Source organism: Paraburkholderia ultramafica, assembly GCF_902859915.1.
In the GTDB taxonomy this organism is placed as follows: Bacteria; Pseudomonadota; Gammaproteobacteria; order Burkholderiales; family Burkholderiaceae; genus Paraburkholderia; species Paraburkholderia ultramafica.
The window spans coordinates 56,112-113,782 of sequence record NZ_CADIKK010000021.1 but is presented as its reverse complement, the minus strand read 5'-3'; the positions used below and the strand labels follow the sequence as shown (position 1 = coordinate 113,782).

At 64.4% G+C, this 57,671-nt stretch carries 48 protein-coding genes and 1 pseudogene (1 of these 49 only partly in view); 17 read left to right on the top strand and 32 right to left on the bottom strand.

The annotated features are described in order from the left end of the window. Nucleotides 1–89: 89 nt before the first annotated feature. Nucleotides 90–1,853 (bottom strand): methyl-accepting chemotaxis protein, encoded by a 1,764-nt coding sequence (locus HV744_RS22335; RefSeq protein ID WP_175151578.1) that lies wholly within the window; start codon nt 1,851–1,853, stop codon nt 90–92. 469 nt (nt 1,854–2,322) lie between these two features. Between HV744_RS22335 and HV744_RS37505 the strand changes: the two genes are divergently transcribed. The 6 genes from HV744_RS37505 (at nt 2,323) to HV744_RS22310 (ending at nt 7,937) form a co-directional block, all read left to right on the top strand. Beyond that, nucleotides 2,323–2,493: a hypothetical protein gene (locus HV744_RS37505; RefSeq protein ID WP_246279147.1), complete on the top strand. Its 171-nt coding sequence runs from the start codon at nt 2,323–2,325 to the stop codon at nt 2,491–2,493. Then, nucleotides 2,468–2,719 carry a hypothetical protein gene (locus HV744_RS37500; RefSeq protein ID WP_246279144.1) on the top strand — a complete coding sequence of 84 codons (252 nt, stop codon included), beginning with the start codon at nt 2,468–2,470 and terminating at the stop codon, nt 2,717–2,719. Before HV744_RS37505 ends, HV744_RS37500 begins: the two co-directional genes overlap by 26 nt. Nucleotides 2,720–2,779: 60 nt before the next feature. Beyond that, nucleotides 2,780–3,730, top strand: coding sequence for an SDR family oxidoreductase (locus tag HV744_RS22325; protein ID WP_175151577.1), 951 nt, complete (start codon nt 2,780–2,782; stop codon nt 3,728–3,730). Then, nucleotides 3,727–4,428: an NAD(P)H-binding protein gene (locus tag HV744_RS22320; protein ID WP_175151576.1), complete on the top strand. Its 702-nt coding sequence runs from the start codon at nt 3,727–3,729 to the stop codon at nt 4,426–4,428. The genes HV744_RS22325 and HV744_RS22320 overlap by 4 nt, the downstream gene beginning before the upstream one ends. 169 nt (nt 4,429–4,597) lie before the next feature. Next, nucleotides 4,598–6,127 carry a sensor domain-containing diguanylate cyclase gene (locus HV744_RS22315; protein WP_175151575.1) on the top strand — a complete coding sequence of 510 codons (1,530 nt, stop codon included), beginning with the start codon at nt 4,598–4,600 and terminating at the stop codon, nt 6,125–6,127. A 502-nt stretch (nt 6,128–6,629) separates the two neighbouring features. Beyond that, on the top strand, nt 6,630–7,937 hold the full coding sequence (locus HV744_RS22310) for a solute carrier family 23 protein (protein ID WP_175151574.1): 1,308 nt from the start codon (nt 6,630–6,632) through the stop codon (nt 7,935–7,937). A 155-nt stretch (nt 7,938–8,092) separates the two neighbouring features. On the opposite strand, the gene HV744_RS22305 is transcribed toward HV744_RS22310, so the two are convergent. Further along, nucleotides 8,093–9,748 (bottom strand): Na+/H+ antiporter, encoded by a 1,656-nt coding sequence (locus tag HV744_RS22305; protein ID WP_175151573.1) that lies wholly within the window; start codon nt 9,746–9,748, stop codon nt 8,093–8,095. A gap of 455 nt (nt 9,749–10,203) precedes the next feature. On the opposite strand from HV744_RS22305, the gene HV744_RS22300 reads away from it, so the two are divergent. Further along, nucleotides 10,204–11,481 (top strand): EAL domain-containing protein, encoded by a 1,278-nt coding sequence (locus HV744_RS22300; RefSeq protein ID WP_175151572.1) that lies wholly within the window; start codon nt 10,204–10,206, stop codon nt 11,479–11,481. Between the two features lie 35 nt (nt 11,482–11,516). Then, entirely contained in the window at nt 11,517–12,248 is a 732-nt protein-coding gene (locus HV744_RS22295) for a copper homeostasis protein CutC (RefSeq protein ID WP_175151571.1), read from the top strand. A gap of 118 nt (nt 12,249–12,366) precedes the next feature. Here HV744_RS22295 and HV744_RS22290 read toward each other — a convergent pair whose 3' ends face one another. The 9 genes from HV744_RS22290 to HV744_RS22250 all read right to left on the bottom strand — a co-directional run bounded on the left by HV744_RS22290 (nt 12,367) and on the right by HV744_RS22250 (nt 24,619). After that, nucleotides 12,367–15,954 carry an indolepyruvate ferredoxin oxidoreductase family protein gene (locus HV744_RS22290; RefSeq protein ID WP_175151570.1) on the bottom strand — a complete coding sequence of 1,196 codons (3,588 nt, stop codon included), beginning with the start codon at nt 15,952–15,954 and terminating at the stop codon, nt 12,367–12,369. Nucleotides 15,955–16,201: 247 nt separating this feature from the next. Beyond that, complete coding sequence (locus tag HV744_RS22285) at nt 16,202–17,176, bottom strand: ion channel (RefSeq protein WP_175151569.1); 975 nt, start codon at nt 17,174–17,176, stop codon at nt 16,202–16,204. Nucleotides 17,177–17,420: 244 nt separating this feature from the next. Then, complete coding sequence (locus HV744_RS22280; protein ID WP_175151568.1) at nt 17,421–17,666, bottom strand: hypothetical protein; 246 nt, start codon at nt 17,664–17,666, stop codon at nt 17,421–17,423. A 60-nt stretch (nt 17,667–17,726) separates the two neighbouring features. Beyond that, complete coding sequence (locus tag HV744_RS22275) at nt 17,727–17,957, bottom strand: hypothetical protein (protein WP_175151567.1); 231 nt, start codon at nt 17,955–17,957, stop codon at nt 17,727–17,729. Between the two features lie 121 nt (nt 17,958–18,078). Beyond that, nucleotides 18,079–18,996: a carbohydrate kinase family protein gene (locus HV744_RS22270; RefSeq protein ID WP_175151566.1), complete on the bottom strand. Its 918-nt coding sequence runs from the start codon at nt 18,994–18,996 to the stop codon at nt 18,079–18,081. Beyond that, nucleotides 18,993–20,276 (bottom strand): AGE family epimerase/isomerase, encoded by a 1,284-nt coding sequence (locus tag HV744_RS22265; RefSeq protein WP_175151565.1) that lies wholly within the window; start codon nt 20,274–20,276, stop codon nt 18,993–18,995. The genes HV744_RS22270 and HV744_RS22265 overlap by 4 nt, the downstream gene beginning before the upstream one ends. Next, nucleotides 20,273–21,259 carry a LacI family DNA-binding transcriptional regulator gene (locus HV744_RS22260; RefSeq protein WP_175151564.1) on the bottom strand — a complete coding sequence of 329 codons (987 nt, stop codon included), beginning with the start codon at nt 21,257–21,259 and terminating at the stop codon, nt 20,273–20,275. The genes HV744_RS22265 and HV744_RS22260 overlap by 4 nt, the downstream gene beginning before the upstream one ends. Before the next feature lie 197 nt (nt 21,260–21,456). Then, complete coding sequence (locus tag HV744_RS22255; protein WP_175151563.1) at nt 21,457–23,307, bottom strand: EAL domain-containing protein; 1,851 nt, start codon at nt 23,305–23,307, stop codon at nt 21,457–21,459. A 283-nt stretch (nt 23,308–23,590) separates the two neighbouring features. After that, a complete protein-coding gene (locus HV744_RS22250) occupies nt 23,591–24,619 on the bottom strand; it encodes a bile acid:sodium symporter family protein (RefSeq protein WP_175151562.1) in 1,029 nt (342 codons plus the stop codon). Nucleotides 24,620–25,182: 563 nt separating this feature from the next. On the opposite strand from HV744_RS22250, the gene HV744_RS22245 reads away from it, so the two are divergent. The 4 genes from HV744_RS22245 to icmF all read left to right on the top strand — a co-directional run bounded on the left by HV744_RS22245 (nt 25,183) and on the right by icmF (nt 32,015). Then, nucleotides 25,183–25,725, top strand: coding sequence for a hypothetical protein (locus tag HV744_RS22245; protein WP_246279146.1), 543 nt, complete (start codon nt 25,183–25,185; stop codon nt 25,723–25,725). A gap of 579 nt (nt 25,726–26,304) precedes the next feature. Continuing rightward, the gene (locus tag HV744_RS22240) at nt 26,305–27,390 is read left to right on the top strand and encodes a porin (protein WP_175151561.1); all 1,086 of its coding nucleotides are present in this window, start codon (nt 26,305–26,307) and stop codon (nt 27,388–27,390) included. A gap of 212 nt (nt 27,391–27,602) precedes the next feature. Continuing rightward, complete coding sequence (locus HV744_RS22235) at nt 27,603–28,535, top strand: LysR family transcriptional regulator (protein WP_175151560.1); 933 nt, start codon at nt 27,603–27,605, stop codon at nt 28,533–28,535. Nucleotides 28,536–28,628: 93 nt separating this feature from the next. After that, complete coding sequence (icmF, locus tag HV744_RS22230) at nt 28,629–32,015, top strand: fused isobutyryl-CoA mutase/GTPase IcmF (protein WP_175151559.1); 3,387 nt, start codon at nt 28,629–28,631, stop codon at nt 32,013–32,015. Between the two features lie 284 nt (nt 32,016–32,299). Here the strand turns inward: icmF and HV744_RS22225 are convergent, their stop codons facing one another. Further along, nucleotides 32,300–33,259, bottom strand: a complete 960-nt coding sequence (locus HV744_RS22225; protein WP_175151558.1) for an NAD(P)H-dependent flavin oxidoreductase — start codon at nt 33,257–33,259, stop codon at nt 32,300–32,302. 331 nt (nt 33,260–33,590) lie between these two features. On the opposite strand from HV744_RS22225, the gene HV744_RS22220 reads away from it, so the two are divergent. Continuing rightward, nucleotides 33,591–34,481 (top strand): alpha/beta fold hydrolase, encoded by an 891-nt coding sequence (locus HV744_RS22220; RefSeq protein WP_175151557.1) that lies wholly within the window; start codon nt 33,591–33,593, stop codon nt 34,479–34,481. Between the two features lie 41 nt (nt 34,482–34,522). Here HV744_RS22220 and HV744_RS22215 read toward each other — a convergent pair whose 3' ends face one another. Further along, nucleotides 34,523–34,993, bottom strand: a complete 471-nt coding sequence (locus tag HV744_RS22215; RefSeq protein ID WP_175151556.1) for an Lrp/AsnC family transcriptional regulator — start codon at nt 34,991–34,993, stop codon at nt 34,523–34,525. 114 nt (nt 34,994–35,107) lie between these two features. On the opposite strand from HV744_RS22215, the gene HV744_RS22210 reads away from it, so the two are divergent. Beyond that, nucleotides 35,108–36,007, top strand: coding sequence for a DMT family transporter (locus HV744_RS22210; RefSeq protein ID WP_175151555.1), 900 nt, complete (start codon nt 35,108–35,110; stop codon nt 36,005–36,007). A 367-nt stretch (nt 36,008–36,374) separates the two neighbouring features. Here HV744_RS22210 and HV744_RS22205 read toward each other — a convergent pair whose 3' ends face one another. The 6 genes from HV744_RS22205 to HV744_RS22180 form a co-directional block, all read right to left on the bottom strand. Then, nucleotides 36,375–37,295, bottom strand: coding sequence for an MBL fold metallo-hydrolase (locus HV744_RS22205; RefSeq protein WP_175151554.1), 921 nt, complete (start codon nt 37,293–37,295; stop codon nt 36,375–36,377). Beyond that, nucleotides 37,292–37,759 (bottom strand): MaoC family dehydratase, encoded by a 468-nt coding sequence (locus HV744_RS22200; protein ID WP_175151553.1) that lies wholly within the window; start codon nt 37,757–37,759, stop codon nt 37,292–37,294. Before HV744_RS22200 ends, HV744_RS22205 begins: the two co-directional genes overlap by 4 nt. After that, nucleotides 37,756–37,983, bottom strand: coding sequence for a DUF1289 domain-containing protein (locus tag HV744_RS22195; RefSeq protein ID WP_175151552.1), 228 nt, complete (start codon nt 37,981–37,983; stop codon nt 37,756–37,758). Before HV744_RS22195 ends, HV744_RS22200 begins: the two co-directional genes overlap by 4 nt. Before the next feature lie 4 nt (nt 37,984–37,987). Next, nucleotides 37,988–38,509, bottom strand: coding sequence for a YbaK/EbsC family protein (locus HV744_RS22190; protein WP_175151551.1), 522 nt, complete (start codon nt 38,507–38,509; stop codon nt 37,988–37,990). Between the two features lie 74 nt (nt 38,510–38,583). Next, complete coding sequence (locus tag HV744_RS22185; RefSeq protein WP_175151550.1) at nt 38,584–39,510, bottom strand: hydroxymethylglutaryl-CoA lyase; 927 nt, start codon at nt 39,508–39,510, stop codon at nt 38,584–38,586. A 52-nt stretch (nt 39,511–39,562) separates the two neighbouring features. After that, the gene (locus HV744_RS22180; RefSeq protein ID WP_175151549.1) at nt 39,563–40,504 is read right to left on the bottom strand and encodes a 2-hydroxyacid dehydrogenase; all 942 of its coding nucleotides are present in this window, start codon (nt 40,502–40,504) and stop codon (nt 39,563–39,565) included. 143 nt (nt 40,505–40,647) lie between these two features. Here HV744_RS22180 and HV744_RS22175 point away from each other — a divergent pair. Together HV744_RS22175 and HV744_RS22170 are read left to right on the top strand one after the other, a co-directional pair. Continuing rightward, nucleotides 40,648–40,917, top strand: a pseudogene (locus HV744_RS22175) (alpha/beta hydrolase); the annotation flags it as partial. Between the two features lie 184 nt (nt 40,918–41,101). Further along, nucleotides 41,102–42,127 (top strand): sulfate ABC transporter substrate-binding protein, encoded by a 1,026-nt coding sequence (locus HV744_RS22170; protein WP_175151548.1) that lies wholly within the window; start codon nt 41,102–41,104, stop codon nt 42,125–42,127. Nucleotides 42,128–42,214: 87 nt separating this feature from the next. Here the strand turns inward: HV744_RS22170 and bioB are convergent, their stop codons facing one another. The 12 genes from bioB to HV744_RS22110 form a co-directional block, all read right to left on the bottom strand. Next, the gene (bioB, locus tag HV744_RS22165) at nt 42,215–43,300 is read right to left on the bottom strand and encodes a biotin synthase BioB (protein ID WP_175151547.1); all 1,086 of its coding nucleotides are present in this window, start codon (nt 43,298–43,300) and stop codon (nt 42,215–42,217) included. 34 nt (nt 43,301–43,334) lie between these two features. Further along, complete coding sequence (gene bioD, locus HV744_RS22160) at nt 43,335–44,066, bottom strand: dethiobiotin synthase (protein WP_175151546.1); 732 nt, start codon at nt 44,064–44,066, stop codon at nt 43,335–43,337. Beyond that, complete coding sequence (gene bioF / locus HV744_RS22155) at nt 44,063–45,247, bottom strand: 8-amino-7-oxononanoate synthase (RefSeq protein WP_175151545.1); 1,185 nt, start codon at nt 45,245–45,247, stop codon at nt 44,063–44,065. Before bioF ends, bioD begins: the two co-directional genes overlap by 4 nt. Next, nucleotides 45,247–46,614: an adenosylmethionine--8-amino-7-oxononanoate transaminase gene (gene bioA, locus HV744_RS22150; protein WP_175151544.1), complete on the bottom strand. Its 1,368-nt coding sequence runs from the start codon at nt 46,612–46,614 to the stop codon at nt 45,247–45,249. The genes bioF and bioA overlap by 1 nt, the downstream gene beginning before the upstream one ends. 987 nt (nt 46,615–47,601) lie before the next feature. Then, nucleotides 47,602–48,885: a dienelactone hydrolase family protein gene (locus tag HV744_RS22145; RefSeq protein ID WP_175151543.1), complete on the bottom strand. Its 1,284-nt coding sequence runs from the start codon at nt 48,883–48,885 to the stop codon at nt 47,602–47,604. A 598-nt stretch (nt 48,886–49,483) separates the two neighbouring features. Continuing rightward, a complete protein-coding gene (locus HV744_RS22140) occupies nt 49,484–49,933 on the bottom strand; it encodes a YchJ family protein (RefSeq protein ID WP_175151542.1) in 450 nt (149 codons plus the stop codon). After that, complete coding sequence (locus HV744_RS22135) at nt 49,926–51,071, bottom strand: acyl-CoA dehydrogenase family protein (protein ID WP_175151541.1); 1,146 nt, start codon at nt 51,069–51,071, stop codon at nt 49,926–49,928. Before HV744_RS22135 ends, HV744_RS22140 begins: the two co-directional genes overlap by 8 nt. 12 nt (nt 51,072–51,083) lie before the next feature. Then, entirely contained in the window at nt 51,084–51,761 is a 678-nt protein-coding gene (locus tag HV744_RS22130; RefSeq protein WP_175151540.1) for an SDR family oxidoreductase, read from the bottom strand. Between the two features lie 37 nt (nt 51,762–51,798). After that, nucleotides 51,799–52,992 carry an acetyl-CoA C-acetyltransferase gene (locus HV744_RS22125; RefSeq protein WP_425497807.1) on the bottom strand — a complete coding sequence of 398 codons (1,194 nt, stop codon included), beginning with the start codon at nt 52,990–52,992 and terminating at the stop codon, nt 51,799–51,801. Nucleotides 52,993–52,999: 7 nt separating this feature from the next. Next, nucleotides 53,000–53,785 carry a carbonate dehydratase gene (gene can / locus HV744_RS22120; RefSeq protein WP_175151538.1) on the bottom strand — a complete coding sequence of 262 codons (786 nt, stop codon included), beginning with the start codon at nt 53,783–53,785 and terminating at the stop codon, nt 53,000–53,002. An 86-nt stretch (nt 53,786–53,871) separates the two neighbouring features. Continuing rightward, nucleotides 53,872–55,710, bottom strand: a complete 1,839-nt coding sequence (gene aceK / locus HV744_RS22115) for a bifunctional isocitrate dehydrogenase kinase/phosphatase (protein ID WP_175151537.1) — start codon at nt 55,708–55,710, stop codon at nt 53,872–53,874. A 98-nt stretch (nt 55,711–55,808) separates the two neighbouring features. Beyond that, entirely contained in the window at nt 55,809–56,213 is a 405-nt protein-coding gene (locus HV744_RS22110) for a MerR family transcriptional regulator (RefSeq protein WP_175151536.1), read from the bottom strand. A gap of 198 nt (nt 56,214–56,411) precedes the next feature. On the opposite strand from HV744_RS22110, the gene HV744_RS22105 reads away from it, so the two are divergent. After that, nucleotides 56,412–57,485, top strand: a complete 1,074-nt coding sequence (locus HV744_RS22105) for an MBL fold metallo-hydrolase (protein WP_175151535.1) — start codon at nt 56,412–56,414, stop codon at nt 57,483–57,485. Nucleotides 57,486–57,573: 88 nt separating this feature from the next. Here the strand turns inward: HV744_RS22105 and HV744_RS22100 are convergent, their stop codons facing one another. After that, nucleotides 57,574–57,671, bottom strand: partial view of an ABC transporter substrate-binding protein gene (locus HV744_RS22100; protein WP_175151534.1) — the end only. It continues 1,489 nt past the right edge of the window; 98 of the gene's 1,587 nt are visible here — the last part of the coding sequence; its start codon lies off the right edge, out of view; the stop codon is at nt 57,574–57,576.

The following is a 57,671-nucleotide window of genomic DNA, read 5'->3' as shown; positions in this document are numbered from 1 at the left end:
AAGTCGGCAGCACCCGCAACCATTCCGCCACAGCCCCTCCGCCCGCGCCGTCCCACCAAGCACAGCGCCTCAGCAGAGCAAGCCTTCACTCAAAACCTATCCCACCCATCTTCCGCGCCTGCACCTGCAGCCGCCGCAACATCCGCCAGCGTAGCCACCGGCAGAACCGTCGCACGCGCCACCCGCCTGACCGGCGCAACCGCCAGTTCACGCCGCGGCATCTCCTTGCGTGGAGCAGGAACAGCAGCCGGCCCACCCGAACCACCCGAACCACCCGCCACTACCCCACCCCCACTCAAAACCTGAAAAAACGCCACAGCTTCACTCAACTGCTGCCCCTGATCCTCCATCGACCGCGACGCAGCCGCCGCCTCTTCCACCAACGCCGCGTTCTGCTGCGTGACATTGTCCATCTGCGTAATCGCCAGATTCACCTGTTCGATACCCCGACTTTGTTCAGTCGACGCCGCCGCGATCTCCGACATGATGTCCGTCACCCGCGCAACGGCCTGTGTGACTTCGCTCATCGTCTTGCCTGCTTCACTGGCCAGCGCCGAGCCGTCGCGGATCTTGTCCACGGAGTTGGCGATCAGATCCTTGATCTCCTTCGCCGCACTCGACGAGCGCTGAGCCAGGCTTCTGACTTCGCTCGCGACCACCGCGAAACCGCGTCCCTGCTCACCGGCGCGCGCCGCTTCGACGGCCGCGTTCAACGCCAAAATGTTCGTCTGGAACGCAATACCTTCGATGATCCCCGTGATGTCCGCGATCTTGGTCGAGCTATCGCTGATGTCCTGCATGGTGTTGACCACCTGGCCGACCACCGTGCTGCCCTTCTGCGCCACCGACGAAGCATTCGCGGCAAGCATGCTGCCTTGTTGCGCGTTGTCGGCGTTCTGCTTCACCGTGGACGTCAACTGCTCCATGCTGGACGCCGTTTCCTGCAACGAGGCGGCCTGCTGCTCGGTCCGCTGGCTCAGGTCCATGTTGCCCGCGGCGATCTGGCGGGCCGCGCCGGCAATGCTGGTGCTGCTGTCGCGCACGCGTCCCACGATCGCCGTCAATCGTTCGTTCATCTCACGCAACGCGCTCAGCAGTTTGCTGGTTTCATCGCTGCCGTCGACGGTGATGCGCGTGCGCAGATCGCCTTGCGCCACGGTGCGCGCGACGCCGATCGCAAGGCGCAGCGGCTCGGTCACCGCGCGAGTGATCAGCACGCACGCGCCGATCGCGAGTGCGACCGCAATCACGCTGATTGCAATCAGCAGATTGCGCTGGTTCTGGTATTGCGCTGCGTAGTCGTTGATCATCTGTTCCTGTCGGCTATGCGTGTAGCCGGCATACGCGTCGGTCGCGCGGATCAGCGCGGCGAGCAGTGGCCGGCACTGGTCGTCCATCTTCACGATTGCGTCGTCGCGCTTGTTGGTCAGCGCGAGATTGACGATGTCGGTGGCGACCGGGCCGTACAAAGTCTCCACGCGATTGATCTCGGCGACGAGACTGCGCGCTTGTTCCGACGTGTCGGTCGCGGTCGCAATCATTTCGTTGAGTTTCTTCAGATTGGCTTGCACGTCTTCGTGCGCGCGCATCACGTCGGTTTTCTCTATTTCGAAGTCCTGAGGTTTGGTCACGAGCACCAGATTGCGCGCGGCGATCGCGCGGCGGTCGACGGCGGTTCGTACCTGCGCCGCCATCTCCGCGCGCGCGTTGATGCCATGCACGAAGCTGGAAAAACCATCGGTCGAATCGCTCAGCGCTTTCAGGGAGAGACCAGATACTGCAACGACGATGAGCGCCAGTATGCCGAAGCCGGCAATGAGCTTGTTTTTGATTGTGAGGTGTTTGAGTGTCACGATTTTATTGTCTCCAATAACGAAACGTGAAAGCGTTCGCATGGACTCTCAGGTCCGGGCATGGGACTGTCTATGTGACCGCCGAACATCAAGGCGGCCCCGCGCGGCCTATCCGCTCATGGCTGATTTCGAACGCCGTGAATCGCGGCACGTCGACGTCAGCCAAATGGGTATCCCATTTGCTGGATATCGGAATTAAGACACCGGGACTTAAGATAAATCGGCTATTTCTGTATAAGCTTGCACGCGATGACCGACGAAAATAGCATTTTCGAGAATTTTGCTGTATTTAGGCGTGTGATGAAATCATCGCCTTTTGATTGCATTTCATTCGCGGCGTGAGCGGGGCGCTCCGTGCAGTCCGCTGCCGATCCTTTCGGCCGGCTCGACATGGTGGTCAACAACGCGGGCCTCGGCCACCTCGCGCGCGTATCAGGCCGCGAAGTGGGCGGTCGGCGGCTTCACTGAGGTGATCAGCCAGGCGCTTGCGCCGTTCGGCGTCGATGTCAGCGCGCTGGAGCCGGGCGGCATGAAAACGGTGGGGCACCGAGCCGGCCGGCGCGACGCCGGAATTGCGGCCGGATTATCTGCCGTCGGTCGGCGCGGTAAAGGATATGCTGAAGCAGTACGTCGGCCATGAGGCCGGCGATCCAGCGAAGCTCGCGCAACTCGTGCAACTCGTGCTGAAGCTCGCGTATCACAATGCTTTGCCGGCGCATCTCTTGCTGGGCAGTGACGCACTGCACGACTGCGGCGAAGGTGACAAGGCGCGCGCCGACGCGTTGCGCGCAGCCAGCGCGGCGACGGATTTCTGCGCGCCGGCGCCGCTGCCGGCCTTTCCCCCAGCGTCGGGGACGCAAGTCTGAACGTGTCTGCGGCAACCGGGGCAGCAAGTACCCACCCAACGCAACCAGAGGACGAACGAGATGGCGAATTGGACCACTGCGGACATTCCGCGACAGACTGGCCGGCTCGCAGTGATCACCGGCGCGACCGGCGGCTTGGGCCTGGAGACGGCGCTCGCGCTGGCCGGCGCCGGTGCGGACGTCGTGCTGACCGGGCGCAACGCGCAAAAAGGGCAGGCCGCGCTCGATGCGATCCGCGCGCGGCATCCGGCCGCGTCGCTTCACTACACGCATCTGGATCTGGCAAGTCTCGCCTCCGTGCGTCAATTCGCCGAGCAATTCGCGGCGGAGCATGCTGCGCTCGATCTGCTGATCAACAACGCCGGTGTGATGACGCCGCCCAAACGGCAGACCACATCGGATGGTTTCGAACTGCAATTCGGCACCAACTACCTCGGCCACTTCGCGTTGACCGGTCACTTGCTGCCGCTACTGCGCGCGGGACGCCAGCCGCGTGTGGTCAACCTGAGCAGCCTCGCGCACAAAGGCGGCGCGTCGATTCATTTCGACGACCTGCAATGGCAGCGCAGCTACAAGCCGTGGCCCGCGTACGCGCAGTCGAAGCTGGCGATGCTGATGTTCGCGCTGGAACTGCAACGCCGCAGCGACGCGAACGGCTGGGGACTCCTGAGCAACGCGGCGCACCCCGGCTATGCCCGCACCGATCTGATCGCCAACGGTCCGGGCGCCGACAATCTGCTGCAAACGCTCAACCGCCTGACGTTCGAACCGCTGGCGAGCCAGTCGGCCGCCGCCGGCGCGTTGCCGACGCTGTTCGCCGCCACCGCGCCGAACGCAAAACCCGCCGGCTATTACGGACCGAACGGCTTCTTCGAACTGAAAGGGTCGCCCGGCGAAGCACAGATCGCCCGGCCTGCGCTTGACAAGGCAGTCGCCGCCCGGCTGTGGGAAGTCTCGGAAACATTGATCAACGCGCGCTGGCCAGGCGCGCCCCTGGAGCACACATCATGAAGGTTCTTATTTTTGGCGCAACCGGCATGGTCGGGCAGGGCGTGTTGCGCGAATGTCTGCGCGCGCCGGATGTCGACGTCGTGCAGACCGTGGGCCGCACTCGCAGCGCTCAGCTCGATCCGCGCGTCGTCGAAGTGATTCAGCCGGACCTGATGGACTATCGCGCGGTGGAAGCGTCGCTCAAAGGGGTCGACGCGTGCTTCTTCTGTCTCGGGGTTTCGTCGGCGGGGATAAGGGAGGCGGAGTATGCGCGTCTCACCTACGACCTCACGATGGCGGCCGCGCAGACGCTCGCCCGGCTCAATCCGCAGATGACCTTCGTCTACGTGTCCGGCGCGGGCACCGACAGCACCGAGCGCGGCCGCAGCATGTGGGCGCGCGTCAAGGGCCGCACGGAGAACGCGCTGCAACGGCTGCCGTTCAAGGCCGTCTATCTGTTCCGTCCCGGCGTGATCCAGCCGCTCAACGGCGCTCGCTCGAAGACCCGTTCGTACCGGCTGTTCTATACGCTGGCCAAGCCCTTCCTGTCGACGCTGCGCGCATTGTTGCCCAACCAGATTCTGAGCACCGAAGACATGGGGCTCGCAATGCTGGCGGTCGCACGCCATGGTGCCGCCAAAGCGGTGCTCGAAACCGCCGACATCCGCGCGCTCAGCCGAGCGGCATCCGCACCCGTGCTCGATCTGCACGCCGGTTGAGCATCACGTCGACGGAGCATCATCACTTCGCTGAAGCCGTTAAAAACCCGTCTGTTCGAGCAATTGACGCGCTGTACCTCTGATACGCTACCGGTTCACTCGCCGCGTCTTCCGTCGGCGGTCCACTTCTTCACGCGCGTCATTCAGCGCATGCTCGAACCAACAGTCAATGGTGACGCGCCGACCGAACCTCATGATTGCGATCAGTATCGTGCTGGCCAGCGCGATTCTGGCGATCGCCGTGTGGGTGCTGGCGCAGATGCGCGACGACGCGTTGCGGCGCGCCCAGGACTCCGTGTTCAACGTATCGCTGCTGGTCGAGCGCGACGTGTCGCGCAATCTGGAGATCTACGATCTGTCGCTGCGCGCGGTGATCGACGGACTGAAGCAGCCTGGCGTGCTGGACCTGAAGCCGGCCATCCGCCAGATGGTGCTGTTCGACGGCTCGGTGAGCGCGAAAGACATGGGTTCGGTGTTCGTCGTCGACGAGGCCGGCAACGTCAAGTTCGATTCGCGAGCCTCGCCGCCGCGTCACATCAATCTCGCCGACTGCGATTACTTCACGGTGCACCGCGACTCACCCGACGTCGGCCTGTACATTAGCCATCCGTTTGTCCCGAAGATGCAAGACAGGGACGTCAGCATCGCGCTGAGCCGGCGTATTTCCCGGCCGGACGGCAGCTTCGGCGGCGTGGTGGTCGGCACGATGCATGTCGCTTACTTCCGCAAGCTGTTCGACGGGATGAACCTCGGCCCTGGCGGATCGATGGCATTGATGCTGAGCGACGGCACGATGCTGATGCGGCGTCCTTACGATCCGAAAGTCGTCGGTATCAATCTGACCGGCACGGCCAACTATTCACGCTTCGCGCAGCAGCCGAGCGGCGACTTCTTCGGCACGGCGGCGATCGACGGGGTCGAGCGCTGGTACGCATTCCGTCATATCGACATGTATCCGCTGATCCTCGATGTCGCGCTCTCGACGCGCGACATGTACGTGCAATGGCGGCATCGCGCGTGGATCATCGGCGCGCTGATTGCCGCGCTCAACGTGACGATCATCGCGCTTGCGATCCTGTTCTCGCAGCAACTGCGCCATCGCCGCGCGGCGGAAGACGAGTTGCGTGAGCTGGCGCGCACCGACGGGCTGACCGGCGTGAACAATCGGCGCACCTTCGAGGAGAACGTGGACGACGAGTGGCATCGCGCGCAGCGCAACGCGTGGCCGCTGTCGATGCTGCTGATCGACGTCGACAGTTTCAAGGGTTTCAACGATCTGTACGGTCATTCGGCGGGCGACGACGCGCTGATCGATGTGGCGCGCTGCATTGCGCAGAACGTGCGGCGCCCGGGCGACACGGCGGCGCGCTACGGCGGCGAAGAGTTCGCCGTGCTGCTGCCGAATACGGATGAAGCGGGGGCGATGCGTATCGCCGAGCAGATTCGCGCGGCGGTTCAGGCGCTGCAGCATCGCCATGTGGCGAGTTCGCATCATGTGCTGACGGTGAGTATTGGCATTGCCACCGCACACGGTGAGGCGATGGCGACGAGCCGCGCGCTGGTCAACGCTGCCGACGAAGCGCTTTACGACGCGAAAGACGCGGGCCGCAACCGCGTGCTGTGTTATCGCTCGGTGGGACAGGGGGCGGCTGGTGACCGGGTCGTGCCGCCGGACGCTAAGGCGCGAAACGTGACCTGAGGTGCAACGTGTGTAGCGGCTAGTGCCCACCTAACGGACCAGCAAACACACAGATAAAAAAAAGCTCACGCCGGGGGGCGTGAGCGAAAGTCGGATAGTTAAAACAACATCGCATGCGCTTATGGGGCGGCGCAGCGAAACCAGTTTAAGCGCTGGCCACAAGCAAAAGTATCGGATGATTCTGAAACGCTGCGCCCGCATCCGACCCGCATCCGACCCGCACCCGACCCGCACCCGACCCGCATCCGACCCGCATGAGCGTCGCCCCCGCACGCTCAACGCGTTGCCTGCATCATCCACCGCATGCGCATCCTTTCGAGCGCAGGATGGGCGACACCCTCGGGCGACACCCTCCAACCCCGCCATCCCCCGCTTCCAGCCACGTTTTTCGCCATGCTTGCCAGGCCCAATGGCACTCCGTACACTCGCGCGTAATTCCCGGGCCGCGCCGTTCCACGCGCCGTCCGGCACACATCACGCCGAACAGAGGAGAACCCCCGCAATGGCCGCTACCTATTTCCCCCGCTGGCGCCGCCAGCCGGTTACCGCCGAGGGCAGCGTCGTCGGCACCGACGAGCGGCTCGCCTGGCCGCAGATGTTCGCGATGGGCATCCAGCACGTCGTCGCGATGTTCGGTGCGACCGTGCTCGCGCCGTTGCTGATGGGCTTCGACCCGAACCTCTGCATCTTCATGTCGGGGATCGGCACGCTGTTGTTCTTCGTGCTGGTGGGCGGCCGCGTGCCGAGCTATCTGGGTTCGAGCTTCGCGTTCATCGGTCTGGTGATCGCGGTGACGGGGTACGGCGGCCACGGTCCGAATCTGAACATTCCGGTGGCGTTGGGCGGGATCATCGCGTGCGGCGTGCTGTACGCGATCATCGGCCTGATCGTGTCGGCGGTCGGCACCCGCTGGATCGAAACGCTGATGCCGCCGGTGGTGACGGGCGCGATCGTCTGCGTGATCGGTCTGAACCTCGCGCCGATCGCGGTGCGCGGCGTGAGCGGCAGCAACTTCGATTCGTGGATGGCGCTGGTGACGGTGCTGTGCGTCGGCGCGGTCGCGGTGTTCGCGCGCGGCATGCTGCAGCGTCTGCTGATTCTGATCGGCTTGCTGATAGCGTATGTGATTTACGCGATCGTCACGAACGGCCTCGGCATGGCTAAGCCGATCGACTTCTCGATCGTCGCGAATGCCGCGTGGTTCGGCATGCCGAGCTTCACGGCGCCGGTCTTCGACCTGCACGCGATGACCCTGCTCGCGCCGATCGCGGTCATTCTGGTCGCGGAAAACCTCGGTCACATCAAGGCGGTCAGCGCGATGACCGGTCAGAATCTCGACCGCTATATCGGCCGCGCATTTCTCGGCGACGGCCTCGCGACCATCGTCTCCGGCTTTGCCGGCGGCACCGGCGTGACGACTTACGCGGAGAACATCGGCGTGATGGCCGTGACCAAGATCTACTCGACGCTGGTGTTCGTGATCGCCGCGCTGATCGCGCTGGTGCTGGGTTTTTCGCCGAAGTTCGGCGCGGTGATCCAGACCATTCCGGGGCCGGTGCTGGGTGGCGTGTCGATTGTCGTGTTCGGGCTGATCGCCGTGACCGGCGCGCGCATCTGGGTCGTCAACAAGGTGGACTTTTCCGACAACCGGAACCTGATCGTCGCCGCGGTGACGCTCGTGCTCGGCGCGGGGGACTTCTCGTTGAAGCTCGGCGGCTTTGGGCTCGGCGGGATCGGCACCGCTACGTTCGGCGCGATCATTCTGTACGCGTTGCTGCGAAGGAAGCCGTCGCAAGGGCCGGTGGCCTGATTCTGTTGCATGAGCGGCGATGACCGGCCGTGACCGGACGGTGGCTGACGGTGACCGACGGCGAGCGGCAGCAAAGCCGGTATGCTGCCGGCGTCGGCTTTTTGCCCAGTGCCCGGGAAAAGCCACCGCCGCCGGTACTGCCAAAACCAACCGCGCTATTTTCTCCGCGCAGTCAGCGCCGTCTCCGACAAATCCACCTCGCGCATCAGCTTGTTCAAGGTCTCGTCGTTGATCTCCTGACTGCTGCGCAGCGCGAGCAGCGTCTTGCGCTCGGCACGCATCGCCGCCAGCTTCATCCTGAACTCCAGCGCATCGGCACGGCGCGCGAGCTCGCGCGGCTCCTGCTCTTCATCGAGCGTGGCGAGGCGGCGCCGATACAGGCCCATCACCCGCGCGGTGACGTCCGCCGCATACGCCGACGCCGATTCGTCCAGATCCGCGCACTCGGTATCGTGTATCTCGTCGACTTCACGAATCGCGGCTTGCGCGGCCATCGTGCGCGCGTGCGCTTCTTCCGCCGCATGCGGGTCCTTGCCCCGCCGCCAGCCGCGCAACAACAGCGGCAACGCACCCACCGCCACCAGCAGCGACAGCAGGATCACGCCCGAAGCGATGAAAATCGCCAGATCGCGGCCCGGCAGCGGTGCGCCATCCGGCAGCATCACCGGCAGCGACAACACGCCCGCCAGCGTCACCGCTCCGCGCACGCCGGCCACCGTCGTCACCGAGACCATGCGCAAGCCCGGCACCGCGTTCGCCACGCCGTGCTTCGCCGCGCCGCGGCTCGCGAACCAGCGCAGCAGCCACACCCACACGAAGCGCATCGCGTACAGCGCGGCCGCCACCGCGGCGATGTAGCCGATCAGCAGTCCGACCCGGGCGTCGCTGGTTTCGTGCGCGTCGAGCAGCGCCTGGCCGAGAATGTGCGGAAACTGCAGTCCCAACAGAATGAACACCATGCCGTTGAAGACGAATTCGATCATCGTCCATGTGCTGTTGGCGCGCACTCGCGACGCCACCGATCCCGCGTTCGCGACGCTCGCGTAGTTCATCATCATGCCGGCCGAGACCGCGGCCAGAATGCCCGACAACTCGAAGTGCTCGGCGCTCAGATAAGCGGCGAACGGAATCAGCAGCGTCATCACGACGCCGGGCGCGGGATCGCCATCTTCGGTGAGACTCAGAAAGCGCACCGACACGAAGCTGAACAGCGCGCTCACCGCTGCGCCCACCGCGAGACCGCCCACGGCGATGACCACGAAACTGATCGACGCGTCGCGCAGCGAAAACACGCCGGTCAACGCCGCGGCGATCGCGAACTTCAGCGCGACCAGACCCGACGCGTCGTTCATCAACGCCTCGCCTTCGAGAATGTGCATCAGCCGGCCAGGAATCTTGTCCTTGCCGACGATGCCGGAGAGCGCCACCGCATCGGTCGGCGACAGCACCGCGGCTAGCGCAAACGCGACCGGCAGCGAGATCGATGGCACCAGCGCATGCACGAAGTAGCCGACCACCAGCACCGTCATGAACACGAGGCCGAGCGCGAGCATCAGGATGGCGCGGCGCGCCATGAAGAACTCGCGCTTGGGAATGCGCCAGCCGTCCGCGAACAGCAGCGGCGGGATGAACAGCACCATGAAAATCTCCGGATTGAAGGTGACGTGCAATCCGAGTCTCGGCCACGCGAGCAGCGCGCCGATTGCGATCTGCACCAGCGGCAGCGGCAGCTTGACCGGCAGAGCACGGATCAGGACGCCGGAAGCCGCGACGGCGAGCAGAAGAATCAATACGGTAAAGACAATTTCCATCGGTCTGTTTGCGGGGATATAACGGGGGCTTCCTCGGAGATTTTCGACGATGCCGTCGCGCAGCGTTCACGACGCGCAAGGCCAAAGTGTAGCCCGACCCTGGCGTTGCGCTATCGCGAGGCTTGCACGACGGCGGCGGGGCGGGGATGAACGCGGCGACTAGTGCGGCGGCGAGTGCGGTGATGAACGCGGCGATGAACGCGGCGGCTAATGCGGCGGCGAGCGCCACAAGCGAGCACCTGAATCGATCACGCACCTCAACGGTGCGTGCTACGCCCACGTGCGGCGCATTGACCCTTGCGCCGGTGCAATCTTTCGAACAAGTTTCAAGCGAATGTGTGGCAGCGTGCGCACGGAGCTTGCTTAAGCAGTAGCGATGACGCACATTTGAGAAACGGCGCCGAAGTGTTCGCTTCCGCGTTCGGACCGGGCCGGCTCTTGCGTGAGAGGATTGCATGACGATTGCGCAACAGGATAGGACGGCCAGCGCGCCGCATGGTTTCGACGTCGAGGTGACGTCGGGCCTTCAACGTTATTCGGTGCAGCATGGCGAGCTGACGCTGACCAGCGTGTTCCAGCCGATTTTCAGCCTGTCGCATATGCGGGCGGTCGGCTACGAGGGGCTGCTGCGTGCACACGACGCGCTCGATCGCGCCGTGTCGCCGCTCGACGTATTCGGCGAGGCCGCACGGCTGGGCGACGTGTTGCAATTGGACCGGCTCGCGCAGACGCTGCATCTGGAAAACTTCAAGGTGCTCGGTGCCGAGCGCGAGTGGCTGTTCCTGAACGTGCATCCCGGCGCGCTCACCGATCCGTATCATGGCGCGGCCTTGCTGGCCAATCTGCAGCGGCTCGACCTGCCGCCGCGGCGCATCGTGCTCGAATTGCTCGAACAGCGCGCTGAAGACCTCGAACGTCTCGCCGATGCGGTGCGTCAGTTCCGCGAGCGCGGCTTCCTGATCGCACTCGACGATTTCGGCGCGGGGCACTCGAACGTCGAACGGATCTGGCAGTTGAATCCCGATATCGTGAAGCTCGACCGCATCATGCTGTCGCACGCCGCGCATCGCGCCGATATGGCGACGATCCTGCCGGGACTGGTCGCGTTGCTGCACGAGGCGGGCAAGCTGGTGCTGATCGAAGGCGTGGAGACGGAGCATGAAGCGCAGATGGCGCTCGCCTGCAATGCCGACTTCGTGCAGGGCTTTTTCTTTGGCCGGCCGAACCCCGGCGCGGTCGACGCGGCGCACGCGGTGGCCTGCATCGACGAACTCACCGAGCGTTATCGCAATCAGGCCGAAGCACGCGAGCGCCGCAACGCGAGCCGTCTCGCGCCGTACCTGCGGGCCTTCGAGCGCACCGCGGAGCGGCTGGCCGCCGGCGAACCGCTCGAGGAAGTGTGCTGGAATTTTCTTGCGCTCGACCACGCCGCGCGCTGTTTCCTGCTCGACGCCAAGGGCAAGCAGGCGGGCCGCAACGTCGTGCTGCGCGCCGATCGCGCGGCGCATGAAACGCGCTTTCTGCCGCTCGCCGACGCGCAAGGGGCGAACTGGCTGCGTCGCCCGTATTTCCGCGACGCGATCAATGCGCCGGAGCGCGTGCATGTGACGCGTCCGTATCTGTCGATCAACGAAGCGCTGCCGTGCGTGACGCTGTCGGTGGCGACGCACGTCGGCGAGCAGACCTGCGTGCTGTGCGGCGACATCGATTGGGTGGACGAAGAGCGGTTCTGAGATGATGTCGTTTTTAACGACACCTGGCTGCGCTCATGTCCGTCCTGCTCGAAGTCATTGCCACGACCGTTGCCGATGCGCGCCTCGCGCGCCAGGCGGGTGCCGACCGTATCGAACTCGTCACCGCGATGGGCGAGGGTGGCCTCACGCCGAGCGTCGGACTGATCGAAGCGGTGGTGGCGGCTGTTGAGATCCCGGCGGCCGGCGTACCAGTGAACGTGATCGTGCGGCCGCATAGCCGCTCGTTCGTGTACGACGCCGACGACTACGCGGTGATGCTGCGCGACGTGCGCGCGGTCAAAGCCGCGGGTGCGAATGGAATCGTGATCGGCATGCTGAACCGCGAGGGCGAGATCGACCGCGAAGGCTTGGCGCGTGTGGCCGATGCGGCCGATGGTCTGGCTATCACCTTCCACCGTGCGTTCGACGAAACCCGCGATCTGCGCCAAGCGCTCGACGTGCTGCTCGGATTCGACGCGGTGACGAACGTGTTGACGTCGGGCGGAAAACCGTCGGTGCTGCACGCGGAAGCGACTCTACGAGAGCTGGTAAAACAAGCGTCCGGGTCGCATTGCACGGTGCTGGCCGGCGCGGGTTTGACGGTCGATGCGATTGCCGGCTTCGTGAGCAGAACGCAAGTCGAAGCGGTGCATTTCGGTTCGGGCGTGCGCGTGGGCGGCAACGGTCTCGCACCGGTCGATATGGAAAAGGTCGCGCAAGTCAGGGCATTGCTGAACGCGAATCCGGGCACCACGTCACGCGGCTGACGCCACATACCTGAATCAGCCGGCAAAGAAAAAGCCGCTTCGAGATCACCCCCGAAGCGGCATTTTTCATTCACGCTGCGCGCGGCGCGTGTCACCGGCAAACGCTAACCGGCCAACACTACTTCCCCACCACCACCGGAATGCCGCGCAACTGTCCCGCGCCCTTCATCTCTTCCAGCGACTTCTTCACCGCTTCCCCCGTCGCCGCGTCGATCTGCAAGCGTGCCGCCAGATCACGTTCGCCGCGCTTCACCCCCGCCAGATTCGCCAGCTTCACGTGACCGTAACCGCGCACCCGCGCATGCAGATCGGCGAGCTTCGCGACGTCTTCCAGATTGTTCGCGTCGAGCTTCGCGAGCGCGCGCAGCAACGTGGATTCGTAATCGCCGGCGAGCTCGCGCTCCATCTTGCGCTCCAGCGTGCGGCCGAACGGATCGAGCGGCGTGCCGCGCAGGCCGCGCCATTTCGCCAGCATGCCGAGCACCGGCCACATCCATTGACCGAAGGTTTTCTTGGTCGGATTGACGCCCGCTTGCGCGCGCGTGAGCGTTGGCGGCGCGAGGTTGAACTTGATGCCGAAGTCCTTGCCGGCGACGCCTTCGAATTGCGCTTCGAGCGCTTCACGGAACGCGGCATCCGTATGCAGACGCGCGACTTCGTATTCGTCCTTCACCGCGAGCAGACGATAAAACGTGCTGGCCACCGCGCGCGTCACGCGCTCGCTCGTCGCATCCACCGAAGTTTCCGCGCGGCGCGCCGCGTCGACCAGCGCGCGATAACGCTTCACGTAGGCGCCGCCGCCATAAGTCTGCAGACGCCCTTCTCGATGCGCGATCAGTTCGTCGAGCGTATCGACACGCACGGTCTGCTTCGCCACGTGCCGTGCCTGCCACAACGATTCGAGCGCGGCCGGATCTTCGGCGGCCAGCCGGCCGATCGAAAACGCCAGTTGATTCATCGTCACCGCGACGTTGTTCAATTCGATCGCGCGCATCATCGCGCCGAACGACACCGGCACCAGGCCGAGTTGCCAGGCATAGCCAAGCATCAGGATGTTCGCGCCGATCGTGTCGCCGAGAAAACGCGTCGCGAGCGCCTGGGCGTCGCACGTCGACAGGCGCTCCGCTCCCGCCGCATGACGCATCTTGTCGATCAGCGCGTCGGCGTGCAGCGTCGCGTCCGGGTTGGTCACGAAGGTCGCGTTCGGAATCGCGTGGGTGTTGACGACGATACGCGTGCGGCCATGACGCACCGTTTGCAACGCATCGGCGCTCGCGCCGACCACCATATCGCAGGCGAGCAGCACGTCGGCCTGTTGCGTGTCGATACGGACCTGGTTGAGCCACTCGTCGCGCGCGGCGAAGCGCACGAACGACAGCACCGAGCCGCCCTTCTGCGCGAAACCCATGAAGTCCAGCACCGACGCGCTCTTGCCTTCCAGATGCGCGGCCATGCTGATCAACGCGCCGACCGTCACGACGCCGGTGCCGCCGACGCCCGTTACCAGAATGTCGTACGGCGCGGCGTCGAGAGGCGTCGTGGGAATCGGCAATGCGTCGACGCGCGCGGCCAGCGCTTGCGGATCGAACGCGACGCCCGCGGCCTTTTTCAGCTTGCCGCCTTCCACCGTGACGAAGCTCGGGCAGAAGCCGTTCACGCACGAGTAGTCTTTATTGCACGACGATTGATCGATGCGGCGCTTGCGTCCCAATGCCGTCTCAACCGGTTCCACCGACAGACAGTTCGACTGCACGCCACAATCGCCGCAGCCTTCGCAGACTTCCTCGTTGATGAACAGACGCTTGTCCGGATCGGGGCATTCGCCCTTTTTGCGGCGCCGCCGTTTTTCCGCCGCGCAGGTCTGGTCGTAGATCAGCACGGTCACGCCGTCGGTGTCGCGCAACTGGCGCTGCACCGCGTCCATTTCGCTGCGATGGTGGAACGTCGTGCCCTTCGGAAAGAGCTCGTGATGGCCGTCATATTTCTCGGGCTCATCGCTGACCACGACGAAGCGCGACACGCCTTCGGCTTCCACCTGGCGCGCGATCTGCGGCACCGAGATGCTGCCGTCGACCGGCTGGCCGCCCGTCATCGCGACCGCGTCGTTATAGAGAATCTTGTACGTGATGGTGGCTTTCGCGGCGACCGCCTGGCGGATCGCGAGAATGCCCGAGTGGAAGTAGGTGCCGTCGCCGAGATTCTGGAACACGTGGCGTGTTTTCGTGAACATCGAATGCGAGGCCCAGTCGACGCCTTCGCCGCCCATCTGGATCAGGCCGGTGGTGTCGCGCTCCATCCACGACGCCATGAAGTGGCAGCCGATGCCCGCATGCGCGATCGACCCTTCCGGCACTTTGGTCGATGTGTTGTGCGGACAGCCCGAGCAGAAGTACGGCGTGCGCTTCACACTATCGGCCGCGTTCGAGAGGATTTGCGGCGCGACCAGATCGACCACGCGTTCGCGGCGATCGAGCGCCGGCTTGTGCTTCGCGAGCCAGTTCGCGAACACCGGCAGGATGCGCGACGGCCGCAATTCGCCAAGCGACGACAGCAGCGGCGTGCCGTCTTCGGCATGTTTGCCGACCACGATCGGCCGCGTGCCCTGCGTACGGTTGTACAGATAGTCCTTGATCTGCTGTTCGATGACCGGGCCTTTCTCCTCGATCACCAGCACTTCGGACAAGCCGGAAACGAATGCGTCGATGCGTGTCATTTCCAGCGGGAACGACAGGCCGACCTTGTAAATCCGCACGCCGGCCGCATCCAGATCGGCGACCGTCAGATCGAGCCGGCGCAGCGTTTCCATCAGATCAAGATGCGCCTTGCCGCACGTGACGATCCCCACGTTCGCATGCGGGCTCGGCGCGATCCATTTGTCGATGCTGTTCACGCGCGCGAAGTGGCGCACCGCGTCGAGCTTCGCGTGCATCCGCGATTCGATGGTCAGGCTCGGCAGATCGGGCCAGCGATTGTGCAGGCCGCCGGCGGGGGCCGCGAAGTCCTGCGGCACGGCCCATTCGGTTTGCAGCACATCGAGATCGACCGTCGAACCCGATTCGACCGTTTCGGAGATCGCCTTGTAGCCGACCCACGCGCCCGAGAAGCGCGACAGCGCCCAGCCGTACAGGCCGAATTCGAGCATGTCGGCGATGTTCGACGGATTCACGACCGGCATGTGCCACGCCATCAACGCGAAGTCGCTCTGATGCGGCATCGACGACGACACGCAGCCGTGGTCGTCGCCCGCCACCACCAGCACGCCGCCGTGCGGCGACGAGCCGTACGCGTTGCCGTGCTTCAGCGCATCGCCCGCGCGGTCCACGCCCGGACCCTTGCCGTACCACATCGCGAACACGCCTTCGACGGTGCGCTCCGGGTCCGCTTCCACCCGCTGCGTACCGAGGACGGCGGTGCCGCCGAGTTCTTCGTTGATCGCCGGCAGGAAGCGGATTTCGCTCGCGGTGAGCAGTTTCGTCGCTTTCCACAACTGCTGGTCGACCATGCCGAGCGGCGAGCCGCGATAGCCGCTGATGAAGCCGGCGGTGTTCATGCCGCGCGCCTTGTCGAGCGCGCGCTGCATCAACGCGAGGCGCACCAGCGCCTGCGTGCCGGTCAGGAAGATTCGGCCGCGCGTCGCGGTGAGATTGTCGGACAGCTTGTAGTCGGCAAGAGCGGGCGTGCCGTCGATGGGCAGGCGAGCGGTCATGGGTGAGGCTCCGTTGTTTTGCATCCGCGCGCGAGGGTGGGGACCACAAAGTGACGCTGCGGAAGAGACTCTATTTTTTAGCGCCGATTGGAGTGAATTATTTCTACTTTGACGAGAAGGCAGCGGATGGCCGCGACGAGCCGCGCGTTTTAATAAGGTTTTGAGATGGATCTGCCACGCGGCGGCGCGGTTCGGGTATGCCCTGGTGCGTTTCAGGGCCCGTCGACGCCGACGCCGCTCGCGCGGCTTACCGAGCCGCCGCGTTGGCCCCGATGTCCGGCTGAACGGGCGCGGCGTCGAGCGGCACGATCTCGTCGAAGTGCGAATAGTCGATGTGGCTCACACCGTCCTGCTCGCTCATGATGTCGACGAAACGGTACTGCCAGAAGATCTGGTCACAGGTCCACATGTGACGCGCCTGCATGGTTTGCGAGGTCGATTCGTCGACCCCTTCGAGCGTGAGCAGCAGCGACGCGTCGCGGCCTTTGAGCGTCTCGAAGGTTTCGCCGAACAGCGGACTGCTTTCGTCGACGATGTGCATCAGCGTCCAGCCCAGTTTGAACACCGGGTGCTGATCGCGCACCAGCGTGAGGTCGTAGAGCTTGCGCAGCGTATAGCCTTCAGCGGAGGTTTCCAGGCGCATGATGCGCAGCTTCGCGCGGGCCTCGGCGATCACGTTCTGACGCGCGTTGGCCGAGCGCACCATCAGCGTCATGCGGCCATCGAGCGGCCGGATGATCGCGTAGCGGGCGAACATGATCTTTGCGTGCGGACGCGAAAAGCGCGCGAAGATCAGCCCCGTCGCCAACGCGATGCCGGACATGCCGACGAAGATTTCCAGCGTCGCGATCCAGTGCGCGTAGACGGTTTGCGGATGCATGTCGCCGTAGCCGACCGTCGCGAGCGTTTCGACGCTGAAGAAAAACGCGCCGCCGAAACCCGCGGGAAACTGATTGGCGATCGGCGCGTTGCCGAGCATGTAGAGCGCGGCGAACGTGGTGTTGAGCAGCACGAACAGCGCCGCGAGCGAGATGAAAAACACCGGCCAGCGCACCACCAGCGCGCGGTGATAGAGGTCTTGCCACAACGGCGTCGGCATGCCGTGCGCGATCACCACACGATCGTCCAGGCGCATTTCGCGGCTGCCGCGCGCACGACGCTTTGGCGCGCTCGCTTCGGCGTCGCCGATGCCGGAAAAACGGTCTGACGGTTTGGTAGCCATCGTGGGCTCGTAGAGATGAAAACGGGCCAAGCGTAGCACGGCGCCTGGCCCGCGGAAGGTGCTTTTCAGCGGGCTGCGCGGGCGAGCAAAGCGGCGTCGCTATGGGGGTTCGCGCTCGTGTTCGGGCGGCGCGCCCGGCTTGCTTCAAGTGCGTGCCGTGGGATCGTCCGCGAATGGCGTTTGCGCCGCGCGCTTCGCGTTGCGTCGCATCGCGTCGAAACAACGCGCCTGGCCCGGAAAGAGGCTACGGAAAAGCGCGTGGCTTGGGGATGCCGGCGCCGTGTTCGATATCGTCGACGGCTTGCTGATGCGCGGCCGCCACCGCTTCGGCTTCGTCGCTGTAACCGTCGTCGCCGCCGACCGTGGTCCACGACTTGACGGCTTTCTCGCGATGGCGGATTTCGTACTCCGCGTCCCAGCGTGCGCCGTTGAGTTCGAGCGGGCGGACGTGTATCGAGTACACGCCGTAGAGGAAGAGCTGGTCAGCCATGATCGCCTCGAGCCGGTTGATTCAGGATGACGCCGAGCGACACACGCGGCGCCGGTCTGCCTAAAGTTCGATTTCCCCGAGGATGCGGTGAGCGAGCGCTTTGGCTTCCTCCAGGGCTTCCTCCGGCGTCGACGAGGTGGTTTCCACTTGATAGAGCGTGGTTTCCTGATCGACGCTCTCGTCACCTTCGTCGCGCGCGAGGGTGACCACGCCCTGCCAGGTGTCCTGGCCGATATCTCTTATCGAAGCCGTGGCCGTGTAGATGCCTTTGGTGTAGGTGATGTCCTCCATGGCGTCGCTCCTTGTTCCAAAGGTTTCCGTTTTTTCATCCTAGCACGATGATGGAGCTTCGGTTCTGTGCGCAGGCGGCGCTCCATGTGCGTGACAATGCGCGCCGCACAAGGCAGCAGAATTACAGCAGCGCGACCACCTCATCCAGCGACGGCGCATGCGCGCCGGCATGCCGGCAGGCGGCCGCGCCGGCCGCCAGCGCGAACCCGAGATGGTCGGGCCAGGCGCGCTGCGGAGCGGTCATCAGGCTGAACAGCAGACCGCCAATCGACGCGTCGCCCGCGCCCACGGTGTCGACCACCTCGACCCGAGGCGGCCGCGCCTCGATCACCGTCGCGCCGTCGATCAACACGGCCGACTCCGGTCCGCGCGTCACCATCACGGTGGCGGCCGGATTCATCGAGCGCAACTGCGCGAGGGCGGCGGCTTCGTCGTCGGTCTTGAACAGCAGGCGCAAATCCTCGTCGGATACCTTGATCAGATCGGCGAGCGCCGCCATTTTGCGCAGCGTCGGCTCGTACCCATGCTCCATCAGATTCCGGTAGTTCGGATCGAAACTGATCTTCACGCCGTGCGAGCGCAATTCGGCCGCCAACGCGGCGAGCGTATCGCCGAGCGGTTGCCGCACGAGGCTGATGCAGCCAAAGTGCGCCCACTTCACGTGGCCGATCCAGCCTGCCGGCAAATGCGCCGGATCGAAGGCGAGGTCGGCGCCGTTCTCGCCCATGAAGAAGTACGCGGGCGGATGCGTCTGATGCACGATCGCGAGCAACGGCGGGCGCTCCACGCGCTGCATGAAGCGCATGTCGAGACCCGCGGCGACGCTCGCGTTCCACAGGTCGTCGGAGAAGTTGTCGACGCCCAGCGACCCGGCGCACGCGGTCGGCAAGCCGAGCCGCGCGACGCAGCGCGCCACGTTCCAGCCGGCGCCGCCGGGACGCGAGAGCCATTGCGAAACGCCGGTCCGCACGAGATCGGTGAGGATGTCGCCGGCAGAGACGAAGAGGGGGAATTCGGTGCTGCCACTGAGATTGCTCATTCTGTTTTCTCCGCGGATTTGGACGCGGCGGCGGCGCCGTCGGGCAGTGCGTGAGACAGCACCTCGTAGCACGCGCCCATCGTGTGATAGTCGGTCTTGCCGGCCGGGCTCTTTTCGTTGCTGTACTTACGGTTGTCGCAGGTGAGGATGCGATACCACGCGCCGTATTTGTGATCGACGAAGTGCGCCCAGCTATAGCGCCAGATCTCGTCGTACCAGTCCCAGAAGCGTTCGTTGCCGGTGCGCTTGCCGAGCAACGCGGCGGTCGCGAAGGTTTCGGCCTGCACCCAGAAATACTTGTCGTGGTCGCAGACAGTGCCGTCCGGGCCGAAGCCGTAATAGAGACCGCCGTGGTCTTCGTCCCATGCGTGCGTCATCGCGGCGTCGAACAGTTCGATCGCGCGCGGCAACAGCCACGGCAACGGACGGAAGCGTTCGAGTATCAGCAGCAGCTTCGCCCATTCGGTTTGATGCCCCGGCTGGAAGCCCCACGGGCGGAAGATGTTCGAACTGTCTTCCTCGTTGTAGTGCCAGTCGACCGACCAGTCCGCGTGAAAGTGCTCCCACACCAGACCCTCCGACAGCTTCGCCTGCCGCAGCGTGATATTCGACGCCACGCGTTCGGCGCGATCCAGGTAGACGAGATGGCCGGTCGCTTCATGCGCGGCCAGCAACGCCTCGGTGGTGTGCATGTTCGCGTTCTGCCCGCGGTACGAGCTGACCCGCCAATCGGGCGACGCCTCGTCGGCGTACAGGCCAGCAGCGGCGTCCCAGAAGCGGTGTTCCATCAACTCGAAGGTCGCGCCGATCATCGGCTTCGCTTCTTCGATGCCGGCCATCGCCGCATGCGAATACGCGAGCAGCACGAACGCGAGGCCGTAGCAGTGGCGCGTTGCATCGAGCGTGCGCTTTTTGCCGTCGTGCCATTCGAGCTCCCAGTCGTAGCCTTCGTGCTGCGCGTCCCAGTGCGCTTCACGCAGGAAGCTCAAACCGTGGCGCGCGTATTCGAGATGCTGCGGGTCGCCGAACTGGCGATATGCCATCGCATAGTTGAACACGTAGCGGCAACTGCTCACCAGATGCCGTGTGGTTTGGTCGTAGACCGAACCGTCGTCGCGGAAGAAGTGAAAGAAGCCGCCGCTCGGATCGAGCACGTTCGGCGCGTAGAAGCGCAGCGTGTCCTGCACGTGCGCGAGCAGGAAGTCGCGGTGGCGGAAACTGTCGACGAGCGGTACCGCGGCGGCGTCGTTGGCGGGATGGTGCTGGTCGGGTTGCGTCATGGCTTTTTCACCAGAGTACTGGCACGGGCAATGAGTTGAACGGGCAAGCGGACTTCCAGCTCGGCGGGTGCGTCTTCCAGCAGCAGCTCGACGCCGCGCCGGCCGAGCGCTTCCTTGTCGACCGAAATGGTCGACAGCGGCGGCGTGGCGTGAGCGGCGGCGGGGATGTCGTCAAAGCCGATGATCGCGATGTCCTCGGGCACGCGCAGGCCGCGCGCGAGGCACGCGCGCAGCGCGGCGAGCGCGGCGGCGTCGTTGTACGCAAACACGGCGTCGGGGCGCGGGCCCGGCGCGTCGAGGAGGCGCTGCATCGCGCGCGCGGCGCCGCTGTCGGGGTCGAGACCGGCGTCGATGGTCACTTCCAGCGACGGGTCGAACAGCAGCCCCGCTTCGAAAAACGCCCGCCGGTAGCCGAGCGCGCGCTGCGCGATGCTGAAGTGCGCCAGCGAGCCGCCGATGAACGCAACGCGCTTGCGCTGCTGTTCGAACAGATGCCGCATCGCGAGCGTGGCGCCCGCGGCGTTGTCGAGATTCACCGAGCGCAGCCCGGGCGCCCACAGATCGATCAGCACGAGCGGGCGCTGCATCGCCACCAGCGTGGTCAGCGTTTCCGGTTCGACGAAACCGGCAATCGCCACGGCGTCCGGCGCATGCAGGCGCAGCTGCTGGATCATGTCTTCGGTGGGACCGGCGGTCAGCACGGACGGGACGATGCCGCGCTCGCGGCACGCGTCTTCCACGCCGTGCAGCACATGCGAAAAGAACGGACTGACGGCGAAGTTATTGTGCTGACGATGCAGCAGGAAGGTCAGGCGGCGGATGCGCGGACGCAATTGCGCGGCGTCATAACCGAGCTGCCGCGCCGCTTGGACGACGCGCTCGCGGGTGGCCTCGGACAGGCCGGGCTGGTTCTTCAACGCGCGCGAAACGGTGCCGATCGACACGCTCGCCGCGCGGGCGATGTCGCGGATGGTGGTGGCCATCGAATGAAACGGCCGTGGGAGTGCGGCCGCACGGTGTTTGGGTTCGGCGATTGTATAGTAAAACGACGCTAAAACAGCCTTGGAAACGTCAGCCTGATACCCGGAAATACCCGTAGATGTTGGAGTTGGTCCGGAATATGCTGTTTAGTAAAAACAGCTAAACAAGTTTCGCTTTTGAGTGGCTGCGCGCAGCGTTTTCAGTCTGCATAGGCGGGCGCGGCTTCGGCCTGTCCTCGCAGCAATGCCGCGCTTTCATCGGCATCGATCAGCACGAAACCGCTTGTCTCGTGCTTCGCGCGGCGCTTGGCCAACGCCGCGACGGACGCGATCTGTTCGCTGTTATAAAGCGACGCTCCACCGGCGGGTTCGACGCGCACGCAGCCGATCGCCATCGTCACGAAGCCGAAAAAGGTCGGATTGCCGCGCCGGTCCTCGCCATGGATGCCGCCGGCGAGCCGATCGGCCGGCGCGTAAAAGCGTTGCGCGCCTTCGTTGAAGAGGTGAATCGCGCGCTGCACGCGCTCGCGCCAGTCGTCGCTCTGGAACAGGATCAGGAAGTCGTCGCCGCCGACGTGCCCGAGGAAGTCGCGGGTGGGATCGCACACGTCGGCGAGCACCGCGGCCGCGAGTTTCAGCACTTCGTCGCCCTGCCAGTAGCCGTACTGATCGTTGAACGGCTTGAAGTGGTTCAGGTCGACGTAGCACGCGTAGAAGCCGGCGTCGTTGCCCAGCAGGCGGGCAATGTGCGAGCTGATCGGAATGTTGCCCGGCAGGAAGGTCAGCGGGTTCGCGTAGCGCGCCGCTTCGATGCGGACCTCGGTGACGGCGCGCACGAGGCTCTCGCCGGTGCCGAGGCCGGCGTATTTGCCTTGGTCGGTGATGACGAAGCCGTCGGCGAGATAGCGCTGGTCGTCGCTCGCGAGCAGCTTGGCCATCTGCTCGACAGTCATCGATTTCTCGATGACCACCGGCGACGCGTTGGCGAACTGCATACACGGGCGCTTGCCGAACAACTCGCGGTGGTACGGCAGCGCGTAGCGATCCATGAAGCTGCGCCGGTTGATCAGCGCGACCGGTTCGTCATGCTCGACTACCGCGACCGCGTGCAGATCGGGCAGGTGGTTGAACAGTTCGAGCACGTCGTTGTTGGTGGCGTGACGCGGCACCGCGGGCGCGTGCACCAGCATCTTCGCCGACGCCATGCCGCCCGAAGGCGACGCGCTGCCCACCGTGCGCGTGGTCTCCGGAAACACGGCGATGTGACCCGCGCGCAGCGCGTCGCGGGCGTCGTCGGTCACGTTGCGCGCCGGTTGCGCATGCGGACGCCCGAAGAAATAACCCTGCCCGTAGCCGATCCCCATGTCGCGCACCACGATCAGATCCGCTTCGTTCTCGATGCCCTCGGCCACGAGCTGCGCGCCGCTCGCGTGGGCAAACTGCTGCATTGCGCGCACGGCCTCGAACTTGAGCGGATCGCAGGCAATGTCGTGAATGAAGAAGCGGTCGATCTTCACGACGTCCGGTTGCAAACGCACCCACAGATTCATGCTGGCGTTCGCGGTGCCGTAGTCGTCGAGCGCGAATTGCGCGCCGGCGGTGCGCAGCGCCGCGATCAGCGGCAGGAAATTGCCGACATCCGGAATCGCGCTCTGCTCGGTCAGCTCGATCACGATCCGCCGCGGATCGACGCCGCGATGGCGTAGCAGCGCCAGCGCGTCTTCGCGTGCGCCGGCCAGTTGGCGGATCGCGCCCGCGCTGAAGTTGAGGAACAGCTTGCCGTCGAAATCGAGTTTCGCGAACGCTTCGATGCAGGTGCGCGCGGCCGCGCGTTCGAGCTCGATCGCGCAGCCCTCGGCGAGCGCTTGCGAAAACAGCGCGAGCGGCGTTTCGAGCGGCGTGCCGGCCGGGCCGCGGATCAGACCTTCGTAGCCGAGGATCGTGCCGCCTTCGAAATCGATGATCGGCTGGAAGACGGCGGACAGGTCACGCCGGGCGATCAACTCCTCGATGCGCGGCGCAGCGAATCGGGAGGGCGGACGAAGTTGCATGGCAAGAAGACGTATCGATCGACTTACGGTTTATCGGCCCTATCGGCTTGAAATTAAGTGAACTTTTAGTGACGCGTTGCACTGGGCTGGTGCGTTTTGCTGGTGACGCTCGACCGATTGCCGGCCTGCGCCATCTGGCCAGGAATCGTCCTATGCCATCAGGCTGAGGCGACAGCGCCTGCGTTTGCGCGTGAAATAACAGAAAAGCCGTGCACGGCGGCTTCCTTCAAAACGACGCTCAGGGAGGGCGCTTATGAATGTCCTGTTCGCATTGCACGCGTATTCAATGGCGCGCGACGGCAGCAGCGGGCCGCTCGCGCGAGGCGGCCTGGATCTCGCCGGTGGTGTCGCGCGCGCCCCAGCGTTGCGCGAGCGCGGCGCACACCATCAGCTGGATCTGGTGGAACAGCATCAGCGGCAAGACCACGGCGCCCACCGCATGCGAGGCGAAAATGACCTTGGCCATCGGCACGCCGGCGGCGAGGCTTTTCTTCGAGCCGCAGAAGATGATCGTGATCTGGTCGGCGCGGTTAAAGCCGAGCCGCTTGCTGACGAAGATCGTCACGGCCAGCGCGAGGGCGAGCAGCACGACGTTGACGAGCAGCAGGCCGCCGAGCGCGGACAGCGGGATCTGGTGCCACAGGCCTTCGGTGACGGCTTCGCTGAATGCGCCATACACCACCAGCAGGATCGAGCCCTGGTCGACGAACTTCAGCACACCGCGATGGCGCTCGATCCACTTGCCGATCAGAGGGCGCAGCAACTGGCCGGCCACGAACGGCACCAGCAGTTGCAGCACGATGTTGCCGATCGTGTGCCACGGCGAGGCGCCGCCGCTGGCCGCCTGATTGGTGACGACAACACTGACGAGCGCGGGGGTGATGAAGATGCCGAGCAGGCTCGAGGCCGACGCGCTGCATACGGCAGCCGGTACATTGCCTTTGGCGATGGACGTAAACGCGATCGACGACTGAACCGTCGATGGCAGCGTGCAGAGGAAGAGGACCCCCGCATAGAGCGCCGGCGTGACAAGTGGCGAAAGGAGCGGCTTAAGCGCGAGGCCGAGCAGCGGGAAGAGCGCGAACGTGCTGAGAAGTACGACCAGATGAAGACGCCAATGCGTCGCGCCCGCAATGATCGCTTCGCGTGAGAGCTTGGCGCCGTGCAGGAAAAACAGCAGGCCGACCGCCACGTTCGTCACCCAGTTGAACCCGACGGCAGCCTGGCCATGAACCGGCAGGAAGCTGGCAAGGATCACGGTGCCGACGAGGCACAAGGTGAAGTTGTCGGGAAGCAGTTTCGGGCGAGCCATGTCGGAGTCTCGATTCGGTGATGCGGAATAGCACGGAACACGCGCGTAAAGGCGCCGCCTTCGGCTATGGGAAACGGCTATTGTTGTTGAAAATTGATTGAAAAAGCAAATTCATTTGCCGAATCGATTAATGATTGCTGTGCATCAAAAGGGGCGCGCCGCGCGGGTTAAAAGAGTGGCAGCGATCAGATGCCAGTATTGGTGACGGAGTCTGTTTGGTCCATGCCCATTTAACCATTCAGACGAAAAACCGCCAGCGATTCGTCATAGGCAAGCAGGTCCACGAGACCCGCGAAAACGCCAGGCGAGCACGCCGTTTCGATACTTTCGCGCAAGCGCTGTGTCGCAGAAAAACGTCGCAGTAACAGGGTGTTACATCAACGGAGGAGGCCTAACACTTTTTGGCTCGACACCCTTTGGCGCCGCCCATAAATTACGGTTCAAAGGCCGTCGGGATGTCCCGCGCCGCGACATGAACGTGGCGTCTCTGCCAGTCCCAAAACAAGTCCATCGCAGCTCGAACGGTGGTCTTCAGGCAAGTCTTCGGGCATGAGAGTCAGCAGGTGGACGGGTTGTCGAGAACGAGGCACTGGGCGTTGGGCGCGGTCATCGCTGCGCTGTGTTCGCTCGCCTATGCAAAAGCGCCAGGCATGCCGCACGGCGGTGGCGCTTACTCGCATGCCCCCGCGGACCGCGCGATGCGTGCAGACGCACCCAACGGCGGCCGTTACCATGGCGCGCCTGCAGTCCGGCCTACCCGTAACGCGGTGGCTGACCGCAACTCACGCATGCCCCACGCCGGCGCGAACTTCGCGGACCGCAATTACGCCGACGGCTTTGCCATCTATAACCCCGGCATGCGTCGCACGGCCGGACCGTCCGGTTATCCCGGCGATGGCCGTGGCCGCATGCAGTACGCGGGCGCCATTACGCCGGTCAGCGCAGAGTCGAGCTCGGTGCCGCGTCCGCCGCCCAATGCGCCCGTGCGCAGCGGTTCGATTCGCGCCGACGTCGCCCGCTACAATGAAGAGCGCGGTTCTGCGCGTGCGATGCAGCGTCCGGCCGACGATCCGCGTCAGCCGGAAGGCTCGCCTTATCGCAACTAATCGCTAGCTCAGCCGCTAGCAACGAGCCGTGGTGCGAGCATCGTGCTCGCGCCGAAGGCGGTGCAATGCCGCCCGTTGGTCCCGCCGAATCTCGTCCCTGATCCCTGCCGAACCCGGCTTCCGCCGTTCAAACCGCTGGGGCGCGACTTCCCGCTTTAACCCATTCCCGACGCCCCCCACCAATGTGACGTTTCGACGCCACACTTTATTGAAAACATTCGGCAGCTAACCCGCTCCCGTCGTCAAATCGGGGCGTTTGCGCTGCGGCGCGTCATCCGCATGTCATTCGATGCGTTATCACCGGTCTGATGCTGCATCAGTACCGCTTTGCGTGACGGACCGGGCAGCCGGCGTCCGTGCGCGCACGCTAATGGCCGAGCCCGTATCAGGCCGATAAGCGACAAAACTAATCAGACCGATATACCCGCAATAACCACCAATATTTTTGTTCATAAAAATGGTCCGCAAAGATGGTCCCGCCCAGATTGGCTCGATGATCGAACGGACAACAACAACTTTGGTTCGCGCGAGCAGCCCTTTCGCACAGCCACACCCTTTTTGACAAAGACTGGAGAATCCATGAAAACGAGCATCAGCAGTGCGCTGAAGACCACCCTCAAGGCAACCGCGTGTGCCGCTCTGCTGGCCAGTGCATCGTCTGCTTTTGCGCAATCGAGCGTGCAGCTTTACGGCCAGGTCGACGAATGGGTCGGCTCGCAGAAATTCCCGGGCGGCAAGACGGCGGTGGTGGTGTCCGGCGGGGGCATGTCGACGTCGTACTGGGGCATGAAGGGGGCTGAGGATCTGGGCAACGGCTACAAGGCGATCTTCACGCTGGAAGGCTTCTTCCGCGCGCAGAACGGTCGGTTCGGCCGCTTCGAGGGCGACACGATGTTCTCGCGCAATGCGTACGTCGGCATCGAATCGCCGTATGGTACGGTGACGGCCGGCCGCCTGACGACGCCGCTGTTCGTGTCGACGATTCTGTTCAACCCGTTCGTCGACTCGTACGTGTTTTCACCCATGGTCTACCACACGTACCTCGGCCTCGGCACATTCCCGACCTACAACACCGACCAGGGCGTGACCGGCGACTCGGGCTGGAACAACGCGGTGTCGTACTCGTCGCCGAACTTCAACGGCCTGTCGGCGACGGCGATGTACGCGCTCGGCAACACGACGCAGAACGGTGCGAAGAAATGGAGCGGCCAGGTGCTGTACTTCCACGGCCCGTTCGCGGCGACCGCGGTGTACCAGTACGTGAACTTCAACAACGTCCCCGGCGACCTCGGCAGCTTTGAAACCTCGGGCGTGCCCGGCCTGCGCAGCCAGAGCGTCGCGCAAGCCGGCGTCTCGTACGACCTGAAGTTCGTGAAGTTCTACGGCCAGTACATGTACACGTACAACTACCAGCAGATCACGAGCTGGCACGTGAACACGGGGCAGGGCGGCGTCACGGTGCCGTTCGGCCCGGGTACGGTGATGGCGTCTTACGCCTATTCGCGCAACGGCGGCGGTTCCAACCAGACCCGTCAGACGGCCGCGATCGGCTACGACTACCCGCTGTCCAAGCGCACGGACCTCTACGCGGCCTACCTGTACGACCACATCACCGGCCAGTCGAGCGGCAACACCTACGGCGCCGGCCTGCGCGCGAAGTTCTAGGCGTCTGGCGCCGGCTGGGGCGGGGCTGCTGTTACGGTAGCCGCCTCGTTGCCGCCATTCAGGCACTGACTGCGGGCAACAACAGCAAAAACCCGCCTTCCCCGGAAGGCGGGTTTTGTCGCTTCTGGCGTTTGCATTGTGTGGGTTTGCCGACCATCTTTTGATAAACCCGGCAGAATGGCGTCGATTGATTCCTGAAGCGAGCGATTGAGATGGATACCCTCGTCAGCATGAAAGTGTTCCGCCATGTGGTCGAAGTCGGCAGCTTCGTCGGCGCGGCCGAGCGGATGGAGATGTCGGCGGCGATGGCGAGCAAGCATGTGATGCACCTCGAACACCAGCTCGGCGCGCGGTTGCTGAACCGCACCACGCGGCGCGTCGCGCCGACCGAGGCGGGCCGCGAATACTACGAACGGCTGAGCCAGGTGCTGACCGAACTCGAGGAAGCCGAGCAGGTCGTCGGCGCGGCCAGCGTCGTGCCGCGAGGGCGCTTGCGGGTGTCGTCGCTGTCGGCGTTCGGCTTGAGCCACGTGATGGCCGCGGTGGCGGACTATGCCGCCCAGTATCCGCAAGTCATCGTCGACATGACTTTGTCCGACCGCGTGGTCGAACTGATCGACGAAGGCTTCGATGTCGCGATCCGGGCTTCGCCGGGCGGCCTGAAGTCGTCGTCGCTGATCGCGCGGCAGATCGCGACCGCTCACCTCGTGCTGTGCGCATCGCCGGCCTATCTGCGGCGGCATGGCACGCCGAAGAGCGTCGCCGATCTCGCGAACCACAACTACTTGCAGTACGCGGGCGTGTCGGCGCTCGAAATCGCGACCGGCGATGCGTCGCCGCGCGTGCGTCTGTCGGGCAATCTGATCGTCAACCATCTGGAAGCGCAGCGCGTGATCGTGCTTCAAGGCGCCGGCATCGCGATGCTCGGCACCGAAGTGATCGGCGACGATCTGGCCGCGGGGCGTCTCGTGCCTCTGCTCGTCGACGAAGTGCCACCGCGCGAGCTGCCGATCCATGTGGTCTATGCGAGTCGCCGGCATTTGTCGGCCAAGGTGCGCTCGTTCGTCGATTTTCTTGCCGAGCGGTTCGCGAACGAGTCACTGTGGCCGTCGCTCGAGCAGATCATGGCGCTGGCGGTGCGGTAGTTGGGGCGCTGTGGATCGCGGCAGCCCAAGCGCCGCGACCCATTTCGCTATACTGATTGCCAGCACCCATACGCGTAACGATCTGGGGGAGACATGACCGATCTGTCCACGCCGCAGTGCGCCGGCAGCCACAAGCTGCCCGCGGGCCGGCGTCTGCGCTTTGTCACCGCCGCCGCGCTGTTCGACGGCCACGATGCGTCGATCAACATCATGCGGCGCATCCTGCAGGCGAGCGGCGTCGAGGTGATTCACCTCGGCCACAACCGCTCCGTCGCTGAAGTCGCCACTGCCGCGCTGCATGAGGACGCCGACGGCGTCGCCGTGTCCAGCTACCAGGGCGGCCACAACGAATACTTCCGCTATCTGGTCGATCTGCTGCGCGCTCGCGGTGGCGAGCGCATCAAGGTGTTCGGCGGCGGCGGCGGGGTGATCGTCCCCGAAGAGATCGCCGAGCTCGAACGCTATGGCGTCGAGAAGATCTATTCGCCGCAGGATGGTCAGCGGCTCGGTCTGCAAGGGATGATCGACGACATGATCGCGCGCTGTACGGAAGGTGCGCGCGCGGCAATGGCGGCTGGACAGACGGGGGTTGGCGAGTGGGTGGTCGAACTGTCGGCGCGCGGGCTACCCCGTTTCGATTCGCGTGCTGATGCCAACATCGCCAACACCCCCGACCCCGCATCGTACGTCTTCCGCCGACTCGCACAACTAATCAGCGCATTCGAAGCGGACGGCGTCGACCCAACCAGCCGCGAAAAACTGTCGGCCCTCGCCAAAGCGGCCACGATTCCCGTACTCGGCATCACCGGCACGGGCGGCGCCGGCAAATCGTCGCTCACCGACGAACTGATCCGCCGCTTCCGGCTCGACTACGGCGACGCCCTCACCATCGCCGTGCTCGCGATCGATCCGTCGCGCCGCAAGTCCGGCGGCGCGCTCCTCGGCGACCGCATTCGCATGAACGCAATCGGCGACTGGCGCGGCGGCGCGCGCGTCTACATGCGCTCGATGGCGACGCGCGAAGCATCGAGCGAACTCTCCGACGCGCTGCCCGACGCGTTGATGTTGTGCAAGGCGGCGGGCTTCGATCTGATCATCGTCGAGACGTCCGGGATCGGGCAGGGCGATGCGGCGATCGTGCCGTTCGTCGACGAATCGCTGTACGTGATGACGCCGGAGTTCGGCGCGGCGAGCCAGTTGGAGAAGATCGACATGCTCGACTTTGCCGGCTTCGTCGCGATCAACAAGTTCGATCGCAAAGGCGCGCCGGACGCGTTGCGCGACGTCGCCAAGCAGGTGCAGCGCAATCGCGCCGACTTCACGAGGCCGCCTGAAGCGATGCCGGTATTCGGCACGATCGCCTCGCGCTTCAACGACGACGGCGTGACCGTGCTGTACCGGCACGTCGCCGATGCGCTGCGGCAGCACGGCTTGCGGGCGGGCGAGGGGCGTCTATCGACGCCTGGCGGTCTGCGCTTTTCGAGCGGCCGCAACGCGATCGTGCCGCCGGCACGTGTGCGCTATCTGGCCGAAATTGCGCAGACGGTCCACGCTTACCGGGAGCGAGCCGATGCGCAAGCGCGCGTAGCGCGCGAGCGTTGGCAACTTATTGAGGCGCGTCGCATGCTGGATGAAGCAAGCGACGGAGCAACCCCAGCCAGCCACGCCCTGACTCGCCTCGACGACCTGATCACCCACCGCAACGCTGCCCTCGGCGAACGCGAGCGCATCCTCCTCGACACCTGGCCGCAAACCGTAGCCGCCTATTCGGGCAGCGAACACATCGTCCGCATCCGCGAGCGCGAAATTCGCAACGCGCTCACCGTGACGACGCTTTCCGGCTCCGAAGTCCGCAAAGTCGCGCTGCCGAAATTTGTCGATCACGGCGAAATTCTGCGCTGGCTGATGCTCGACAATCTGCCCGGCTACTTTCCGTTCACCGCCGGCGTGTTCCCGTTCCGCCGCGAAAACGAAGACCCGACCCGCATGTTCGCCGGCGAAGGCGATCCGCAGCGCACCAACCGCCGTTTCAAACTGCTCTCGGAGGGCATGCCGGCCAAACGTCTTTCGACCGCCTTCGACTCGGTCACGCTGTACGGCGAAGAGCCGCACGAACGCCCGGACATCTACGGCAAGGTGGGCAATTCGGGCGTGTCGGTCGCGACGCTCGACGACATGAAAGCGCTGTACGACGGCTTCGACCTGTGCGCGCCGCAAACCTCGGTGTCGATGACGATCAACGGTCCCGCGCCGACCATCCTCGCGATGTTTTTCAACGTCGCGATCGATCAGCAGATCGCGCGCATGGAACAGCAGCAAGGCCGCCCGCTTGCGGACGACGAACTCGCCGCGACCCGTCGCTCGGCCTTGGAAAACGTGCGCGGCACCGTGCAGGCCGATATCCTGAAGGAAGACCAAGGCCAGAACACCTGCATTTTTTCGACCGAATTCAGCCTGAAGGTGATGGGCGATATTCAGGCGTACTTCGTCGAGCATGGCGTGCGCAATTTCTATTCGGTGTCGATCTCCGGCTATCACATCGCCGAAGCCGGCGCGAACCCGATTTCGCAACTCGCTTACACGCTGGCGAACGGCTTCACGTATGTCGAGGCCTATCTGGCGCGCGGCATGTCGATCGACGACTTCGCGCCGAATCTGTCGTTCTTCTTTTCGAACGGCATGGACCCGGAGTACACAGTGCTGGGCCGCGTCGCGCGGCGCATCTGGGCGATTGCGATGCGCGAGCGCTACGGCGCGAACGAACGCAGCCAGAAACTCAAGTACCACGTGCAGACGTCGGGCCGCAGCCTGCACGCGCAGGAAATCGACTTCAACGATATCCGCACTACCTTGCAGGCACTGATCGCGATCTACGACAACTGCAACTCGCTGCATACGAATGCGTTCGACGAAGCGATCACCACGCCCACCGAGGATTCGGTGCGCCGCGCGGTGGCGATCCAGTTGATCATCAACCGTGAATGGGGGCTCGCGAAAAATCAGAACCCGAATCAGGGCAGCTTCGTGATCGACGAGCTGACCGATCTGGTGGAAGAAGCGGTGCTTGCCGAATTCGACCGGCTGACCGAGCGCGGCGGTGTGCTCGGCGCGATGGAAACCGCCTATCAGCGCGGGCGCATCCAGGACGAGTCGATGCTCTACGAGCATCGCAAGCATGACGGCTCGTATCCGATTGTCGGCGTGAACACGTTTTTGAGCGCGCATCCGCATGAAGCGCCGCAACCGATCGTGCTGGCCCGTTCCACCGACGAAGAAAAACAAAGCCAATTGAAACGTCTGCGTGCGTTCCAGGCGCGGCATCGCGAAGCGGCGCCGGCTGCGCTCGAGCGCCTGAAGCGCGCGGTAATCGACGATGACAACGTGTTCGCGGTGCTGATGGACGTGGTGCGGGTGTGTTCGCTCGGGCAAATCACGCACGCGTTGTTTGAAGTGGGCGGGCAGTACCGCCGCAATATGTAGGCGCGTGCTTGACTGCACGCGCTGTGGCTTCGCTTGGCACGAGCCGCAGCACGCCCGCCTTGACGTGTCGTCTCAAGCATTGCGGCCCGGCTTGAAGCGAGCCCCAGTTCAGCCGCCTTGAAGTGTTACCTCTAGTGTCGTGGCTGCGCTCGGCACGCGCCGCGGCGCAACCACCTTCGAGTATCGTCTCAAGCGCTGCGGCTCGATCTGAGGCGAGCAGAAACAACGAAGCACCGCGCAGGCGCCCCAAACCCGCGCCTGAACCTAGCCCCTCAGCCTGGCCTCTACCGCCGAATGCCCAGCCGCGCCTTCGCGTCGTCATATTCCTTCGACAACCGCTGCACCAGTTCGCCGACGCTCGGCACATCATCCATCAGGCCGACGCCCTGGCCTGCGCCCCAGATGTCTTTCCACGCCTTCGCCTTGTCGCTGCCGAAGTTCATCTTGGTCTTGTCCGATTCCGGCAGCGCGTCCGGGTCCAGCCCCGCGTTCAGAATGCTTTCACGGATGTAATTGCCGTGCACGCCGGTAAACAGATTCGTGTAAATGATGTCCGACGCCGTGGAGTTGACGATCGCCTGCTTGTAGCTGTCGACCGCATGCGCCTCTTTGGTCGCGATGAAGCGCGTACCCATGTAGGCGAGGTCCGCGCCCATCGCCTGGGCCGCGAGAATCGAGCCGCCATTGGCGATCGAGCCGGACAGCACGATCGGGCCGTCGAAGATGCGCCGCACTTCGCCGACCAGCGCGAACGGCGAGGTCGTGCCCGCATGGCCGCCGGCGCCGGACGCCACCAGGATCAGCCCGTCGACGCCCGCTTCCAGCGCCTTCTGCGCGTGACGCAGATTGATCACGTCGTGCAGCACGATGCCGCCGTAGCTGTGCACGGCATCGACGATTTCGCGCGCGGGCGCGCGCAGGCTCGTGATGAAGATCGGCACCTTGTGTTCGACGCACACGCGCACGTCGTGTTCGAGCCGCGTGTTCGACTGATGGACGATCTGGTTGACGGCGATCGGCCCGATGATCGCATCGGGATTGGCCGCCTTGTGTTCGGCGAGTTGCGCCTGAATCTGCGTGAGCCATTCGTCGAGCAACTCGGCCGGGCGCGCATTCAGCGCCGGGAACGAGCCGACGATACCGGCCTTGCATTGGGCCAGCACGAGTTCGGGATAGCTGACGATGAACATCGGCGAAGCGACGACGGGTAGCGCAAGTTTTTGCAGGACGGCGGGCAATGCCATGGTGCGAGTCTCCTGATTTGAGCGGACCGGTGCAGCATTGAGCGCCCGGCGTTTGATGAGTTTAGCGGCACATGGCTTGCGGCGTGTCGAAGCTGACGGGTGTCGCGTTGCCGCTTCGACTAGCGCACGCATCGGCCAAGGCCGTTCGACTATTTAAGAACGGTCGTTCGATTATAGGCGAAGTGTGCTGTCCGCGTCCGGCGGGTTCGTTTGGAACAATTGGAAGGATTGTTCAGGTTCACTGTCTTCGTGGGTTATCCCACCTCGCGTGGACATATTGGGCTTCTACAATGCAGTCACTTATAAATGACAACAGCGAGAGAGATACGCTATGGCCTTCGAGAATTTCACGCCCTTTCAAGTCGCCGTGGGCGACGTCGATATTTTCGGAGTGAAAGGCGGAGCAGGGCCGCCTCTGTTGTTGCTGCACGGCCATCCGCAGTCGCATCTGATCTGGCAGCGCTGCGCCGCGCGACTGGCCGAACACTTCACTGTTATCGCGACCGATCTGCGTGGCTATGGCGCATCGGGCAAACCGCCGAGCGATGCTGCGCACACGCCGTATTCCAAACGCGCGATGGCCGCCGATCAGGTTGCCGTGATGCGCCATTTCGGCTTTGAACGATTTCTCGTCTGCGCGCACGATCGCGGCGCGCGCGTCGCTCACCGGATGGCGCTGGACCATGCCGATGCGGTCGAGCGTTTGATGTTGTTGGACATCGCGCCGACGCTCGCGATGTACGAGGCCACCGACCGCACGTTTGCGACGCACTATTTCCACTGGTTCTTCCTGATCCAGCCGGAGCCGCTGCCTGAAACGCTGGTCGGCGCGAACCCGGCCGCTTATGTCGATGCGGTGATGGGTAGCCGTCACGCGGGTCTCGCGCCGTTCGAACCCGCCGCGCTCGATGCCTATCGCGCGGCGCTCGCGCAACCGGGCGCGGTGCACGCGATGTGCGAGGACTACCGCGCGTCGGCGAGCATCGACCTCGAACATGATCGTGCCGACATCGAGCGGGGCAACAAGATCGGTTGTCCGCTGCGTGTGCTGTGGGGCGATAAAGGCGTGATCGAGAAGTGCTTCGACGCGCTCGCCGAATGGCGTCACGTGGCGCGCGACGTGAGCGGCCGTGCGCTGTCTTGCGGGCATTACATCCCCGAAGAGGCGTCGGACGAACTGGTTGCTGAAATGCTGTCCTTCTTCGAAGCGGTCGAACAGTAGCAGTACGCCGCGTCTTTCACGCTCGCTGCCGCGCGCCTCGTTCAACCGAGCGGCGGCAGGCGGCGCGCGACCGGCGTCGACTTGACGATCGCGGTGCTGGTCTCAGCGCGATCGTTGATTTTCGACAGGATCTCGTCGAGCTGCTCGATCGAATACAGGTACAGGCGGCAGACGAAGCAATCGTCGCCCGTCACCTTGTCGCATTCGACGAACTCCGGAATGCGCCGGATCACATCCTCCACCAGATGCAGCTGACCCGGTAAGGGCTTCACGCGCACGATCGCCTGTAGCGTGAAGCCGAGCGCGCGCGGCTCGATCTGCACCGTGAAGCGTTCGATCACGCCTTGCGCTTCGAGCCGTCGGATGCGTTCGGCCGTACTCGGCGCCGACAGTCCGACGAGGCGCGCCAGCTCGCTGACCGGCTGACGGGCGTCCTGCGCGAGCGCGGCAAGCAGCGCGCGGTCGGTGTCGTCGAGCGAGGCGGGCGCGGACACGGCAAGGCGTTTGGTCATGGTGGCCTTCGATTATTAGGTTTGATCGCGGCAAGACTTAAGTTTAGCCATGTATTCGGGCGATCGGATTAATTACACTGCTCGTCATGCAGGAATCAATTCGAGGATCGAATCATGGCGTCAAATGAAATTCGCCGCGGGGCCGCGGAGATGACCATGGCGATGCTGATGTCCGGCACCATCGGCTGGCTGGTGGTGTCGTCGCAGCAAAGTCCGTTCAACGTGGTGTTCTTCCGCTGTATTTTCGGCGGCGCGACGCTCGCGCTGGTGTGCGCCGTGCTCGGCCTGTTCAGGCGCAAGCTCTTCTCGTGGAAGATGTTCGGCCTCGCGTTGCTCGGCGGCGCGACGCTCGTCATCAACTGGGTGTTGCTGTTCGCCGCGTATTCGCGCGCGTCGATCTCGATGGCGACGGCCGTCTACAACACCCAGCCTTTCATGCTGGTCGCGCTCGGCGCGCTGGTGTTTCGTGAGCGCATTAGCGCGTCGACGGTGGTCTGGCTGGTGGTCGCGTTCGTCGGCCTCGTGTTCGTCGTGAAGGTCGAGCCGGCGGTGCTGGCGGTGCCGGGCCAATACCTCGTTGGGGTCGCGTATGCGGTGGGCGCGGCGGCGATGTATGCGGTGTCGTCGATCATTACGAAGCGGCTCAAGGGCACGCCGCCGCATCTGATCGCGTTGATCCAGGTGTCGCTCGGGGTGGTGATGCTCGCGCCGTTCGTGCGCTTCGACGCGCTGCCGGTCAGCGGCGCGCAGTGGCTCGAACTGGTCGTGCTCGGCGTCGTCAATACGGGCCTCATGTATGTGCTGTTGTACGGCGCGATCCAGAAGCTGCCGACTTCGATGACCGGCGCGTTGTCGTTCATCTATCCGGTGGTGGCGATCATCGTCGACCGGGTCGCGTTCGGGCAGACGCTTGCATGGATTCAGGTGCTCGGCGCGGTGCTGATCCTGCTGGCGGCAGCGGGTGTCAATCTCGGCTGGCGGATCGTGCCGCAGAAGCGTCTCTCGTCGACCTGATAAGCGCCATGTTTATGCCGTCGGCGGCAATGCTACGGAATCCGGAATAATTCGAGCGCATCATTGTTCATATGAGCGGACCAATGGCATGTAAGCCGCACGACTACGGGGCTCTGTAGCGGGGCCTGTATGCGGCTTTAAAAGGTGGCGTCAAACTTCTGTAGGGAAATCACCGATGCGGTGAAAAATCCGCCGCGCGTATCATTCATAGTGACGCTGATCACGTCCGACAGAATTTCCGCCGCTCGCCTTGATGGTTGAGCGGCTTTCTTTTTGTGGCGATGGCTTTTGCGTGCCACAGGTCTTGCGGGGCTTTCCCCTGCCGGGCGTTCCCATGCAGGGAAGGGCCTGCTTCAGTGCCAGCGCGTCACGCCTCGCGCGCGACGATGCGCGTGCCATCCATCTCCAGCGGTCCATTCTTCGCCGCCAGTTCCCCGACAATCTCCTTCACCAGCGCAGGCCAATCACCACGCGGCTTGAGCATCGACGCGGCGGCGCGCATCACGGCCGCGGTGTCGAGCATGCGCAGCAGCGTGTCGAAACTCATCGCGCGGACTTCGAGCAGCTTGAACACGATCAGCACCTTCAACGCATTCCTCGCATTGCGCGCGGGATCGGCACGTAGCCACGCAACGCGCGAAAAAGCGCGTTCAAGCGCCTGTTCGACATTGGTGAACGGCGCGCCGTGGCCGGGGATCACGACGCGCACGTCCAGCTTCGCGATCGCGTCGAGCACGGCCTGTTCTTCGGCGAAACCGCTTTCGCCTTCCAGCTCGGGAAAGATCACGCCGAAGCCGTTTTCCCACAGCGCGTCCGCGCTGATCAGGATGCGCTCGTGCGCGCAGTACAGCATCAGCGAATGCGGATCGTGACCGGGCGCGCCGAGCACCTGCCAGTCGAGCGCGCCGAGCCGCAATTGCGCGCCGGGCGCGATCGTGCCGGTGAAGCTGAAGCGCTCACAGGTCTGGCCGGTGGCGCGAAAGGTGAGGCGCGTTTCGTCCCAGTCGCGCACGGCGTCGGCTTCGGACGCGGGGATGACGGTACGACACGGCCACGCTGCCTGCAATAGCGCATTGCCGCCGCAGTGGTCCGAGTGCAGATGTGTGTTGACGATCAGATCGAGAGGCCGCGCCCCGAGCGTTTGCCGCACGAGGGCGAGCGTTTGCGGCGCGTGCGTCGCGTAGCCGGTATCGACGAGCGCGGCACAGGCGTCGTCGACCAGCAGCACGTTATTCGACGAAAGCCAGCCGCGTTCGAAGACCCGGATCGATTCCGGCAGCGTGATCATAGTGTGTGGAAATGCGCGTCCATGGACACTGCGGGTTTCGGCATCACCAGGATGGTCGAGCGGCCGATCAACACAGTGTCGCCGCGCTGATTCACGACCGTGCCTTCGAGATGCGTCAGATCGCCGTTCAGGCTCGGCTTCCAGTAAGCGTCGCGCACGCGCCAATTGATGGTCAGCGTGTCGTTCGCATGGACGGCCTTCTTCAGCTTGATATCGAACTCGAGGCCGAGCGGTTGCGCGTAGGTCGAGAAATGCGTCGCCAGCAGCGCCATGAAATGCGCGGTCGGCTGCGTGCCCGACGCGATCAGACCGCCGAAGCGGCTTTGCGCGGCGTAGGCTTCGTCGTGATGCAGCGGGTTGAGGTCGTTGGCGAGCGTGGCGAACTCTTTCACCGAGTCCGCCGATAACGCGAGCGTCGAGCTGAACGTCTCGCCAATCGTGACGATGCGCGGCGCGGCGGTCATCGTTTCACCTTTGCCTGGTTCGCCATGCACTCCGCGTGACGTAGCTCGATCGCGTCCCACACCGCGCGCTTCGCGTCGTCGTCGAACAACGACCAGCCGGCGATCTCGTCGATGGTACGCAGGCACCCTTCGCACCAGCCGGTCGACGCGTCCATCGTGCATACGCCAATGCAGGGCGACAACACGGCGCCGTATTCGTCTTCGTTACGCATGCCCGTCGTCATCGGTTCACGCCGGCTCGCGCAGCGCCACATCCACGACCGGCGCACCCGTCAGAGCGATCAGCTCCTGCGCCGTCAGATTGAACACCGCATGCGGATGACCCGCGGCGGCCCACAGACTATCGAGCTCGAGCAGATCGGCGTCGATCAGCGTGACTGGCTCGGTGGCGTGACCGATCGGGCAGACCCCGCCGATCGCATAGCCGGTTTTCTCGCGCACGAACTTCGCGTCCGCGCGGCCGATCGCGCCGACTTGCGCGGCTACCTTCTTTTCGTCGACGCGATTCGCGCCGCTCGCGACCACCAGCACCGGCGCGTCGTCTTCACGGCGGCGAAACAGGATCGACTTGGCGATCTGCGCGACCGAGCAGCCGAGTCCGGCGGCGGCTTCGGCGGAAGTCTTGCCGGTTTCCGGCAGCATGACGACGAGCCCCGCATGACCGCGTTCGCGCAGCAACGACGCGACGCGGCGCGCCGAATCGGGCAGCGCGGTGAGATCGTCGGATTCGAGAGAGACTTGATCGGTCATCGTTTCAGGTCCTGATTGATGGGTGAACGCGGTTAGTTTGCGTGTCTGGTGAAATCAAACGCGGTCAAACACGCTCAGACGCAATTGGCCGCTTCACTACGCGCCTTGGCGAGCAATGCCTTGCCGGCGCGCGATACGTTGGGCCGGCCGATCGACGTCGAAATGAAATCGCCGATCGCGACGACTTGCGCGAGGTCGATGCCGGTCTCGATGCCGAGGCCGTTCATCAGATACAGCACGTCCTCGGTCGCGACGTTGCCGGTGGCACCCTTCGCATACGGGCAGCCGCCGAGCCCCGCGACCGACGCATGATAAATCCCGATGCCTTCCTGCAACGCGGCGTAGATGTTCGCGAGCGCCTGGCCATAGGTGTCATGGAAGTGGCCCGACAGACGCTCACGCGGAAACACGCGGGTCACCGCTTCGAACACTTCGCGGGTGCGCTTCGGCGTGCCGACGCCGATCGTATCGGCGATATCGATCTCGTCGCAGCCGAGCGCCGCGAAGCGCTCGACCACGTCCACCACCGACCCGACCGGCACCTCGCCCTGATACGGACAGCCGAGCGCGCACGACACGCTGCCGCGAATCCGCACGTGATGCTGCTTCGCGGCCTGGGCGACCGGCGCGAATCGATCGATGCTTTCCGCGATGCTGCAGTTGATGTTCTTCTGCGAAAACGCTTCGCTGGCGGCGCCGAAGATCACGATCTCGTCGGCACGCGCGGCGAGCGCGCCTTCGAAGCCGCGCAGGTTCGGCGTCAGCACCGAGTAGATCGTGCCTGCACGCCGCTCGATGCCGGCCATCACGTCGGCGCCATCGGCCATCTGCGGCACCCATTTCGGCGACACGAACGACGCCGCCTCGACGTTGCGGAACCCCGCCGCCGACAAGCGGTTGATCAACTCGATCTTGGTCGCGGTGGGCACGAAATCGTTTTCGTTCTGCAGTCCGTCGCGCGGACCGACTTCGACGATTTTCACTTGCTGGGGTAAGGCCATGATCTGTCTCCTGCCGCGCGTGGCGGCGCTCCTTCAATTCGATTCGAGGATGTCAGTATCCGCGTTCGAGGTTCACCACGCCGCTGACGGTGTCGCCGCGCGTCAGCGCGTTGATTTTCCGCGCGACCTGCTCGACGCTTTCTTCACGCAACGTCAGCGCGGACATGTGCGGTGTGATCGTGATGCGCGGCGCCTGCCAGAACGGATGATCGGCCGGCAACGGCTCCTCGCGGAACACGTCGAGCGTGGCGGCCGCGAGCTGGCCGCTCGCGAGCGCGTCGAGCAGATCCGCCTCGACCAGATGGCCGCCGCGTGCGACGTTGATCAGATACGCGCCGCGCGCGAGCTTCGAGAAGGTGCGCGCGTTCAGCACGTCGCCCGTATCGGGCGTATGCGGCAGCAGATTCACCAGCACCTTCACGCCGTCGAGAAACGCGTCGAACTGCGCTTCACCCGCGAACGTCACGATGCCGTCGATCTGCCGCGCGCTGCGGCTGTAGCCACGCACTGGCATGCCGAACGCCGCGAGCGCTTGCGCCACTTGCGCGCCGAGCACGCCGAGACCGAGCACACCGACCGTGAAGGTTTCGCGCGGATGCGGATCGAGCACTTCCCAGCGGCGCTCGTTTTGCAGCATCTGATATTCGTCGAAGCGGCGCAGGTAGCGCAGCACCGCGTGCGTCACGTACTCGGCCATTTGCGGCGCCATGCCGGTGTCTTCGAGCCGGATCAATTGCGCGTTGCGCGGCAGCGTGCCGAGTTGCTCGTGTTCGAGCGCGAGCATCGCGTCGACGCCCGCGCCGAGATTGAAAATGGCGCGCAGCGTGTCGCGACCGGCCAGCATCTCACGCGGCGGACGCCACACGACCGCGAAGTCCGCTGGCGCGGTGTCGCCCGGTTGCCATTCGCGCAACTCGGCCTCGGGCAGCGCGCGGGCGAAGTCGTGCAACCACGCGGCGGCGTCGGCTTGCGGAATGTAGAAGAGGATTTTCATACGGTCCGAAAGGCGCCTGCGTGGTCGGCTCGAGTGACGGGAAAGCCACGGTACGACGGCTGCGGCGCTTCTGACAACGCTTGCTGCATGGAACCTCCTCCGTTTATGGATAGGCTTCATTCTACTTTTTCGTCGCGGATCGTGTGTGGTTGCGCACGGGCGTGCGGTTTCGGCTGCGGGAGCCGCTGGGTCGGGTCGGCAGCGAAGGTGCGCACTGGCAAACGTGGCTGGAGCGGCAGTTTGCGCGCTCGCTGCGGGTCGAGCAGGCCGACTGGGATGCACCGGACGTCGCGCGCTGGTCGAAGTCGCTGCGCGATCTGCTCGCGCGCGAGCGCGGGCCGTTCGTGCTGGCCGCGCGCCAGATATTTCGTCGATACGCTGGTGCATTGCGCGGCGCCGCTGCGCTTTCGCGAAGAGGCGTTCGAGGCCGCGCAGCACGGGTTCGTGTGAGTGGTCAGGACCACGTGCGGCCTTTGAGCGCGACGCGTAAGCGGCGCCGAGGCGCGCGATTGGCCCGCTAAGCAATCCGTTAGAATCCCGCTTCACGCCGCACGCTCGTGCGGCCACGGAATTTCATCATTGATAGGCGGGGACGAGATGGCAGGCAAGACGGGGACATCGTGCTGGCTGGCAGCCGGCATGACGGCAATCACGCTCGCGCTGGGCACCGTGTCGACGGCACACGCCGACACGGCGCTGCTCAACGTATCGTACGACGTGACGCGCGAGTTGTACAAGGACATCAACGCGAGCTTCATCGCGGCGTACAAGCAGAAGAGCGGTGAGACCGTGTCGATCCGCCAGTCGCATGGCGCGTCGAGCGCGCAGGCGCTGTCGGTGCTGCAAGGTCTGCAGGCTGACGTCGTGACAATGAACCAGCCCAACGACATCGATCTGCTCGCCGAAAAGGGCCAACTGGTGCCGGCCAACTGGCGCTCGCGTCTGCCGGACGACAGCGCGCCGTACACCACGACGATGGTGTTCCTCGTGCGCAAGGGCAACCCGAAGCACATCAAGGACTGGGACGATCTCGCAAAGCCCGGCGTGCAGGTGGTGATCGCCAATCCGAAGACTTCGGGCAACGGGCGTTATACGTATCTGGCCGCGTGGGGTTATCGCAAGCAGCATGGCGGCACCGACGCGCAGGCGCTCGACTTCGAAAAAGCGATCTTCAAAAACGTGCCGGTGCTCGATACGGGCGGCCGGGGAGCCACGACCACGTTCACGCAACGCGGCATCGGCGACGTGCTGGTGACGTTCGAAAACGAAGTGTCGTTGATCGATAGCGGCGTGGGCGCGGGTAATTTCGAAGCGGTGTATCCGTCGGTGAGCATGCTGGCGGCGCCGCCGGTGTCGATCGTCGACAAGGTGGTCGACAAGCGCGGCACGCGCAAGGAGGCGCAGGCCTATCTCGACTATCTGTGGTCGCCGGCCGCCCAGGAAGTCATCGCGCAGCATCATCTGCGTCCGCGTGACAAGAACGTGCTGGCGAAGCATGCCGCGGAGTTCAAGCCGATCAAGACGTTCACCGTCGAAGAGATGTTCGGCAGTTGGCAGAAAGCGCAGCAGGCGCATTTCTCCGACGGCGGGACGTTCGATCAGATCATCGTCGACAGGAAGTAACTCTCTGGCTCGATGTTAGAAAGGCCGCCTCGAATGAGGCGGCCTTAGTCTTTGCGCGCGCTTCATCGCGCGCGATAACAGCTACGCTCAGTTGGGCGCAGCGTGCTCATCGCAACCATGCTCGCAGCCCCTCTGATCGAGCGGCATCTGCTGCGCGGCTTCGGCGCGAATGCCGAGACGCTCCAGCAGTTTGCGGTCGGCTTCCGCTTGCGGATTGCCCGTCGTCAGCAACTGGTCGCCGTAGAAAATCGAATTCGCGCCGGCGAGGAAGCACATTGCCTGCAACGCTTCGTTCATCTGCTCGCGGCCCGCCGACAGGCGCACCATCGCGCGCGGCATCGTAATGCGCGCAACCGCGATCGTGCGCACGAATTCGAACGGATCGATCGCCTCGGTGCCGGTCAGCGGCGTGCCTTCCACCTGCACCAGATTGTTGATGGGCACCGATTCCGGATATGGCTCCATGTTCGCCAGTTGCGCGATCAGCCCGGCGCGTTCACGGCGCGATTCACCCAGACCGACAATCCCGCCGCAACACACGTTGATGCCCGCGTCGCGCACGCGTTCGAGCGTGTCGAGACGATCCTGGTACGTGCGCGTCGAAATGATCTGGCCGTAGAACTCCGGCGACGTGTCGAGGTTGTGGTTGTAGTAGTCGAGGCCCGCTTCGCGCAGACCTTGCGCCTGATGCGCTTCGAGCATGCCGAGCGTCACGCAGGTTTCGAGACCCATCGCCTTCACGCCGCGGATCATGTCCTTGATCGGTTCAAGGTGACGGTCTTTCGGATTGCGCCACGCGGCGCCCATGCAGAAACGCGTCGCGCCGTTTTCCTTGGCGACCTGGGCGGCGGCGAGCACTTCGTCGACCGGCATCAGCTTGTCGGCTTGCAGGCCCGTGTCGTGATGCACCGACTGCGGACAGTACGCGCAATCTTCTTCGCAGCCGCCGGTCTTGATCGACAGAAGCGTCGACAGTTGCACGGTGTTCGCGTCGAAGTGCTCGCGATGCGTTTGCTGCGCGCGGAACATCAGGTCGTTGAACGGCAGTTCGTACAGCGCGACGATGTCGGCGACGCGCCAGCGCGCGACCTGCCTGGCGCCGGCTGCGGCCTGGTTGGCGTTGTTGCTGGCGGCCGCGTCGGCGGGCGAAGGAGCGATGTTCAGTTGCGTCATGTGGTCAATCCTCATGGATGGATGTGATGGTGGATCAGCGCTGCGTGTGTCGCAGCGTCTGCAAAAGCCGGTTGATGTCGAGCTGATCGGCCGCTAGCTCGGCCGAAGCCGGGCTCAGATGCGGCACGATGCCGAGCAGCGGCGCGTCGTATTCGCGCGCGAGGTGCTCGCGGATCGACGCGATGTTTTCGTCGGGGAACGTCATGTCCGGATCGACGCGGTTCGCGACCCAGCCGGCGAGCGTGAGACCGCGCGCGGCGATCGCTTCGGCGCTCAGCAGCGCATGGCTGATGCAGCCGAGGCGCATGCCGACCACCAGCACGACCGGCAGTTTCAGCGCGACGGCGAGGTCGGCGGTGTCCTGCGTCGCGGTCAACGGCACGCGAAAGCCGCCGACGCCTTCCACGACGACGATCTCCGCGCGCTGCACAGCTTGTGCATGGCAAGCGACGATGTGGTCGAGATCGAACGTGACGTTTTCCAGCGCAGCCGCGATGTGCGGCGCGGCCGGTTCTTTCAGCAGATACGGCGTGCGCATCTCGGGCGGCAGCAAGACGTTCGACGCGGCGTCGAGTTGATCCGCGTCCTCGTTATGCAGCACGCCGTTCAGTTCGAATGCGCCGGCGGCGATCGGCTTCATCGCAGCGGCTTGCAGGCCTTCGCGCACGAGGCCGCGCAACAGCGCTGAGGAGACGAACGTCTTGCCGATTTCCGTATCGGTGCCGGTGACGAACACAGACAGTGCGGGTTGATTCGAACCGCTCATGCCGCTTTCGCTCCGAGTTGTTGCAAGCCTGCTTCGAGCCGGTCCAGATCCGCTTGCGAATGCGCGGCGGACAGCGAAATGCGCAAGCGCGAGGTGCCGGCGGGCACGGTCGGCGGACGGATCGCCGGCACCCACAGACCCGCGCGATCGAGCGTGGCCGCGATGTCGAGCGTGGCGTCGTTCGCGCCGATGATCAGCGGCTGCACGGCGGTGTGCGAATCGACCGGAAGCCACGGCGTCGCCTTCAGCATCGCGCGGGTGCGTTCGATCAACTGCTGAAGATGCGCACGGCGCACGTCGCCTTCGTCGCCGCCGATGATGCGCAGGCTCGCCGACACCGCATGCGCGGCGGCGGGCACCGACGCCGTCGTGAAGATGTACGGACGCGCGCGCTGCACGAGCCATTCGATCACGGTCGCATGCGCGGCGACGAACGCGCCCGAGACGCCTGCCGCCTTGCCGAGCGTGCCGATCGAAATCAGATTCGGCGAGTGCAGCGCGGCTGCGGCGATCGCGCCGCGGCCTTGCGGACCGAGCACGCCGAAACCATGCGCGTCGTCGACGATCAGCCACGCGCCATGCCGCTCCGCGAGTTCGAGCAGACGCGGCAGCGGGGCGATGTCGCCGTCCATGCTGAACACGGTATCGGAGACGATCACTTTCACGTTCGCATCCGACGCATCGAGCATCGCGCTCAACGCTTCCATATCGCAGTGCGGATAGATCTGCACGTCGGCGCGGGACAGACGCGCGCCGTCGATCAGCGACGCGTGATTCAGCGCGTCGGAGAAGAGCGTCGTGCCGCGGCCCGCGAGCGCGGTGAGCGTCGCGAGATTCGCCATGTAGCCGGTGCTGAAGTAGAGCGCGCGCGGGTTATCGACGAAGCCGCCGGTGAACTCCGCGAGATCGTCCTCGAGCTGCGCGTGCGCGCGCGAGTGGCCGCCGAGCAGATGCGAACCGCCGCTGCCCGCGCCGTAGCGCCGCGCGCCTTCGACGATCGCTTCAATGAGTTGCGGATGCGCGGCGAGGCCGAGATAGTCGTTGCTGGCGAAGCCGATCATCGCGCGGCCGTCGACCGTCATGTGCGCGGCGCACGGCGTGTCGGCGGTGCGGCGGCGGCGGCGCAGGCCGCGTTCGTCGATCTCTTTGAGACCTTCGGTGAGTGTGTCGAGCAGATGCATTAGCGGGCCTCCGCCAGCGTGGCTTCGAAGGTTTCGCGCGTGCGCGACGCAAGCAGCGCGAGTTCTTCGTCGTCGAGAATGTAAGGGGGCATCAGATACACCGTGGTCCCGATCGGGCGCAGCAGCAGTTCGCGCTGTAACGCGTTTTCGAAGAAGCGGCGCGAGAAAGTTTTGGCATGCTGAGCATCGTCGATCACGGCGTCGAACGCGAAGATGGTGCCGCACTGACGCAGATTGCGCACCAGCTTGTGCTCGGCGAGCGGCGCGAGCGCGGCCTTCAGTTGCGAGGACTTCCGCGCGTTGCCGGCGAGGACGTTGTCGCTCGCGAACAGATCGAGCGTGGCGAGCGCCGCGCGGCAGGCGAGCGGATTGCCGGTGTACGAATGCGAGTGAAGGAAGCCGCGCGCGGTGTCGTCATGATAGAAGGCGGCGAAGATTTCATCGCGTGACAGCACGATCGAAAGCGGCAGGTAACCGCCGCTAATGCCTTTCGACAGACACAGGAAGTCCGGCCAGATGCCGGCTTGCTCGCATGCGAAGAAGGTGCCGGTGCGGCCGCAGCCGACTGCGATTTCATCGGCGATCAGATGCACGCCGTATTGATCGCACAGCGCGCGCAGGCCGGTTAGATACGACGCGTCGTGCATAGCCATGCCGGCCGCGCATTGCACGAGCGGCTCGACGATCAGCGCGGCGATTTTCGTGGCGCGCGCTTCGAGCAGCGAATGAACGTGATCGAGCGCGCGGCGCGCGACGTCGGCGGCGGTTTCACCAGGTTGCGCGAGACGCGCATCGGGCGACGCCACGACGTGCGCGTGACGGATCAATGGATCGTAGGCGTCCTTGAACAGCGCGACATCGGTGACGCCGAGCGCGCCGATGGTTTCTCCGTGATAGCTGTTGGCAATGCAGACGAATTCCTGCTTGTCGGCGAAACCTCGGTTGCGCCACGTATGGAAGCTCATCTTCAACGCGATCTCGACGGCGGACGCGCCGTCCGACGCGAAGAACGCATGGCCGAGCGTGTTGCCGGTCAGCGCGCTGAGGCGTTCCGCGAGTTCGATGGCCGGCTCGTGCGTGCAGCCGGCGAGCATCGCGTGTTCGAGCGTGTCGAGCTGGTCTTTCAGCGCGGCGTTGATGCGCGGGTTGGCGTGGCCAAACAGGTTGACCCACCACGAGCTGATCGCGTCCAGATAGCGATGTCCGGCGCGATCGTAGAGCCACGCGCCTTGACCGCGCGCGACGGGCACGAGCGGCAGACGCTCGTGGTGCTTCATCTGGGTGCAGGGGTGCCACACGGCACGCAGGCTGCGGGCGATCCAGTCTTCAGGGGCGACTGGCGATGATGCTGCTGCTGAGTTTTCCAAAGGGGTACTCCAGGGTGCTTTTCTTGCTGCTGCGCGAGGTGGCTTTTTTAGGGCCTGTTCGGGCGCGCTGCGCGTATTTTTTCAGGCGCTGCGCGCGGCCTTGGCGAGCGTGCGGGGTCGAGATTAGCGGTTTATTTCGTGGAGCGCACCAGGGGCGGAACGGGCGGTTTTGCTTGTGGCGCTGGGGTTTGGCGCTGTTCGATGCAGGTGGTTTGTGTTTGGGGCGGAAGGTCGCTGATCGGCGGAGTTGACGACGGCAAAGTAGTTGGGGGTGGTGAGCGCGAATCAGGGGTTTTTTGCCTGCGCGGCGCTTAGGATGTGTTCTTGTGGTGTTGGCCTTTCCTTGAATTCATGGTGGTCTATTAGTGTTGCCCCTGTGCGGGGCGGCACTCACTTTCTTTGCCGCCGCAAAGAAAGTAAGCAAAGAAAGCGGGCTCAAACCGCCAGCTCATAAGTGAGCCCCCCGGCTTGGAGGGGGCAGTGGAACATCTGGAATCTGTGCGCTCGCACATTCCGCGCTAGTGACAAAGCCGTCATTCGCTCCCACTCCGCACTTCGTGCGTCGCGGACGGGTATGCGAGGGAAACCAGGGGGAATTTCGATGCAGCGAAAAGCCATCGGCTTCGCTCGGCGAGGCGCCAAATCCTGAAGGCCCGAGCGGCATTGTTTGCGTGAGAATTGGCTGGCGGTTTGATGAAGTACCGCGTCGGCGCGCGAAGCGCCGCCGGAAGAATGACTGCCTTGTCACGGAGGTGGAATGTGCGAATGCACGGATTCCAGATGCACCACTGCCCCCTCCAGGCAAGTGGACCCACTTATGAGCTAGCGGTTTGAAGCCCGCTTTCTTTGCTTACTTTCTTTGCGGCGGCAAAGAAAGTAAGTGCCGCCCCGCACAGGGGCAACGCTAATAGACCACCATGAATTCAATGAAAGGCCAACACCACAAGAACACCACCCCAAGCGCCGCGCAGGCAAAAAACCACAACCTCAATTCCGACTGGCAATAGCCCGCCGCTCATCCGCGTCGCCAGCAGCAGAACCCTGCCCGCCATCCGCCGTCTGTGAAGTCTGAGCTCCCCAGACAACCGAGCTATTCACCGCATATAACCGGCAAGGATCCGAACTCTGCTTCTGGCAATTGGCGACCGCCACCGACATCGGATCATCCCCGCCTTCAGCCCACGACCACGCGCCCGAATCCGACACGGCAAACGCGCGGCTGGGATACTGATGCAGGAAATTCCGATACCCATTGCGCCCGGCTTCATCGACGAACGGCACGGCATCCACCGCATCGACGGCAGCGAAGCCGCTCGCCCTCGGCAGTGACGGATCGGCAACCCGATACTGCACGCCCGTAGGCATGCCCACGCGGGCAAGGAAAGTCTCGACCGCCGGCCACCACACCTGCACGCCATCGCGGTCGCCGACCAGCCGATGCGCGTCATTCTTGTAATTGCCGAAATCCACCATCTTCGCGCTCGCGCCGTGCGCGCCATACGCCGCGTACATGCTGGCCACGAGCGGCGCATTCCAGACCGAGTCGTTATCGCCATACATCCACAGCGACGGCACCTTGGTCTTCTCGCCATACGTGCCGAATGCGCGCGTCAGGTTGGCCTGCCAGTCGGTACAGGCGTCCTGCCGCAAGCCGCCCGAGAAATTGATCAGCGCCCGCACACCCGGCGCCGCCCCGGTGCCGTAGGCCATCGTCGCGAGACCGCCATGCGAGGTGCCGGCCACGACGATATGCGTCGCGTCCACGTAAGTTTGCTTCGACATGTAGTCGATCGTTGCCGCGACGTCGCCAGCCTGGCCGATGCCGTTGCGTTCGACGTCGCAACCATCCTGCTCATACACGCCATCCGAATGGCCAAAGCCCTGGCGGTTCGGCGCCACCACCACGTAGCCGCGACGCACGAATTCGCGTGCGAGCGGCAGCGGGTCGCTGCGCTCCTGCGTGCGCGGATCGCCGGCAATCTTGCCGTGGTTGAACACGATCATCGGGAACGGGCCTGCGCCGTCCGGTTTGTAGATCGTCGTTTCGAGCGTGATCGTGCCGGTAGCGTCGACCGGCACGCGGATGATCTTTTCGTTCAAGCGCGCGGTGGGGAGGTAGACGTCATCGTCGAGCGCAATGCGCGGCACGTGTGCGCGTGTCAGCGGTCCCACCGGGGTGTCGGCGAGCGGATCGGCGTGCGCGATTGCGACAGCGCACGTAGCCGCTGCACAGATCACCGCACACTTCGTCAGAACCTTGCTGAACACCATTGACCCACCTGCCCCAAAAACTTGCCCTGAACACCGTGATGTCTGTCTGTCGGTCGAATTCATTGCTGACAGTTGCCTTTCGTCCGCATTTTCGACAAACAAATACACACTCGCGCACGTAGTGCGCCAAGCGCACGCACGCCAATCGAGATCGCACGGGATGAACCCAAACGGCCGACGCGACCCCACGCGCCGATGATGAGCGCCACTCCTGCTGCCCGGAGCCGCCGCCGAACCCACACTATCTGGTGCTCAGCAGGGCTTCCTGCGCATTTTGCGGAGCCGGTTCGACCGGCTCTCGCAACGTGACGTCATGAAGCTACGGCCTCATCCTGGCACGACAATTTTGTTTTGTGCAATCAAGGAGAACCCGCGACGCAAAAATTGCCGCCTGCGTTTCGGGCTTGTGCGGCCGCGTCAGACGGGCCTCGCCGGTGCTTCGCTGCACGAAGCAATGAGCGCCCGAATGCGCGCTGTGGCGCCGGGCCAACACGAAAAAAAGGCCCTGCAATGAGGGCCTTATGTGAATTCGGCGCAATGCGCGCGGCGATGTCGTGAAAGACCTGGGAAGGGTTGCACGCTCTCGTTGGCGCGCTATTTATTCGCTGACAACGCCGTCGACGTAGCGCCAGCGGCCGTCTTCGCCGCGTGTGAAGCGGCTCAGCTCGTGCAGCCGGTGCGCGCGGCCGCCGACCTTGTATCGTGCGACGAATTCAACGGTCGCATGATCGGCGTCGGTTTCGGCGAAGGCCTTGATCTGCAGTCCGAGCCAACGTGGCGCGTCGGGTGACGCGGGGTCGGCGTCGAGATCGAGGGGGCAGGTGTGCGGCGCCCACGTGGCGCGCAGATAGTCCGTCGCGCCGACAGCATACGCGCTGTAACGCGAGCGCATCAGTTCAAGCGCGCGCGGCGCGGCTTCGCCGCCGTCGATATAGCGGCCGCAGCACTGCGCGAAGCGGGGCGCTTTAGCGCCGCTGCGTTGCTCGGGCGCGGCGCCGCCGCAGGGGCAGTCGGCAGGGCGTTGCAGCGACAACAATGGCTTATTCATTAAACGTTCGCTGAAGACCGCGAGCGATCAGGATTTTCTGGATGTCGCTGGTGCCTTCATAGATCTGGCACACGCGCACGTCGCGATAAATCCGCTCGACCGGGAAGTCGCTCAGATACCCGTAGCCGCCATGAATCTGCAAGGCTGCCGAACAGATGCGCTCGGCGGCTTCGGACGCGAACAGCTTGGCCATCGCGGCTTCGGTCAGGCACGGCTGGCCGGCGTCTTTCAACGCAGCGGCGTGCCAGATCAATTGACGTGCGGCTTCGAGTTGCGTCGCCATGTCGGCGAGACGGAATTGCACCGCCTGATGCGAAAAGAGCGGCGCGCCGAAGCTCTCGCGCTCCTTAGCGTAACTCAGCGCGGCTTCGAGCGCGGCGCGCGCCATGCCGACGCTTTGCGCCGCGATACCGATGCGGCCGCCTTCGAGCCCCGACAGCGCAATCCGGTAGCCTTCGCCTTCCGCCCCGATCAGGTTCGCGGCCGGCACGCGGCAGTCTTCGAAAACGATCTGCGCGGTATCCGACGAATGCTGGCCGAGCTTTTCTTCGACGCGCGCGACGACGTAGCCCTTGGCATCCGTAGGCACGATGAACGCGCTGATGCCGCGCTTGCCCGCGGCCTTGTCGGTCACGGCCATCACGATCGCCAGATTGCCGTTCTTGCCGCTCGTGATGAACTGTTTGACGCCGTTCAGCACGTACGCGTTGCCGTCGCGGGTGGCGGTGGTGCGTAGCGCGGATGCGTCGGAGCCGGCTTGCGGTTCGGTCAGGCAAAACGCGCCGAGCATCTCGCCGCGCGCGAGCGGCGTCAGCCAGTCGCGTTTCTGCGCGTCGTTGCCGAAGCTCAGCAGGATGCTGCATACCGGGCAGTTGTTCACGGAGATGGCCGTCGACGTGCCGCCATCGCCGGCGGCGATCTCTTCGAGAATCAGCGCGAGCGCCAGCGCGTCCATGCCGGCGCCGCCGTACGCTTCGGGCACCAGCACGCCGTAGGCGCCGAGGTCGGCGAGTTGCCGGTGCACATCGCGCGGAAACGTGCGCTCGCGGTCCCACGCGGCGGCATGCGGCGTGATCGCGTCGCGCACGAAGGTGCGCAGCGCGTCGCGGACCATCAGGTGATCCTGATCAAGCACCATGGACGTGTCTCCTCACCAGTCGAGCGGCGTGCCGTCGTATTGATAGAAGCGGCCGTTGAACGCGTCGCGCGCGGCCGCGGCCTGCGCGAGCACCTCACGCATGCCGGCGACGCTGCGCGCGGCATCGATCGCCGCCTGGGCGCCGCCCATGTCGGTGCGCACCCAGCCGGGATGCAGCGACACGCACGTGGCGCGCCTCGCCTCCAGCGACGCGAGCTTCAGCGCGTCGTTCAGCGCCGCCTTGCTCGCGCGATACAGCCAGCCGGTCGTGCCGCTCGCGTCGGCGATGCTGCCCATCTTGCTCGACAGCACCGCGAATACGCCGCCGGTTTCTTCGACGAGCGGCAGCAGGATCGGCATCAACTGCATCGGACCGAGCAGGTTGGTGTGCATCACGTGATCGAAGTCTTCGGCGGTGATCGTCTCGATGCCTTCGGTGCGCGGGCCGTACACGCCCGACACCAGAATTGCCGTATCGAGCCGCTCGCCGTCGAGCTTCCAGCCGAGCGCGGCGATTTCCTCGGGTGCGGTCACGTCGAGCGCGAAAGTCTGCGCGCCGAGTTCGTTCAACGCGTCGAGCGCGGCGCCGTCGCGTGCGGTGGCAAACACGCGCCAGCCGCTCTTGCGGTACTGCCGTACGAATTCCTGGCCGATGCCACGCGACGCACCGACGATCAACACTGTCTTCATCGAATACCTCAATCCGTTAGACGCCGCGCATCGCGGGTCAAACCAGTTCGACACCCATCGCCGTCGCTTCGCCGCCGCCGATGCACAGCGTCGCGACGCCGCGCTTGCCACCGCGCTTCTTCAGCGCGCCGATCAGCGTGACGAGAATCCGCGCACCCGATGCGCCGATCGGATGGCCGAGCGCGCACGCGCCGCCGTTCACGTTGACCTTCTCGTGCGGCAGACGGTGTTCCTTCATCGCGGCCATCGTCACCACGGCGAACGCTTCGTTGACTTCATACAGATCGACGTCGTCGGCGCGCCAGCCGTTCTTCTCGAACAGCTTGCGAATCGCACCGACCGGCGCGGTGGTGAACTTCGCCGGTTCCTGCGCGAACGTCGAGTGGCCGACCACGCGCGCAATCGGCTCGACGCCGAGTCGCTTCGCCGTCGATTCACGCATCATCACGAGCGCGGCGGCGCCGTCGGAAATCGACGACGAGTTCGCCGCCGTCACGGTGCCGGTCTTGCTGAACGCGGGCTTGAGCGTCGGAATCTTGTCGAGGTTGGCTTTGAACGGCTGCTCGTCGCGATCGATGGTCACGTCGCCCTTGCGGCCTGCCACTTTCACCGGCGCGATTTCCCACGCGAACGAGCCGTCTTCGTTTGCGCGCTTTGCACGGTTGAGCGACTCGACCGCGAACGCGTCCTGCGCCTCGCGCGTGAAGTCGAACGACGCCGCGCATTCCTCGGCGAAGGTGCCCATCAGACGACCCTTTTCGTAGGCGTCTTCGAGGCCGTCGTAAAACATGTGATCGATCACCTGGCCGTGACCCATGCGCATGCCGCCACGCGCCCTGGGCAGCAGGTACGGCGCGTTCGTCATGCTCTCCATGCCGCCCGCGACGATCACGTCGAGCGAACCCGCGGCCAGCATGTCGTGCGCGAACATCGCCGCGCGCATGCCGGAGCCGCACATCTTGTTGACCGTGGTGCTGCCGGTGCTCAACGGCAAGCCGGCGCCGAGCGCGGCCTGCCGTGCGGGCGCCTGGCCGAGGCCGGCGGGCAGCACGCAGCCCATCACCACTTCGTCGATCTGTTCGGGTTTGAGGCCCGCGCGCTGCACGGCGGCCTCGATTGCCACCGAGCCCAGTTGCGGCGCGGTGAGCGATGCGAAGTCGCCTTGAAATGCCGCCATCGGCGTGCGCGCGACGCTCACGATGACAATCGGATCAGCCTGGGTTGCGTTCATGTTTGCCTCACTCATGTTTTAGCTCCTTGATCACACCTTCGACGACGGCCGGCACGTCGCCGAGTTGCGCCGCATCGGCGGCGACCACGTCGTTATCCGCTTTGTGCGCGCCGCTCGCCGACACCGCCGCCACACAATCCTTGTACGTCGCTTCGAGCGCGGCCGCGTCGTTGATCGTCATGCCGAGGTTGCGCACCTTGCCGTCATGCACGCCGTACGCCCAGCCGTGCACGGTCAGTTCCTGGCCGCGCGCCCACGCGTCGTTGACGATGGTGGTGCGGCACACGTTCACCACCTGCTCGATCGTGTTCAGTTCGACCAGCCGCCGATGACGCGCTTCACCGAGCGGCCACTCCTCGATCAACGCGGCGTGCTTGGTGCGCACGTCCTGCACGTGAGCCAGCCAGTTGTCCGCGAGACCCACGCGGCGGCCGTGCAGTGCCGCGCCGACGCCCGAGCAGCCGTAGTGGCCGACCACCATGATGTGCTTGACCTTCAGCAGATCGACGGCGAACTGGATCACCGACAGGCAGTTCAGATCGGTATGCACCACCACGTTGGCGATGTTTCTGTGCACGAACACCTCGCCCGGCGGCAGGCCGATGATCTGGTTCGCCGGCACGCGCGAATCGGAGCAGCCGATCCACAGATACTCGGGCGTCTGCTGATGCGCGAGACGCGAGAAGTACTCGGGGTCTTCGGACAGCTTGCGGGCGACCCACGCGTCGTTGTTGTCGAACAGATGCGAGAGCGGATTGGAAGGGTTGGAAGAGTTGGAAGCGTTCGTGTTCATGATGCGTTTGGGCGGTTGCTCGACCGCTTGACCGGTCGAAGTCGTTTGTTACATAAGGTTCGGACGATGCGGGCGGCGCGGATGCTTCACGCCACTCGCACGCTGCGCTCGTCTGCTCGTGCATCCGGCGTGGCCGATGCAGGCGCAGCCGCAGCGGCAAAGCGTTCCGGATAGCGGATGCAGAAGCGCTCGCTGACGTCGTACGGGAAAAAGTCGGGCAGTTCGCCTTTCAATAGATGATCCTTGTGCCGTTGCCACAGCGCAGGATCGAAGATGTCCGCGTGGTGCTGCATGAAGGAACGGCGCACGCGTGGGTCGCCGAGCAGAAACGTGCCGTACGTCTCCGGGAAGATGTCGTGCGGGCCGACCGAGTACCATGGCTCGCCCGACATTTCGTCCTCCTCGTAACGTGGCGCCGGCACCGCGCGCACGTTGCAGTCGGTCAGATATTCGATTTCATCGTAGTCATAGAACACGACGCGGCCATGACGTGTCACGCCGAAGTTCTTGTACAGCATGTCGCCTGGGAAGATGTTCGCCTGCATCAACTCCTTCACCGCATTGCCGTACTCCTTGATGCCGTGCTCGACGTCGGCGTCGTTGCCGTTTTGCAGGAACAGATTGAGCGGCACCATACGGCGTTCGATATACATATGGCGAATCACCAGGTTGTCGCCGTCGTATTCGATCAGCGACGGCACTTCCTTTTTGAGCTCGCGCACGAGCGCTTCATCGAGCCGCGATACGGGCAGTGCGACGCTCGAATATTCGAGCGTGTCGGCCATGCGGCCGAGGCGGTCGTGCCGTTTGACGAGCTGATACTTCGCCTGGATCTGCGCGCGCGTGGTGTCTTTCGGCGGCGGGAAGCTGTCCTTGATCAGCTTGAACACGTACGGGAACGACGGCAGCGTGAACACCAGCATCACGAGCCCTTTGATGCCGGGCGCGATGATGAACTGATCGCTCGAATGCGACAGGTGATGCAGCAGATCGCGATAGAACAGATTCTTGCCCTGCTTCTGCAAACCCACCGACGTATAGATTTCCGCCTTCGGTTTACCCGGCATGATGGTGCCGAGAAATTCGACGTACGCGGACGGCACTTCCATGTCGACGAGGAAATACGAATGCGAGAAGCTGAAGATGATCAGCAGTTGCTCGCGCTTGAGCAGCACCGTGTCGAGCGCGAGCACGCCCGGCTTCACGTGACGCAGCGGCACGGCGAACGGCAGCAGCGCGTCGCCGTTGATGATCCGTCCGACGATATACGCCGACTTGTTCCGGTAGAACAGCGACGAGAGCACATGAATCTGAAAGTTCGGCGCTTCGTCGAACACGCCGAACGCGTCGTGAATCGCCTGCATCACGCAGCCGACGTCACGCGTCAGGTCTTCGAATGGCTGGTCGAGCTGGAAGTTCGTGACGATGCGTTCGAGCGTCGCGGCCAGACCGTCCTTGCCGGGGTAATACGCGCGATAGGTCGGCTTCGCGGCCGGCTCGTCGTTCTCGATGTATTCGGTCGAGATCGCCGGGCGCACGAAAATGAAGTCGTTGTTGAAATACGAGCGGTGCAGAATCTTGCAGCACACCGAATTGAAAAACGTTTCCGCGCACTCGGGCTGGCGGTGCGTAGTCAACAGGCCGATGTAGTGCAGCTTGATTTGCTGCCACACTTCGCCGTCGATGTTTTCCGCGTCGTATTCGTCTTCAAGCAGTTCGACGCATTCTTCGACGCGCTCGTCGTACGAAGTGATGCGATCGCGCGCGAGCTTTTGCAGACCGTGCCAGTCGGCGGCTTCGAAGAGCGTCCTCGCGTGGATCGCGGCGTCGCGGAAGATCCGGTAATGCCGGTCGAATCCTTCGAGCATCGTCTGGGCGACGTCAAAGCCGATTTGCGACGACAGCAGTTTGGGGAAGTGATTCATGTCGACCGTGCATTCGTCCCATGTCGTGAAGACACCCGTGATTGTATCGTCCGGGTGGGCCCGCGACGCATCGCGCCGCGCGTTGCTGCAATCTGCGCTCAGGCGGGCCTGGCTGCGCGTGTGCCGCCAACGAGCAGCGCGCGCGCCTGGGCTTCGTATTGCGCGAGATCTTCGAGCGTCGCGTTGAGGTCTTCAAGCTGACGTTCGAGCACTTCGCGATGCCGCGCCACCGTGGCGAGGAATGCATGCAGTTGCGCCACGGTGTCGGTCGGCGACTCGTACACGTCCAGCAGTTCGCGGATTTCCGACAGCGTGAAGCCGAGCCGTTTGCCGCGCAGTGTGAGCTTCAGGCGCGTTCGGTCGCGGCCCGAATAGACGCGCCGCAAACCGCTCGACCCTTCGCGGCTAGGCGAGAGTAAACCCTGATCTTCGTAGAAGCGGATCGCGCGCGGCGTGACGTCGAATTCCCGCGCGAGCTCGGTGATCGTGTATTGCGTGTTCATCGGGGCATCCCGTGGCCGGGCAGAAAATCGGATTGAACGATAGAATCGACGTTTACGTTATCGTCAACCTGAGCTGAACGCAACCATTGCTGCAACCACGGCGCGATCCGGCAAGAGCAAGCCGCCACCGCCACAACCACGCCGACCGGCATCGCACACCTCGCCATGCCGGACGGCCGACGGAGGAAGACACCCACAATGAACGCACTCGAACATCAACTCCAATACCCGTTCAACGACAGCATGCCGGAAGCCGGCCGCGCGATGGAAGTCGCGCCCGGCGTGTTCTGGCTGCGCATGCCGCTGCCTTTCGCGCTGGATCACATCAATCTCTGGCTGCTGCGCGACGAGATCGACGGCAAGCACGGCTGGACGGTGGTGGATTGCGGCATCACGTCGGATACGATCAAGCAGAACTGGGAGACCGTGTTCGACTCGGTGCTCGACGGCCTGCCGGTGCTGCGCGTGATCGTCACGCACTGCCATCCGGACCACATCGGGCTCGCGCACTGGGTGTGCAGCGGCGGCGAGCGCAAGCGCTGGGACGCGCGGCTGTGGATGACGCTCGGCGAATACATGCAGGCCCGCGTGATGGCCGCCGGCGACGGTTCGAATGCAGGCGGCGAGGCGGCGGCGCGGCATTTCGCGCGGCACGGTCTGAACGATCAGGACTCGCTTGAGAAACTGCGTAATCGCAAGAGCTATTACTCGAGCCTCGTGCCGGCGATTCCGGGGCAATACCGGCGTCTGCGCGAAGCCGAGGGTGTGAAGATCGGCGGCAAGACGTGGCACGTGGTGACGGGCTTCGGTCATTCGCCGGAACACTGCGCGCTGCATTGTGAAGAGACCGGCGTGCTGATCTCCGGCGACATGGTGCTGCCGCGCATTTCGACCAACGTGTCGGTGTTCGACATCGAGCCGGAAGGCTCGCCGCTCGCGCTGTATCTGGAGTCGCTCGGCCGCTACGAGGCGATGCCTGAGGACACGCTGGTGCTGCCGTCGCATGGCAGGCCGTTTCGCTGCGTGCGCACCCGCATCCGCCAATTGCGCGAGCATCACGACGCGCGGCTGGCCGAAGTGCGCGAAGCGTGCGCGCAGAAACCGCAGAGCGCCGCGGACATCGTGCCGCTGATGTTCAAGCGTCAGCTCGACATCCATCAGATGACGTTTGCGCTGGGTGAAGCGCTGGCGCATTTGCATCTGCTGTGGCTCGCCGGTGAACTGAAGCGCACGCAGCACGCGGACGGCGTGATCCGCTTCTCGGCGGCTTGATCGTTTCGATGCGTCGATAAAAAAGCCCGGTTGCGCTGGCGCGCAACCGGGCTTTTTACTTTCCGTGTACCTTCAGGCGTGAGCGGAATTACTGCACCGCCACCGTCCCAAAGTTCACCCGGCCGAACGGACTCACGTGATAACCGCTCACGTTCGTGCGCGTGATCGCCGAAGCGGTCGGATACC

Coding starts and splice junctions, on each gene's coding strand:
- HV744_RS37500 (WP_246279144.1), top strand. CDS start 2,468: ATGCTGAAGCAGTACGTCGGCCATGAGGCCGGCGATCCAGCGAAGCTC.
- HV744_RS22325 (WP_175151577.1), top strand. CDS start 2,780: ATGGCGAATTGGACCACTGCGGACATTCCGCGACAGACTGGCCGGCTC.
- HV744_RS22320 (WP_175151576.1), top strand. CDS start 3,727: ATGAAGGTTCTTATTTTTGGCGCAACCGGCATGGTCGGGCAGGGCGTG.
- HV744_RS22315 (WP_175151575.1), top strand. CDS start 4,598: ATGGTGACGCGCCGACCGAACCTCATGATTGCGATCAGTATCGTGCTG.
- HV744_RS22310 (WP_175151574.1), top strand. CDS start 6,630: ATGGCCGCTACCTATTTCCCCCGCTGGCGCCGCCAGCCGGTTACCGCC.
- HV744_RS22305 (WP_175151573.1), bottom strand. CDS start 9,748: ATGGAAATTGTCTTTACCGTATTGATTCTTCTGCTCGCCGTCGCGGCT.
- HV744_RS22300 (WP_175151572.1), top strand. CDS start 10,204: ATGACGATTGCGCAACAGGATAGGACGGCCAGCGCGCCGCATGGTTTC.
- HV744_RS22295 (WP_175151571.1), top strand. CDS start 11,517: ATGTCCGTCCTGCTCGAAGTCATTGCCACGACCGTTGCCGATGCGCGC.
- HV744_RS22290 (WP_175151570.1), bottom strand. CDS start 15,954: ATGACCGCTCGCCTGCCCATCGACGGCACGCCCGCTCTTGCCGACTAC.
- HV744_RS22285 (WP_175151569.1), bottom strand. CDS start 17,176: ATGGCTACCAAACCGTCAGACCGTTTTTCCGGCATCGGCGACGCCGAA.
- HV744_RS22280 (WP_175151568.1), bottom strand. CDS start 17,666: ATGGCTGACCAGCTCTTCCTCTACGGCGTGTACTCGATACACGTCCGC.
- HV744_RS22275 (WP_175151567.1), bottom strand. CDS start 17,957: ATGGAGGACATCACCTACACCAAAGGCATCTACACGGCCACGGCTTCG.
- HV744_RS22270 (WP_175151566.1), bottom strand. CDS start 18,996: ATGAGCAATCTCAGTGGCAGCACCGAATTCCCCCTCTTCGTCTCTGCC.
- HV744_RS22265 (WP_175151565.1), bottom strand. CDS start 20,276: ATGACGCAACCCGACCAGCACCATCCCGCCAACGACGCCGCCGCGGTA.
- HV744_RS22260 (WP_175151564.1), bottom strand. CDS start 21,259: ATGGCCACCACCATCCGCGACATCGCCCGCGCGGCGAGCGTGTCGATC.
- HV744_RS22255 (WP_175151563.1), bottom strand. CDS start 23,307: ATGCAACTTCGTCCGCCCTCCCGATTCGCTGCGCCGCGCATCGAGGAG.
- HV744_RS22250 (WP_175151562.1), bottom strand. CDS start 24,619: ATGGCTCGCCCGAAACTGCTTCCCGACAACTTCACCTTGTGCCTCGTC.
- HV744_RS22240 (WP_175151561.1), top strand. CDS start 26,305: ATGAAAACGAGCATCAGCAGTGCGCTGAAGACCACCCTCAAGGCAACC.
- HV744_RS22235 (WP_175151560.1), top strand. CDS start 27,603: ATGGATACCCTCGTCAGCATGAAAGTGTTCCGCCATGTGGTCGAAGTC.
- icmF (WP_175151559.1), top strand. CDS start 28,629: ATGACCGATCTGTCCACGCCGCAGTGCGCCGGCAGCCACAAGCTGCCC.
- HV744_RS22225 (WP_175151558.1), bottom strand. CDS start 33,259: ATGGCATTGCCCGCCGTCCTGCAAAAACTTGCGCTACCCGTCGTCGCT.
- HV744_RS22220 (WP_175151557.1), top strand. CDS start 33,591: ATGGCCTTCGAGAATTTCACGCCCTTTCAAGTCGCCGTGGGCGACGTC.
- HV744_RS22215 (WP_175151556.1), bottom strand. CDS start 34,993: ATGACCAAACGCCTTGCCGTGTCCGCGCCCGCCTCGCTCGACGACACC.
- HV744_RS22210 (WP_175151555.1), top strand. CDS start 35,108: ATGGCGTCAAATGAAATTCGCCGCGGGGCCGCGGAGATGACCATGGCG.
- HV744_RS22205 (WP_175151554.1), bottom strand. CDS start 37,295: ATGATCACGCTGCCGGAATCGATCCGGGTCTTCGAACGCGGCTGGCTT.
- HV744_RS22200 (WP_175151553.1), bottom strand. CDS start 37,759: ATGACCGCCGCGCCGCGCATCGTCACGATTGGCGAGACGTTCAGCTCG.
- HV744_RS22195 (WP_175151552.1), bottom strand. CDS start 37,983: ATGACGACGGGCATGCGTAACGAAGACGAATACGGCGCCGTGTTGTCG.
- HV744_RS22190 (WP_175151551.1), bottom strand. CDS start 38,509: ATGACCGATCAAGTCTCTCTCGAATCCGACGATCTCACCGCGCTGCCC.
- HV744_RS22185 (WP_175151550.1), bottom strand. CDS start 39,510: ATGGCCTTACCCCAGCAAGTGAAAATCGTCGAAGTCGGTCCGCGCGAC.
- HV744_RS22180 (WP_175151549.1), bottom strand. CDS start 40,504: ATGAAAATCCTCTTCTACATTCCGCAAGCCGACGCCGCCGCGTGGTTG.
- HV744_RS22170 (WP_175151548.1), top strand. CDS start 41,102: ATGGCAGGCAAGACGGGGACATCGTGCTGGCTGGCAGCCGGCATGACG.
- bioB (WP_175151547.1), bottom strand. CDS start 43,300: ATGACGCAACTGAACATCGCTCCTTCGCCCGCCGACGCGGCCGCCAGC.
- bioD (WP_175151546.1), bottom strand. CDS start 44,066: ATGAGCGGTTCGAATCAACCCGCACTGTCTGTGTTCGTCACCGGCACC.
- bioF (WP_175151545.1), bottom strand. CDS start 45,247: ATGCATCTGCTCGACACACTCACCGAAGGTCTCAAAGAGATCGACGAA.
- HV744_RS22145 (WP_175151543.1), bottom strand. CDS start 48,885: ATGGTGTTCAGCAAGGTTCTGACGAAGTGTGCGGTGATCTGTGCAGCG.
- HV744_RS22140 (WP_175151542.1), bottom strand. CDS start 49,933: ATGAATAAGCCATTGTTGTCGCTGCAACGCCCTGCCGACTGCCCCTGC.
- HV744_RS22135 (WP_175151541.1), bottom strand. CDS start 51,071: ATGGTGCTTGATCAGGATCACCTGATGGTCCGCGACGCGCTGCGCACC.
- HV744_RS22130 (WP_175151540.1), bottom strand. CDS start 51,761: ATGAAGACAGTGTTGATCGTCGGTGCGTCGCGTGGCATCGGCCAGGAA.
- HV744_RS22125 (WP_425497807.1), bottom strand. CDS start 52,992: ATGAACGCAACCCAGGCTGATCCGATTGTCATCGTGAGCGTCGCGCGC.
- can (WP_175151538.1), bottom strand. CDS start 53,785: ATGAACACGAACGCTTCCAACTCTTCCAACCCTTCCAATCCGCTCTCG.
- aceK (WP_175151537.1), bottom strand. CDS start 55,710: ATGAATCACTTCCCCAAACTGCTGTCGTCGCAAATCGGCTTTGACGTC.
- HV744_RS22110 (WP_175151536.1), bottom strand. CDS start 56,213: ATGAACACGCAATACACGATCACCGAGCTCGCGCGGGAATTCGACGTC.
- HV744_RS22105 (WP_175151535.1), top strand. CDS start 56,412: ATGAACGCACTCGAACATCAACTCCAATACCCGTTCAACGACAGCATG.